The organism is Vogesella sp. EB (assembly GCF_001037925.1).
GTDB lineage: Bacteria > Pseudomonadota > Gammaproteobacteria > Burkholderiales > Chromobacteriaceae > Vogesella > Vogesella indigofera.
Genome location: NZ_LFDT01000002.1, coordinates 55,615 through 110,778, shown reverse-complemented (window position 1 = coordinate 110,778; position 55,164 = coordinate 55,615). Strand labels below are relative to the sequence as shown.

The window sequence follows — 55,164 nt, the reverse complement described above, 5'->3', positions numbered from 1 at the left end:
GCGGCACCTTGTCAGGGATGGCCGCGTGTTGTTCTGCCTTTTTCCTACCCCTCTAAAAATGCGTAGTGACGGTAGTGACATAGTGACGGCATTGTTTTTAAAGGGTTTTTTGAAGGTTTGCCGTAGTGACATTTCGGGGCGTCACTATGGTGACATGATAAATTGCGCCAATCGGGGCAGCTCGAGGCCCTGCAAGCTGCTCTTGAGTCCGGCAACGCCGGGCGCGGCGGGGGCCAGTGCACCAGCCTGACGGCGCAAAATCTATACACGCGAATCTATACACAGTGGGGCTGTATGGCATTAACCGATCTGGCCATTAAGCAGGCCAAGCCGCAAGACAAGCTGTATTACCTGAAAGACGGTGACAGCCTGTTTTTGGAGGTCACACCAGCCGGTGGCAAAAACTGGCGTTTTCGCTATCGCTTCAATGGCAAGGCGGGCGTGCTGTCACCCGGCAAGTACCCGGCTGTCTCGCTGGCTGAGGCACGGGAGAAGGCCGCAGAGGCACGCAAGCTGCTGGCGGAAGGGGTGAACCCCGGCGAAGCCAAGAAAGCGGCCAAGATCGCCGCCAAAGAGGCCAGCGCCAATGCCTTCGCCTTGCTGGCGCAGGAGTGGTACGAAAAGCAGCTGCCGCGCTGGACGCCGGACCATGCCCGCCGTGTGCTGGAATCACTACAGAATGATGCCTTTCCCGACCTGGGCAATATCGCCATCACCGATCTGTCTGCCCCGCAAATCCTCTCCACCGTCCGTAAGGTGGAAAAGCGAGGCGCCATTGAGACGGCAGGGCGCGTGTTGCAGCGTATCAGCGCCGTGCTGCGCTACGGCGTACAGACCGGGCGCTTGGCCATCAACCCCGCCCTTGCCTTGTCCGGCGCACTGACCGCCGCCAAAGTTGAGCACCGGCCCGCGATGCCACGTGGCGAGCTGCCCGAGTTCTACCGCCGGCTGGCTGTGGCCAACCTTTATGAGCCTACCCGCATCGCCATGCACCTGCTGGTGCTGACCTTTGTGCGGCCTGGCGAATTGCGCGCGGCCCGCTGGGATGAATTCGACATCGAGCGGGCGGAATGGCGTATCCCGGCCGAACGCATGAAAATGCGCGTGATGCACATCGTGCCCCTGTCACAGCAAGCCCTTGCCCTGCTGGCCAGCCTGCGGCCCCTGAGCGGGCGCGGTGCGCTACTGTTCCCGGCCATGACCGACCACGACCGGCCGATGAGTGAAAACACCCTGAGCTATGCCATGGGGCGCATGGGCTACAAGGGCGTGGCCACCCCGCACGGCTTCCGTGCGCTGGCATCCACTACGCTGAATGAAGAGGGTTTCGATCCGGACATCATCGAACGCCAGCTGGCCCACGCCGAACGCAACAAGGTGCGGGCGGCGTATCACCGCGCCGAATATCTGGACGAACGGCGCAAGCTGATGCAGTGGTGGGCGAACTTCTTGGACGCACAACAGGGTGTGAACGTGCGGCCGGTGGACTTCAAGCGGAGTAGGGGATAGGGCAGAGTTCTGTTGGCCGCTTGTCGGCCATAGCGGTCCTTCGTGTACCAAATAAAAGATAGCTGCTTTCATATTGAAAGCAGCCATAAAAGTATCTAGTAAACGAGAGGCAGTTCAAGGCGTAGCCTGTGTCGTATGCATAGAGGAAGCTCCATAGGCCCCCCATGCGTAGCGACAGCTTGTGCCTTCCACCCTTTTGCTCCGGTCGCTCGACGCCAAGTCAATCACCCGGTCGCTCAAGCGTGAAGAGCTGCCCCGCGCCGATTTCGAAGTAGTCGGCGGGCCCACCTCCACGCAGGATAGGGCGCGCCTGCGCAGTCTGGTACACGCCGTCCTTGATCAGCTGCCGGTCAATGTGGATCGCTACTGCTTCGCCCAACACCAACCACGCCGGGAGCGCCGCGCCACTCTGCGCCTCAAGCTGCACGATCTGAGTGACCACGCACTCGAATTGCACCGGGCTAGTCGCAACGCGCGATGGTCGCACCTTGGCTGAGGGCAGCGTCTCCAGCTTCGCCAACTCGAACTCATCGATGTGCGCTGGCGCCATCGCTGCGGTGGCGTTCATCGCCTCGGCGAGCTCTCGCGTCGCCAGATTCCATACGAACTCGCCGGTATCACGCGCGTTGGCGAGCGAGTCCTTTGCACCAAGCGAGCAAAAACCGATGATCGGCGGCTTGTAGCTGAACAGGTTGAAGAAGCTGTAGGGCGCAAGGTTACGCACGCCGTCGTTAGAGACTGTGCTGATCCAGCCGATCGGTCGCGGAGCAACGATGGCGTTGAGCGGATCGTGACGCAGGGAATGCCCCTGCGCCGGTTCGTAGAAATGCCAGTCGGTCATAGTTTTACCCTTTTGGGAGGAGCGCAAGGGGTGCAGCCTCCGACGCCTCCGGCGCGGTGCGCGTCCGCAGCACCAGAGCCGGGGTGGTGGCTGTATTCATACCGATACCTGACCAGAGAATGCTGTCGGATCGGAGCCACATGAGCCCCACGCCTGAGAAACGAGCGAGACATCCGCATCAAGGTCAATTTCGATGCCCCGTTTACAAGAGCAGGGCAGCGTCGTCTTTCTTACTTGTTTACCCAAGGCATAGAAAGGTCGATGTCAGAGACCAGCTTTCCACCGCCGAAGCTCATGCTCTCCAAGGGAATGGCATACATCATCAGGGTGACATCGTCCTGGCTGACGCCAACCTTTTCTACTGCGTATCGGGTGACCAATTCCGCGAGCTTGCGTTTCTGCTCCACTGTCCTGCTCGTACCGGACGTCACCGTTACGATCATGCGCCTGTCGGATCTCTTCAAATCAGGAAAAGTCGGATGGATGAAGAATTCATCGTCCTTGTGCTCACTGATGATGACGAAACGGTCATCCATAGGCGTATCCATGGCTTCATGAAGAGCGAGATTTAAGGCATCCGCCAGAGCCCGCTTCTCTTCGCTAGAGAATTTTTGAGCCGGAATGTGGGCGTGAAACATTGGCATGGTTGTTTCCTCGGTTGTGTTAAATGAGGCGATGAAGTTGGTTGTTGTTCCTGCTTAGCTAAAGAAGTCCTGACCGAGTGTTCCTTCGAGTCGCTCCTTGAGGCCAGACGAGAATTCACGAACGACGGAGAACGGGCTCTGGAAAAGTTTGATGTTGTTGATGAGGCCAGACTCATTCCGGGTGAGTATGGTAGTGCCGGCGACCGGCTTGTCACTGTGGATGGCATCCCACTCAAGGTAAGTCTTCGCACCGTCAACCGTCTCCGCGGTGAACACGAAGTGTTCGTACATCGTACTCGTCGCGGCAAAGAACGCCCCGATGAGTGTCGGGCCGACCACGGCCTTGCTGAGAGCTGAAGTCTGAAGGTTGACGTCAGCGGTGAACGACTTCGCGAAGTCGCTCGTTCCTTTCTTCATGACGATTTGCATCCATGCCGTTCCCGGCGTGTTGGTGTCAGTAGTCATTACAATCTCCTATCTAGTGTCTAAGTCTTCGTAGAGGGCGTGCGCGTGCTATTTCTCAAGGTGCCCGATGAGAAACTTGCCGGCTCTCTGCAGCGCGTCGTGGGCCTGAGGCAAAGAGGCTGTCTGAATGTGCCAGACGTGCGGCATCTCCGGCCAAACCTCAAGGTGCGACTCGCCGCCAGCTGCGCGCACCTTTCGGTCAATTTCTAGCGCATCGTCGAGAAGTGCTTCGTCGCTTCCGACATGGATGAGCAGTGGAGGAAAGCCGTGCATGTCGGCGAACAGGGGGGAAATGTGCGGATCCTTCAAATCTTGGTTGCCCGCGTAAGCTTCGACCATCTCCCCCATCGCGCTCGCGTTGACCATTGGGTCGCGCTCGGCCAACTGCGTTAATGAGGGCAGCGTCAGCGTCAAGTCTGCCCATGGACTAATGAGTAGCGCTGCTCGCGCGTCCTTGTGGCCCTTCGAGGACGCGTAGGCAAGAACATTGAGAGCCATGCCACCGCCACTGGAGTCTCCTGTCACGGCGAACGGCTTGCCAAGCGCACGCACTGCTTCGTAGCTACGGATGGACTCGTCGTAGGACGCCGGAAATGGATGCTCGGGTGCCAAGGAGTGGTCCAGGACGATGACCTGGGACTTTGCCGCTCGAGACAGTTCTCCGAGCATGCCCAGATGCGTGGCAGGAGAGCCAGCCACCCAGCCGCCACCGTGAAAATGGTAGATGACTCGGTCTTTGGATGCGCCGGGCGCCGTAATCGCCACCGCGGCGACGCCACCGAGCTCGGTCGGCTCGACGGTCAGGTCAACCGCTGGCGGGTTTGCTTGTGAAATTGCCTCCATGCCGACGCGGAGCGTCTCGATGGTGCGTACGGGATGCACAATGTTGAAGGCGAACATCGCCTCGCGGAGCTTGCGGGCGGAAGATGAATCGTAGGCCATGGCTCAGCTCACTTCAGATTGAGGAAAGTTGCGGGTACCCAGTCGTAGCCAGTGCCGGTGTCGGCCTTGCGAATGCGGCCCAGGCCTGGGAACGGCATGTGGGCGGCAGCAATCATCGTCTTGTCCGCGGCGAGTTTCACCATAAGATCTTCACGCGTTTTGATGGCCGTCGCGCCGTCTGAGTCGAAGACGATGCCGATTTCCGGGTGCGGCATCTGGACGGCGAGGACGTGAGCGGTGTCACCCCAAACCAGCAGCGACTGACCCTTTGAGGAAATCATGTAGCCGGTGTGACCGGGCGTATGGCCGAGAATGGCATACGGTGCGATGCCGGAGACGATCTCGTCCATGCCTTCGTACGGCTTCCATTTGCTGGCAGCGATGTAAGGCGCGGCTGCATCCTGTGCCACCTTGAAAAAGATTTTTGCGTCTTCCGGGGCCTTGGCCATGATTTCCTTCGACAGCCAGAAGTCGGCATCGGCCTTCTTCATCATCACGGTCGCGTTCGGGAAAACGCGTTTGCCGTCTTTGTAGATTCCGCCAGCATGGTCAGCGTGAAGGTGGGTCAGCAGCACCATGTCAACCTGCTCCGGCTTGTAGCCGGAGGCCTTCAAGTTCTGCACGAGCTTGCCCAGCGCGGGTGGACCCCAGTGGCCGCCAGCACCCGTATCGATCAGAACGAGCTTGGAACCGGTGTTGACGAGGTAGCCTTGGACGGTGGCAGAGACATTCTTGGGATCGTTTTGGAAGGAGCGCACCAGGAGGGACTGGATGAGCGCCGGATCGCCATGCAGGAGGTTGGAGTCAATGCCGGCGCTGCCGTCGTGGAGTGCAGTGACTTCATAGTCGCCAATCATCGTGCGATAGAAGCCCGGAACCTGCTTCTGCTGCATCGGCGCGGCAGCCTGGGCCGGTGCGACAGCAATGACGGTGCCAGCGAATGCTAACGATGCCGCGAGCACGGTACGCGAAGTGATTGTGGAGAATTTCATAGTGTTTCCTAACCAGTGTGTGTAGTGGGATACGTACATACGTAGTGATCTTTTGCGGAATGCCAGCATGTCGCTGTAGCCACCTTTCCGGGCACCTGCACTGCGGAATTCCCGCCGTAACCCGTGATGAAAGCCGCACGCATGTTCGATTCCTCTGTTGATCCGCCAATGCCTCAAAACCAATTGCAAAGTGCAAGTGGTTGAATGGTATTTCAACTGCTTGCATAATGCAAGTAGTGATTTAAGGAGAATGGCTGTGCAACAAACAAGACGATCGGGCTGCCCGATCAACCTGACGCTTGAGCAGATTGGCGACCGCTGGAGCCTGATCGTTATCCGCGATGTCATGTTCGGAAACCGGCGCAGCTATGGCTCCCTGCTGGAGCAAAACGAGGAAGGCATCGCCTCGAACATCCTCGCAAGCCGGCTGAAGCACTTGGCCGCGTCTGGCCTGCTGACTCGATCTCCGGATCCGAATCATCAGCAGAAAGGAATCTACAGCCTCACGGAAGCGGCCATACAGCTTGTACCGTTGCTCGCACAGATGGCTGTCTGGGGTCTTCGGCATACAGCTCCAAGCAAGGAGGCGGCTTTGCGCGCGGAAGTGCTGGAAAAGGGCGGCCCTTCACTTTGGAGTGCCGTTATGGATGAACTACGTTACCTGCATCTTGGTGCGCCGCGTCCGGCGCGCTCAGTATTGGGCGAGCTCCAGGCCGACAACGAGAAGGCAGAGTCTGCGTCATGACGCACATCATGTAGCGCAAAGCTACCGATGCGCTTGTGGATCAGAGTGGCCTTGGTGCGTCACATGGAAGGCGTTCCATAGACCGAAGGATCCAGCCCAACTGTGGCGACCCACTGATGGACGGTTAGGGCGAATTGGTGCGTTGAGATGCGCTCAGAAGCCCTGAGCCGGCTACAGAACGGGTACTGCTTCGGCGGCAAATGTGCCCGTTCCGCCTGTGCGGCCACAGTCGCCCGCCGCTCCCAGCTCTTATCGGCAGCCAGGTTGACTCTCATCGCTCCCGACTTGAGCTATCACGACTTCATGCAAACCTAGTCAATTCAGTCAGCCCGACCAATTAACGAGGTCGGGCGTTGAAAATAAACCGCAGGTAGTGGGAGATAGGCGGACTGCGGGCAAAGTTGCTTCCAGGAAGCATCAAGAGGCAGGCGATGTTGCCTCAGCGAGTGGAAACCAGCCCTTCACGGCCTGAATGACGCCCCACAACTTGTCGGGGATCGCCAGTTGCGGCACGCGATCAGAATCAAGCACGGTGGCAATTTCTGTTTCCCTGCCCTCGGCTGCGAGTTCGATCCATGCCGGGTTCATCACCAGCCCCTGGCCGATCGCAACCAGAGACAGACCGGTGTCCAGAGCCTTTTCTGCTTCGGCGGGCGTCCGCACAAGGCCCGCGGCAATCAGCGGGATGCGCTCGGCAACGCGCTCGACGAGCAGTTCGGCAGTCGTTCGCTCGCCGGTGTTGCCCACGGGTTTGGCGTTCGGAATATCAAAGAGCGAGGCATGAAGGTAGTCGACGCCGGCCTCGATCAAGCGATCGATCAGCACATAGCTATCCTCAATGCGCAGGGCCCCTTCGCCGGTCTCTTCAGGCGAGATGCGGTAGCCCAGCAGGAAAGGCCGCTTGGCGTGTGCTGCAATGACCCGCTGTGCTTCTCGCACCACCGCCAGCGGAAAGCGCATGCGGTTTTCAAGGGAGCCGCCCCATTCATCATCGCGCTGATTGGACAAAGGAGAGAAGAAGTTCTGGATCAGAAAGCCATGAGCGCCATGAAGTTCGATGCCATCGAAGCCGGCCTCGATGGCCCGGCGAATTGTCTCGCCGAAAGCTACGATGATCTCTTCGACTTCTTGTCCGCTCAGGGCGTGACTGGTTACCTCGGCAGCGTTGAACGGGCTGGGCGGCACCTTCAGCGCGCTGGCACTGACAACGCGGCCATCCGGCACGAGCTGCGGCAAGGCTTTGTTACCGGCGTGGAAAATCTGCAGGATGGCTGGCGCACCGCCGCTCCTGGCTGCGTCCGAAAGGCGGCGCAGGCTCGGAATGAAGCGATCGTCATGGCTGGCAAATTCGTCGGTGAAGCCGATGCCATCCGGCGTCACATGCGTGCAGCCAGTCACCACCATGCCGACGCCACGGACGCGAGCACGATAGTAGGCCACTTCCTGATCTGAAATGCTGCCATCCGGATTGGCCGACCATGTCGTCATCGGTGCCATCACGGCGCGGTTGCGCAAGGTCAGGCCGTTCTTGAATACAAAGGGCTGAAACAGCTTCGAGCTGGTTTGGGTCATTGAACTGAATCTCCGCAGGTGAAAAGTGAGCACGTTCGAGTGCGATCCGGTGTCACGCAGTGTGCTCCGGAAGGCCCTGGCGTCGCTTGCCAAAACCATCGCTTTTCTTGCCTGAAATGACGAGATGTGATCAGGGAGTTATTTGCTTCTCTTGTGCCGGTGCTAAGCTTCAAACATGATAAATGCTGGCAAACCACTGGTTTAATAGAGGTAATTAATGATCTCAGCATCAAGATCCAACATCGGAGAGCTTGTTAGTCTGATTGGAAAAATTGCACAAACTGACGGAGATTACGACACCCTGATTCCTTCGCTGAAGCTCCGTCGTTGTAGCTCCACCACCGATCCGAAGCCTTGCATCTATGGCCTGGGCCTTGTGCTCATCGTGCAAGGGCGCAAGCGGATCACGCGAGGCGACGAGATCTTCGACTACGGGGCGGGGCAGTCGCTCATCACGACCGTGGACATGCCCGTGGTGGCCTATATCACTCGCGCCAGCGCTGCAGAACCTTTCCTCGGAATGTGGCTGGAGCTCGATGCGCGCCTCATTGCCCAGCTGGCGGCGGAAATGGAGTTTGCGACGGCACTCCACGCTTCCACCACACAGGGAATCTCCCTCATGGCGCTGGACAAGGGCCTGCAGGATGCACTGACCCGGCTACTCCGGCTGCTGGCCGAACCGTCGCTGATTCCCCTCCTTGCTCCCCTGATTCAGCAGGAGATCGTCATCCGCCTGCTGAACGGAGGGCATGGGCCCAACCTGCGCCGCCTGGTTGCGATCGGCTCGCCGAACCAGCAAATCGCCAAGGTGGTGACATGGCTGAAACAGCACTACACAGAGAACGTGCAGATGGATGATCTTGCGGCCAAAGCCCACATGAGTCCGTCAAGCTTCCGGCAGCATTTTCGTGCCGTCGTCGGTGTGAGCCCCTTGCAGTATCTGAAGAACCTGCGCCTGCTGGATGCCCGGCAGTTGATGCTCAATGAGAATCTGGACGCAGGGAGTGCGGCGCTGCGCGTGGGGTATGAGAGCGCATCCCAGTTCAGCCGGGAGTACAGCCGACTATTCGGGGAACCCCCAAATCGAGATGTCAAGCGGATGCGGGAATCTACCTGGGCAAGAGACCGACACAACTTTTAGGGGCGGCCAGCCTCCGCAGGACACGCCTTGCTGATGGCTCCCACGGCACTGAAGCACTTACTGCGACCCGGTCGCCCCTGCATACAATGCCTTGAAATTACGCTCGCCCCTCAGCCAAATCGAATTTGGCAGGCACTTCGAACGTCTACTCACGGGCGCTAGATGCCAATGTAATTTATTGGTGTGAATGTCCGCAATGGCCGACGATCTGCCGGAGTTCTCACCCGGTCGGCTGCAGGTCGGCTAAAGCGGCCTGCCGCACCATCTGCCCCGAGCGACCGCTCAGAGTCACCTATCTACCATTACCATTACCTTTGTTTTGAAGCCGAAGGTCTGGTTTCCGTCCCTTTAGACCGCGAACTATGTCGCCTGCATGCGAATTATCTGCATTGGCCAGCACAACAACTCTCAAGGTCGCTATGTATTCGAGGCATAGCCCTCTGGCAAGTACAGCCAAATCAATACTTGTCCTTGATGCCGTGTGCGGCGTCGTGATGGTGTTGCACGGTGTGGATTCAGCGCCAAGCCTGCAGTGCCATTTCCCCGCTGAGGGCAAGCAGAGTTCCTCCCATCAGCAAACGCTGCACGAGTAGCCAACCTGGGCGACAAGACAGAAACTGCGCGATTCTGCCGGAAAATAACGCCACACTGCCATTTACCAAGGCAAACACCACAATCAGCAAGGAACCCAACAACAAGGATTGCTGCAGGACATGACCACGCTGGTGGTCGATGAATTGCGGCAGTAGGGTTAGGAAAATCATCGCCAATTTGGGATTGAGCAGGCTGGTGCTGGCGCCCATTAAAAACAGCTTGCTTGGACGCTCCTGCGGTAACTGTCCGCGAATCTGTAAGGGCGACTGACCACCCGGCCGGATGACATGCCAACCAAGGTAGGCTAGATATGCCGCCCCCCCTGCACTCAGGACGCGAGCAGCATAGGGCAGCGTTTGGAAGAAAGCGGTGATACCAAATGCCGCACCAAACATATAGAACAGATAGCCAATGAGCACGCCACTAAGCGAAATCAGCCCAGCCCTCCGTCCCTGCGCAATGGAGCGAGAAATCACATAGAGCATATTGGGGCCCGGTGTGATCGCCATCATGGTGCCAACCGTCAGAAAGCCATAAAGCGAAGCAGCTTCTTGCATTTTGATCACTCCCATCCGTTTCTCGCGAATACCGTAAAAAGTTCTTGCACCCATCCGTCGCAAGGCCAGCTGTCGCGCATCGAACTTGCTCAATGGCAATGAGTATTCGATGCTGACAGGATTTAGTAAAACCAATTAAAATTAATCGATTGCTCAGATTTTCTGATTAAATGAAAAAACTGGATTTGGACGTACTCGCCATGCTGGTAGCCGTGGCAGATAGTGGCAGCTTCATTGCAGGTGCCGAGCAGGTACACCGCTCGCCATCCGCACTCAGTATGCAGATCAAGGCGCTGGAAGCCGCACTGGGGAAGCCATTGTTCATTCGAAACACCCGCAATCTGGTGCTCACGCCAGATGGTCATACCCTGCTGGGCTATGCCCGCCAGATGCTGGCATTGCGCGATGAAGCATGGGCCGAGATGGTCCGTCCGGAAATCAGAGGCCGCGTACGCATAGGCATGCCGGACGACTATGCCTCCTCTCTGCTGCCACCGGTATTGAGGAAGTTCTCGGTCACTTACCCCAGAGTCGAGATTCAGGTAGTCGGCCGGCCCAGCCATGAGTTGGCGCTGCAAATCAAAGACAACACTCTCGATCTAGCGTGCATCACCAGAACCAAAAGCTGCCCAGGGGAGTTCATCCGTCTGGAACCCATGGTATGGGTTGGGTCGGCAATAAGCCGACCAATATGGAAGGAGCGCCCTCTGCCCATCGCTGTGTTTGCTGAAGGCAGCGTCGCCCGCGCCAACGCCATCAAGGCACTGCAGGGGGCCAGCATCCCCTATCGCATGTCGTATGAAAGCCCCAGCATTCAAGGTCTGGTGAGCATGGTCGATGCCGGTCTGGCTATTGCTCCGCTGGCACGTTGCGGTGTTCCTGCACATTTGATTCAGCTGGGCGTGGCCGAGGGCTTGCCTCGCCTGGCGGAACTGGAAATGGTCCTGGCGCGCAGTGCACAGTCCACAAGACCACCTTGCGATTTTCTTGCCGAATTGATTTTCCAGGAATTGAGGTATTGAATGCCCGCGATCGATGCCGATGCGCATCATCCTCATGGTGGACTCCTCGTTTCTGTTGACTGGTTTGTTGACACTTTCAGTCTGGCACGTTGATGCCGTATCAGGAGGGAGGAGTCCATCCCATGGATTCAGTGTTACGCATTTCGCATTTCGCATTTCGCAGGTCTTGAAGAGTTAGCGCGATGCTCAGCGGCGTAACAACAGCCACAGTCCGCCTGAACAGAGCAACAGACCACCAAGTCGCTCCACTGTAGGTTGCTCTCGGTACAGCAGATAGCCAAGTGGTAGGAGCATCAAGGTGGTCAGCACATTAGTGCTCAAGGCGGTGTAACCCATGCTCCAGCCAGCGCGGTAGGCGAGTAGGAAGCCCACCTCAATGCCAATGATGCCAAGGGACGCGCCCAGGACGCTCCAGTTGAGCTGACTCAGGCTACGGCTACCGGTTGGATAGAGCGCCATGCCCGCCAGGCTAATCAACAAAGCGAAGGCATAAATGACCACAAGTGAAAAGAACGGGTTGAGCGTGGCGGGCAAGTGCTTGAGTGACAGGTGATAAGTTACCGAGCCAGCCACCGCTACTAGAATTGTTATGAAATACATGATGACGTCCTAGAGTAAGGGGTGGTCGATTGTGGCTCAATGGACATGTTATAGGTAGACTGTATTTTATTGGACTAGTTATAAGGTTGTGTTATGACTACTGATCTCGATACGGGGTTGCTACGTGCTTTTGTGACAGTGCTACGTGCTGGCAGCATTAACCGGGCAGCCAGTGGACTCGCACGTACACAGCCGGCGCTGAGCCAACAGATTCGCAAATTGGAAGAGCATATCGGTCAGACGCTGCTGCTGCGTTCGCCACGCGGCATAGTGCCAACCATGGCCGGGGCAGCGTTGTTGCCATACGCCGAACGTATTCTGGCACTGACCGACGAATTGGTCCCCGGTTGTGGGGCGAGTGAGCAGGATGAGGAGAGGTGCTATCACATCGGCTTGATCGAGGATGTCGTTGGGGCGCGACTGGTGACAGTGCTGAGCGATTTCGTTGCAGCTCACCCTCGTTGGCAGCTGAGCATCACGGTGGCGTCAACCACCCGGCTAGGTGAATTACTCGCTGTCGGCGAGCTCGATCTGATCATCGCGGATCCTGCCTGGCCGCTGGGCTTGACGCCACGGTGGCAGGTCTCCTGCCCTTTGCTGTGGGCGGGCCTGACAACTCTCGACCTGACGACCTCTACGTTACCGCTGGTGCTATTTGCGGCACCGTGCCTGTGGCGTGATATTTCACTTGCCAGTTTGCAGCAGGCCGGGGTGGCATGGCGTTGCGTATTCGAGAGCTCTAATCTGCAGGCAGTGCAGGTGGCATTGCAGGCAGGGCTTGGCATCAGTGCCCTACTTGCGGGCACGTTACCAGCAGGGGTACAGGTTCTGCGCCATGAGCACTTGCCGGACTTGCCGCCGGTACAGTTGGCACTGTATACGCGTGATGGTGCCGAGTCTGGGGTGGAGCAATTAAGCCGGTTGTTCTACAGGGAGATTAGTGGGTTGTCGCTTCGAGTAGAGCCGGTTGGTGCAAGTTACCCCTAGCTTGCAGATTTTACGCAAATGCTGCTGGATTATCGGGCAGGAATGGCTATAGAAGCCGGGGCGATTCAAGTCTCCCAAGTGCGCAGTAATTACATTGAGAGTTTAGCTTTTATGTCATCACACCATCACCCCTCAAATGAGGCTCTACGTTCAGCAGTGGATCGACTACACCCAGAAGTCCCTCAGCGGCCTGCCGCTACCCAAGGAGGCGTGATGGAAAGCATCAACAATCAGGTGCTGTCAGTGAGCCAGTTGCTGGCCATCAAGCAGCTGGCCATCCCCGACTATCAGCGTCCCTACCGCTGGGGTGCCAAAAATATCTCGGATCTCTTTACCGATCTGGCAACCCATCGGGACAAGAGCGCCTACCGGTTGGGTTCTGTGGTGTTCCACCAGCATGCTGATATAGGCGAAACGCTCGATATCGTCGATGGTCAGCAACGCACCCTGACCTTGATGTTGACCGTCAAGGCGCTGATCGAGGTACTAGATGAAGAAAGCCGCAGTGTCAAGGAGCGGGCAACCCGATTCCAACGCCAGGATCTGCGGCAACAGCTGGCAGCATTAAAGGTACCCATCCATGACTTTATGGCACGCGAGCACTTCTCCAGTCGGGATTCGGAGCTGAACCTCCGGCGCAACTATTTGGAGCTGCGCAGGCTGGTGGCTCGACCAGAGTTTGACGAGCAGCAAATTGACTTTCTGCTCAACCGCTGTCAGGTGGTCTGCTTTGTGCTGCGGGATATCTCGGAGGCGTTCCAGTTCTTCGATTCACAAAACGCCCGGGGGCGCGATCTGGCACCCCACGATTTGCTCAAGGCATTTCACCTGCGCGAGTTTGCTGAGCATGAAGCCAGCCTCAAGGCCGAGGCAGTTGCCCATTGGGAGCGCCTGCCAAGCGACGAGCTGGCCAACCTGTTCGCCCTCTATCTCTATCGGGTGCGTCAGTGGGCCGAGGGCAAGTCGGCTCGCTACTTTGGCAAGGGGGAGGTGGATCTCTTCAAGGGGGTCAATCTCGACCGGGTAGGGCACTTTCCTTATGTGGAGTCGCTTCGCATCACCCACCACTTCGTCGATGAGTACAACAGCCAATATCAGCGCAAGATAGACGGCCAGCGTATGGTATTCCCGTTTCATCTCGACCAGATGATCATCAATGGCAGGCGCTTTTTCGAGATGGCCGAGTACTACCAGAAGCGGGTGGCTGCCATCGTGGCCAAGGAGTCTGGCCCTGTACAGGGGCAATCGGTCACGCTGCTGGGTGAAGCGCTGACCCCGATGGCATGCAAGGTACTCTCTACCTTGAGCAGTTATGAACGGCGTCATCGCACCGGCGATCGCTATGTACGGGCCATGTTCGACTGCGCCCTGATCTTCTATATCGACAAGTTCGGCAGCCAAGGGCTGTCACTGGCCATCGAGAAGTGCTTTATCTGGGCCTATCGCTGCCGCATTCGCCAGCAGGTGGTGCAATTGGCCACCATGGATAACTACGTGCTGGAACACAATCTGATCCGCGCCATTCGTGATGCACGTCTGCCGGGTGATCTGCACGGTTTCCCTTTGCCGAGCATGAGCAGACAAGAGAACAAGAACAATCGCAACGGCTCCGAAGATGAGCTGGTCGGGCTGTTTCGGGAGATGAAATATTATGAATGACGCAGGCGTTCGCCCCTTTTCCATTCGTGCGCTACTGGAAGACAGCGCACGTTATCTGGTGCCCATGTACCAGCGCAACTATGCCTGGGGCGAGGGAGAGATCACCCAGTTGCTGCAGGATGTGCTCGACTATCAGCACAAATCGGTCAGTGATAAGGGGCCGCAAACCTACTATATCGGCACGCTGGTGGTGTTTGCCCGAGGTGACGGCAGCTTTGAGGTGATCGACGGCCAGCAGCGCTTTACCACCCTTTCGCTGCTGGCCAATTGGCTCAAGCATCAGGGGGAAATGGCGGTAGACATGAGCTGGTATCGCGCTATTAACCTCTCCTTCGAAAGCCGTCCGGTCTCGAGTCACACCTTCGAGCGCTTATGGCAGGGCGTTGCTCCCCACGATTTGCGTAGTAGTGCCTTCAACGAAGGGTTGGTGAACGGTTTTGAACTGATCGGCAAAGCATTGGCTGAGCTTGGCCTGGTTGGTGCCAGATTGACAGCCTTTTGTGACTACCTCTTCAAACATGTGCAGATCTCTCGCATCGAGGTGCCCAAGGATACCGATCTCAATCACTTCTTCGAGGCGATGAACAATCGCGGCGAGCAGCTGGAAAAGCACGAGGTGGTCAAGGCGCGGCTGATGGAAACGCTGAACCGGATCCCCGAGGAGGAGACTCGTCGCCAGAGCATCCATGTGCTGACCCGGGTATGGGATGCCTGTGCCAATATGGAGCGCTATATCCAGTACGGCTTTACACCGGATGAGCGTCACCGCCTGTTCGGCCAGAAAGACTGGGGACAGTTTGTGCCCCGGGATTTTGCCCACCTGCTCGATCTGCTGGCACCCTGTTGTAGCGCCAACTCGGCTGATAACACCGGTGATGGTGTGACTGCCAGCAGCCAGGGACGCACGCTGTTGGCTATTTTGCAGGATGACAGGCTCGATGTAGAGAAGAAGGTGGAGGAGGAGAGTGCGGGCTCGGAGCGCTTTAACAGCGTCATCAACTTCTCCAACTTTCTGCTCCATGTGCTGCGACTCGTCAGCCGTGACCCCGCTAGCACGGAAGGGGTGCCGCTTGATGACAAACAGCTGGTCGATCAGTTTGAGCTGCGGGTGATAAGGCAGCCGGATCCGGTAGCGGTAGTCCAGCGCTTTATCTATGGCCTGTTAAAGAGCAAGTACCTGTTTGATCAGTTCATCATCAAGCGCGAGTTTGCCGATGGCAAAGATGGCTGGAGTCTGAAACGGCTGCACTGGTATTCAAAAGAGAGCGTCAGCTACATCAATACCTTTGATGAGAACGAGGACGGGTTTGATGGAGTGAATCGGCGGATCCTGATGTTGCTGTCTGCGTTTCATGTATCGACCCCAACCCTGGTTTACAAGCACTGGCTTAACGGCGCTCTGCGCTATCTGTTCGACAACTGTCACCCTGAGCAACCGGTGGGGGCGGGGGCTTATCTTACCTATCTGGAGAGTCAGGCTCGCTGCTTTGTCTTCCAGCGCTTTTTGGCACCGGGTGAAGGGGCTACCTATTACCAGATGCTCTACTGTAATCACTCCCTGCTGCCCGGTATCGAAGTCGATGAAAGCTGGTATGAGGTGATTAAATCCAAACTGCGTTTTGGCCATATCGAGAACAACTTTGTCTTTAACTTCCTCGACTATCTGCTGTGGGTGAAAGACCGGTATAGCGATAAAGTGGCTGGCCCCTTTGAGTTCACCTTCCGCAGCTCTGTGGAGCACTTCTCACCCCAGCATCCCATGGATGGTTACGATCCGATCGACACCAACGCGCTCCATTCCTTTGGCAATCTTTGCCTGATCAGTCATAGCAAGAACTCGCGCCTGAGCAACTTTCAGCCCCAACAGAAGCGGGAACACTTCGAAGCGAGTCTTGCCAATAACCAGATCGATAGCCTCAAACTACTCTCGATGATTCGGTTGATGAAGAAGGAAGGCTGCTGGCGAGAACCCGAGATTGCAGCGCATCAGGTCGAAATGCTGGAGGTGCTGGCAGCTGAGGCAGCAAAGATGGAGTGACCCCTGGTTTCCTAGATACTGAATCGCTACGAGTCTTGTGGCCAGCCCTGGCCTAGAAAAATGACAATGGCCGGTCTGTACCCAGAACCGGCAATTTTTCATGGAGACGATACTGGCCGCGTTGGCCGATGATCTGCCGCTGTCGATGGCGGCCAGAGCGCAGGTCTTTGTCCGGTCTGGTGAATTGCGCGTCGCCCGCGGGGATGATTCGACATCGAGCGGGCGGAATAGCAGATCCCAGCCGAGCGCATGAAAATGTGCGCGATGCACATCGTACCGCTATCACAGCAAGCCCTTGCTCTGCTGGCCACCCATCTTGAAGCCTTCGCAGGCCGTGGTTACTTTCATAGCGAGGGCTGATTCACCTCTATCAATTCAATTTGCATCATTCTTGTATATGATTTTGGTCTTGATGAGGGTGAGCTTATGCCAAGACGGCCAGCAAAAACGGCAGCCATGCCAGAAGTCGCAGTGAAATTCGCCCGTTGCCCGGCAAAAACCTGGCAAAACTCGCAAGGCCAGACTTTGCCGGGACGCGATGTGTTCAGTCATTGCCGCATCGTCGGTGAAGTCGCCCGTGAAATATTGCAACGTTGGCCGCAAGCGCTGCACCAGGCGCTATTTCCGGCTAATGCCCACTTGGTAGCCGCCAGCCACGATATCGGCAAGGTTAGCCCGACTTTCTATCTCAAAATCCGCAAGCACTGCGCCGCTGGCAGCCTGCCGCCGCTGGATAACCCCGAGCACGACCCCGAAAAGGAAAAGCAATGGGGCGGCCATGCCGGGGTCAGCCAGCTGGCTGCGCTGGCCATGGGCGTGCCGACGCTGTTGGCTGAAGTGCTGGGGCAGCATCATGGTTTTCGTCCGCCCGTTGGCATTTATCAGACCAATGGTGAGGTCTTCGGTGGCCCAGCCTGGCAGGCCGAGCGTGTGGCACTGGTAGATGCCTTGAAAGAGGCACTGCAAGCGGACTGGCCGGCGCAAGTCACCCCGTCGCAGGCGCGCATGCTGGCAGGTCTCACCAGCGTGGCGGACTGGATTGGTTCCGGCCCGCATTTTGAAAACCCTGCCGATGACTGGCGGCCACGCATTACTCAAGCACTGGACGAAGCGGGTTTTGTGCCGCCGCGCATCCGTCCTGGCTTGAGTTTCCCAGATATGTTCGGCTTTTCGCCGCGCGGCATTCAGCAAAGTCTGGTGGAAAGCATCACCGGTCCCGGTGTCTATATTCTCGAAGCGCCGATGGGGCAGGGCAAGACCGAAGCCGCGCTGTACGCGGCTTATCGCATGCTGGCCGCAGGGCAGGCCACCGGCATTTATTTCGCGCTGCCGACCCAGCTCACCTCCAACAAACTCTACGAGCGTTTTGAACCCTTCCTGCAAGCCATATTGCAGCCTGACTGCATTCACCGGCAGGGCTTGCTTTTGCATGGCATGGCCTGGCTGATGCAGGCGCAAATGGGCGAGGAAGGCCGCCCCGGTGGCGAGTGGTTCCAGCAGGCCAAGCGCGGGCTGTTGGCACCTTTTGCCGTTGGGACCGTTGATCAGGCGCTGATGGCGGTGATGAACGTCAAACATGGTTTTGTACGTGCCTTCGGCCTGGCTGGCAAGGTGGTGATTCTGGACGAAGTCCACAGCTACGACCTCTACACCGGCACCATCCTGCAACAGCTGGTCAGCCAGCTACGCGACTGGGGCTGCACCGTCATCATTCTGAGCGCGACGCTCACGCAAGCACGGCGCGAACAACTGCTGCAGGCCGGCGTGGCGCGGCAGGATTACCCGCTGATCAGCGCCTTGCCGCTCGATGCGTCAGCCGTCAACGAAATCCCCGCGCCTCCGCCTACCGCACGGCAATACGCGATCCAGCGGATGAACGACATCCGCGCGGCGCTCGACCAAGCCCTGCATCGTGCAGAAGCCGGCCAGCAAGTGTTATGGGTAGAAAACACCGTGGCCGAGGCGCAAGCCATTTACCAGACGTTGGCCGCCCGTGCGGCGGGTATGGGCGTGGCATGCGGCCTCTTGCATTCACGCTTCATCCACAGTCAGCGCCAGCATAACGAAGACCGCTGGGTTGGCCTGTTCGGCAAGCAAGGTTGGCCGCAACGCGCAGCACAAGGCCGCATTCTGGTGGGCACCCAGGTACTGGAACAGTCGCTCGATATCGATGCCGATTTCCTCGTCAGCCGCTTTGCTCCGACAGACTTGCTGCTGCAACGTCTGGGCCGCCTGTGGCGGCACCCCGATACCCCGCGTGTGGGCAACGCTAGCGCCGAGGTCTGGCTGCTGGCACCGGATGTGGCCAGCGCCATTGCCGACCCCTACACCGCATTTGGCCCGAGTGCCGCCGTCTACAGTCCTTATGTGCTGTGTCGCAGCCTGCAAAGCTGGCAAGCCATCACCAGCCTGACCTTGCCTGACGACATTCGCCGCTTGCTGGAACACAGCTATGCCGAGCAGGCAGAAGAGGGCGACATGGCGCGCTGGCAATACGAATTGCTCAACGGAGAAACCCGCCAGCCCTACCGCCGCAAGGGGACGCAAGCGCTGCAACGTCTTGCGCTGGCCACGCTGGCAACAGTCGGCAGCACAGAATCTGACGTCAACCCGTCCACCCGCTACAGCGAGCAGGACACGCAAGACGTGCTGCTGTTGCGCGGCATCCGGCTGGGGGATGACGGCAGCAGCGAGCTGACCCTGCTCGATGGTCGTGTCTGCCACCTGCCAGTGTTGCGCCATCGCTTGTCGCCACGCGAGTGGCGCGAGCTGAGCATCACCCTGCAAGCCGAGCTGCTCAAGCTGCGCCCGGCCGGTGCACCGCCGGCCAGTTTGCGTAAAAGGTTGGCCGCATTCGGCCTGGGCAATGTGTTTTACCTTGGTGCACCCGAAGTCGAACACGCATCGCTACGCGTGGCGCTGGTCGATGGGCAAGACCGCGTCATGACACTGGATGGTCAGCCCGTGTCGGACAAACACGAATATCGCTACCGCGACGATCTGGGTTACCAGCGCGTCACCCACAAGGACTAAGCATGGAAAACCGTTTCAACCTGATCGACGAGCCGTGGATACCGATTGCCGACGTTGGCCGCGTGAGCCTGGCGCAGCTGTTCGGCAATCCGCAATACCGTGCCTTGGGTGGCAACCCGGTACAGAAAATCGCGCTGATGAAGCTGCTATTGGCCATCGCCCAGGCCGCGGCCACGCCGGACGACGAGGCCGGCTGGCAAGCCTTGAGCGAGTCAGACCTTGCTGGTAGCTGCCTTGCCTATCTCGAGCAATGGCATCACCGCTTTTATCTGTATGGCGAAGAGCCTTTTCTGCAGATGCCGGCGATCGCACGCGCCGAAATCAAAAGCTACGGCACGGTGCTGGCCGAAATTGCCACCGGCAACACCACGGTGTTAAGTCAGGGCCAGCAGGAACGGGCGCTGGACGATGCGGACAAGGCTTTGCTCTTGCTCGTTCAGATGGGCTTTGCCCTGTCAGGCAAGAAGACCGACAACAGCGTGGTATTAAGCCCTGGCTACCGTGGCAAGCAAAACGACAAGGGCAAACCCGCCAGCGGCAAAACCGGCCCGTCCATGGGTTTCATGGGGTTGTTGCACAACTTTGTGTTGGGCGAAACCCTGTGGCAGACCCTGACGCTTAATCTGCTCACAACGCAGGACATTGAGCAGTCTGCACTCTATCCGGCTGGGCTGGGCGATGCGCCGTGGCAGGCCATGCCGCAAGGCGAATACTGCGACACCGCCCGCCGCCACCAGCAAAGCCTGATGGGGCGCTTGCTGCCGCTATCGCGCTTCTGCCTGCTGGCCGAAAACGGCTTGCACTACAGCGAAGGCATTGCGCATCCCGATTACAAAGCTGGCGGTATCGACCCAAGCATCGCCATCAACCGCAAGGGCAAAGACCCAAAAGTGCTGTGGGTCAACCCCGGCAAGCGCCCGTGGCGCGAGCTGACCAGCCTGCTGGGCTTTCTGGTGGCGGAACGGGGCGAGTTTGATTGCCTGCAATTGCGCTGTGCCATCCGCCGCGCTTGCTCGCATGGCGGGATGTTTGCCATCTGGTCAGGTGGTTTGCGCGTCAGCAGCAATGCGGGTGAACAGTACGTCTCCGGCGATGACGACTATGTCGAATCGACTGCCTGGCTGCATGCCCAAGTCCTTGGCGATCACTGGTACAGCCACTTCAGTACCGAAATGACCACGCTCGATGCACTGGCCCGGCAGCTCTACGCCTGCGTACTTGGCTATTACAAGGCGCAACTTGTGGATGGCAAACCATTGGCCGAGCAAGCCACCGCCCTGTTCTGGCAACTGTGCGAACGCCACGCGCAAAGCTTGTTTGACCTCTGTGACACCGGCGAAGAAAACCGTATCGCCCGCCGCGACTGCGCAAAACCTTTGCGGCCAACCTTCATGCGGCCTTTGACCGGCTGTGCCCGAATCTGACCGCCCGGCAGCTGGATGCCTGGGCGCAAAACCGCCCCAATCTCAGCAAATACCTGCAACAGGAGGTCCCATGACCGAAGTAAAACCCGACAAGGCAGCCAGCTTTGTTGGCCATGTCCTGTCACGCTGTCAGGACGACAAGGGCTTTGCTGCCCGCCTGCGTCGCGCCGACAACCCCGCTACCGAATACCAGAGCTGGGACGTGCTTGCCAGTTTCGGCATTGGGCTGGAATACGACCACCCGCGTCTGGCTTACCAGACCGTGGCCGCCAGCATCGCGCGTGCCAAAGACACGGCCAATGGGAGCCTGACGCTGGGCCGCGCGATAGCCGCCTGCTACGAGGATGGCAATAACAGTGATCAGGCCAAGGCCCGCCTGCGCCGCCTGCTGGCTTGCGATGACGTGGCCGAGCTGTGCCGCATCCTGCGCGGCCAACTGTCGCTGATCGACAGCAAGGCCGGACAGGCACTGGATTATCAGCGCCTGCTCAAGCAATTGCTGGCTTTCCACTTTGATGCGCAGCGCGTCAAGGCACAGTGGGCGCAAGAGTTTTACGGTAAGGCTGACGACAAACCAGACAGTGAGGATGCAGCATGAGCGACACCCTCTTTGCCAGTGTGCTGCATCTGTCGCGGCAAGACTGCCAGGCATTGCGGCTGACCGACCCGTACTCGCTGCATCGCGTGGTCTACAGTCTGTTTCCCGATCAGCGCAGCGAAGCCGACAAACAGGCCAGCGAAGCCAGCGGCATCCAGTTTGCCGATCTCGGCGGCGATGGGCGCGGCCGCAAGGTGATGCTGCTGTCCGACCGCCCGCCTGCGGCCAACGTTGACGGCCAGTACGGCGAGGTGAACAGCCGGGCGCTGCCGGCCGGTTTTATGGATCACCGGCTTTACCGCTTCCGCATCGTCATCAACCCCACTCGTCGCGACAACGCCAGCAAAAAACTGCTGCCGGTCAAAGGGCGCGAGGCGATAGCCGACTGGTTCATGGCGCGCGCTGAGGCGAGCTGGGGGTTTGTGGTCGACCCTGCCACGCTGCAGGTCGAGCGCGTCGAAGTCTTGCGCTTCAGGGAAAAAGCCCAGCGCGATGTCACGCTGGCGCAAGCCCACATTACCGGCGTACTGCGCGTGGCTGACGCCGACACCTTCCGCCAGAGCGTTGCGCGCGGCATCGGCCGTGGCCGCGCCTTTGGCTGCGGGCTGCTGCAAATTGTCCCGATGACCGAATGAGTCTTAAAAATCAAGGAACTGCCATGCAAAACAAACTGCGTATCGAATATCACATCCTGCAATCCTTCCCCGTGACCTGCCTGAACCGTGACGACGTGGGCGCCCCCAAATCTGCTGTGGTCGGCGGCACCACCCGCGCACGTGTCAGCTCGCAATGCTGGAAGCGCCAGGTACGGCTGTCGATGCAGGATTTCGGCATCAAGCTGGGGGTGCGCACCAAAAAAGTCAGCGAATTGCTGACGGTTGCCATGCAGCGTGCCGGTGCCGAAGAGGCTGCGGCCAACCTTTGCGCCGAAAAAATTGCCGCAGTACTCAGTGATGACACTCTGCTGTTCATCAGCGCGACTGAAGCCGATGCCTTTGCCGCCTACGCCAAAGAGCTGGGCTTTGACGCGGCAGCCATCAAGGAAAAAGAACTGGGCAAGGTCGGCAAAAAGGCACTGAACCCGGGCATTGACGCGCTGGACATTGCGCTGTTTGGCCGCATGGTCGCCAAGGCACCGGACATGAACGTCGAAGCCGCCGCCAGCTTCGCCCACGCCATTTCCACCCATAAAGTTACCAACGAGGTCGAGTTCTTCACCGCGCTGGACGATCTGCAAGACGAACTCGGCTCCGCCCACATGGGCAGCCTGGAATTCAACGCCGCCACCTACTACCGCTACATCAGCCTCGATCTTGGCCAACTGACGCAGACGCTGGGGCCGGATGCCAACCTGAAAGCCGCCATCGAGGCCTTCACCAAGGCACTGTTCGTTGCCGTACCGTCCGCTCGCCAGACCACGCAATCCGGTGCTTCGCCGTGGGAATTCGCCAAGGTGCTGGTGCGTCGCGGCCAACGTCTGCAAGTGCCGTTCGAGACCGCCGTCAAGGCACAAGGCGGCTATCTGCAACCAAGCATTAGTGAGTTGAAAACCTACCTGGGCAAGAAAGAAAAACTGGCTGGCAGCCTGTTTGGTAAAGTGGGCGACTACGAGTGGGGCGAAGACGAGAATTTCAGCATCGACGCGCTGATTGCCCGCCTGCAAGCCCATGTCGAGTGAGGCAGCCATGAACCACCCTTATCTGCTGCTGTGGCTGGAGGGACCGCTGCAAGCCTGGGGGCACGACTCGCGTTTTGGCCGCCGCGACACGCTGGATTTCCCCACCAAATCCGGCGTGTTGGGCTTGCTGTGCTGCGCGCTGGGCGCAGGTGGCGAACAGCACGAATGGCTGGCGCGCCTGGCCGACCTCGACTTGCAACTGCTGGCCTACACGCCGGCCGACAAGCTGGGCAAAGCCACGCCGCGCCTGCCGCTACTGCGCGACTTTCACATGGTGGGCAGTGGCTACGACGATGCCGACCCCTGGCAAAGCCTGCTGATCCCCAAAACCAGCGAAGGTAAAAAGGCGGTCGGGGGCGGTACCAAGATGACCTACCGCTACTACCTGCAAGACATGGCCTTTGCCGTGGCGCTGCAAGTGCCGGCGGATGAGGCTGAAACGTTGGGCGCCGCTCTGCAAAACCCGGCATGGGACATATACCTGGGTCGCAAGACGTGCGTGCCGACCGAGCTGGTCTATCAGGGCGTTTTCGCCACGGCAGGCGATGCGCTGGCGGCTGCGGCCAACCTTGCTGCGCAAAAGGGCAGGGCGCCCAGCTTTGCCGTGCGCCAGGGCGAGCACGATGGTGAGGTGATCACGCTTAATGACGTGCCGCTGCAATTTGGGCAGCACAAGCGTTATCGCGACCGCCGCGTAACCGTGCTACCGGTCGATGCTGATGGCTGACGGCCAGCGCCTCTTGGTGAAAGTCACCCGTGAATCCCTGCCGCAGATTCGGGACAAATACCCGTTTCTGTACCTGGAGCGCGGGCGGCTGGAGGTGGACGACAGCAGCGTGAAATGGTTGGATGCCGATGGGCAGGTCATTCCCCTGCCCATCGCCACTATCAACACACTCTTGCTCGGCCCCGGCACCAGCATTACCCATGAGGCTGTCAAAACCATAGTGGCGGCCAACTGCGCGGTCAGCTGGGTGGGCGAGGACAGCCTGCTGTTTTACGCCGCAGGCTTTTTGCCCACCGCCGACACCCGCAACCTCAAGCAGCAGATAAGGTTGGCCGCAGACGACGACAAGGTGTTGGAGGTGGCACGGCAGATGTACGCCCGCCGCTTTCCCGATGCCGAACTGGCTGGCAAAAGCCTCGCCGCCATGATGGGGATGGAAGGTCAGCGTGTGCGCATCCTTTACCAGCAGAAAGCCGAGCATTATCAGGTGGGCTGGAAAGGGCGACAGTATGTGCCGGGCAAGATGGAGCTATCCGACATCACCAATCAGGTACTCACCAGTTGCAATGCCGCCTTGTACGGCATCCTGTGTTCGGTGATTCACAGTCTGGGCTACTCGCCGCACATCGGGTTTATCCACTCGGGAAGCCCGCTGCCCTTTGTGTACGATATGGCCGACCTGTACAAGGAACACCTGTGTATTGACCTGGCCTTTTCGCTTACCAAAGAACTGGCGGGACGTTACAACAAACAGGTGGTCTCCGGCCGGTTTCGCGAACGGGCCCTGCAGATGGACCTGCTGACGCAGGCCGTGGACGATGTGCAAACCTTGATGGGAGGAGGTAAGCGTGGTCGTCGTGCTCGCCAATGAACTGCCGCCAGCAGTACGCGGGCGCATGAAACTGTGGTTTGTCGAACCGCGCGCCAACGTGTTTGTTTCTGGCATCAAGGATTCTGTTGCGCAAACCGTCGTGGACTATTTGCTGAGTCATTGTCCGGCAGAGTCGGGCGTGATGATTTTCATGAGCCAGCCACAGGCACCGGGTTACCGGCTGTACACCATCGGCCCACCGCGCAAACCGCAAATCGAAATCAGCGGCCTGCAACTCATCGTCGAAACCCTGAATTCGAAATAAACGCATCATCTGGTATCGTTCGCCGCGATCCGCTACCGGATCTTGGTGTCTTCCCCACGCCCGTGGGGGTGTTTCTAGGAACCGAGGTAGCGCAACAGCCAAGCAAACGTCTTCCCCACGCCCGTGGGGGTGTTTCCTCCATAAAGCTGGAGTTGGACACAGTCGCCCCGTCTTCCCCACGCCCGTGGGGGTGTTTCCGGCTGACGCGTCGCGCGGCAGAGCAGGCGGTAGTCTTCCCCACGCCCGTGGGGGTGTTTCCTCGCGGCTGGTCATCTTGCTGAGCAAGTTCACGTCTTCCCCACGCCCGTGGGGGTGTTTCCAGTCCGCATCGCCGGACAAGTGCCAGCAGGTGGTCTTCCCCACGCCCGTGGGGGTGTTTCCACCGGTTCCAGCGACAGCACCGTATGCCGTAGGTCTTCCCCACGCCCGTGGGGGTGTTTCCAATACAGAATGGTCAGTTCAAGGGACAAAGTGTGTACCTTTCTGTTTTTTACGATGCAATAATCATTATCTGGCAAGACATTCAGGCCATAGTTCGGTAGAAGTCAGGACTATATTGACTTCCAAGGAAGTCCAAGACAGAACAGAAACCCGCTAGCCACAAGGCTTTGCGGGTTTTTTGTCGTCCAGGCTTTACGCGGATTGCGCCGCCGGCCGCCAGCGCCGCCACAGCGGGGCGAGGCCGCCCTGGGTCAGGCTGACGCCGAGCAGGATCAGGCCGCCGCCCAGCCAGTGATAGGCGTGGATGGTTTCGCCAAGCAGCAGGCTGGCGATCAGCGCGGTAAACAGCGGCAGCAGGTTCATGAAGATGGCGGTGCGTTCGCTGCCCAGCTGCTGCAGGCCGCGCATCCAGAAGTAGGCGGCGAGGATGGAGGAGGCGATGCCGGCGAACAGCACCAGCGGGATGCCGGCGGCGGGGATGGCCAGGCTGTCGGCGCTGGCGGCCAGCGGTGTCAGCATCGCCACCGCCAGCAGCACTTGGCTGTACAGGTTCAGCCACTGCCCGAACGGCGGCGCCCAGCGCTTGTAGAGGATGCCGTACAGCGCGTACGACGCCGAGCCGATCAGCATCAGCGCGTCGCCGCGGTTGATGCCGCCAGCCAGCAGGCTGGCCGGATCGCCGTGGCCGAGCAGGTACAGCACGCCGGCCAGCGACAGCGCCACGCCCAGCATGGCCGCCGGCGCGATGCGCTGGCGGAACACCACGCCGTTCAGCAGCAGCCCCAGCAGCGGGATCAGCGCGCAGATCACGCCCATATTGGTAGCGCTGGTGCTGTGCGCGGCGTAGTAGGCCAGGCACTGGTACATCACCATGCCCAAGAGTGACAGCACGGCAAGCTGTGGCAGGTGCGGACGCAGCTCGGCGCGGCGGCGCCACAGCGGGCGCGCCAGCAGCGGCGTCAGCACCACGGCGGCGACCAGCCAGCGGTAAAAGGAAATGGCGGCCGGGTCGAATACGCCGGCGGCAGCCTTGGAAACAACGGTGTTGGCGGCCCAGATCAGCACCGCCAGCAGGGGAAACAGTACGGCCATGACAACGCTCCTGCGGCAAGATGGCGCCAGTGTAAGCCTGTCTGTTTTGTTGCTTATAATGCAAAACAGACAAACTCATGCGCCAAATCCGACAACATGCTGCCGCCTTACTCCGCCATCGACCTGCAGCTGCCGCCGCCGGCACCGCTGTACTTCCGTTACGAGCAGTTCATGGCCAATACCGATTTCGAGCCGCACCGCCATCCGTGGGGCCAGATCAACCGCATCAGTCTCGGCCTGCTGGAACTGGTGCTCGACGACAAGCGGCTGATCGCGCCGGCCGACTACCTGGTGTGGGTGCCGGCGGAGAGGGGGCACGCCGCGCACGTGCGGCAGGCGATGGACTATCTGTCGGTGTATGTCAGCCCGGAGTTGGCCGCGCGCCTGCCGGACCGCGCCTGCCTGATCGCGCAGACGCCGCTGGTGCGTGCCCTGCTGGAGGACTTCCGCCAGCGCGAGGTGGCGGCGATGGGCGACGCGTGGGATGTGCGCCAGGCCGAGCTGCTGGTCGAGCATCTGGTGCGCGCCGGCAGCGTCGACAGCTACCTGCCGGACAGCAGCGACCGCCAGCTGCAGCCGATCCTGACGGCCATCCGTGCGGCGCCCGGCGACAACACCACGCTGGGTCACTGGGCGCAGCGGGTGCACAGCACCGAGCGCACGCTGGCGCGGCGCTTCCAGCAGCAGATGGGGATGAGCTTCGTGCAGTGGCGCAACCGCGTGCGGCTGCTGCAGGCGCTGGCGTGGCTGAAGGAGGGCTGGCCGGTGCAGGACATCGCGGCGCAGCTGGGCTATGGCACGCCGTCGGCGTTTATCGCCATGTTCGGCAAACAGGTCGGGTTTTCGCCGGAGCGCTACCGTCGGCAGATGCGCGGCGAGGGCTGAGGCGGCCAGGGTTGGCCGCCGCATGGGCCGGCGGCTTTGCCGGCGACCAGCATGATGGCATGATGCGCCCAGTGGCCGGATCGCTGCGGCACCGCGACTGTGCGGTGGCGATGACGGCAGAATCAGTGACGGGAGAAGGGCAACATGTATACAGAAGAAGATCTCGCTTCGGCGGTGCGCGCCGGCATCTTCAGCGCGGACACGGCGGCGGCGTTTCGCCATCATGTCGCAAGGCAGCAGCCAGTGGCGGATGAGGAGCATTTCCGCCTACTGAGCGGGTTCAACGACGTGTTCGTGGTCATCGCCAGCGTGTTGCTGCTGCTGGCAGTGGGCTGGATTGCCGGCACGCTGGCGCCATGGTGTGGTGGCGTGGCGGTGGCGGTGACGGCGTGGGGGCTGGCCGAGGTGTTTACCCGCCAGCGGCGGATGGCGCTGCCGTCCATCGTGCTGCTGCTGGCATTTGTCGGTGGCACCGGCATGGCTGGCATGGCGTTGCTGGCGGGGTCGATCGCGGACTCGGTGCTGGTGATGGTGCTGGCCAGTGCCATGGCGACCGCCGCAGCCTGGCTGCACTGGCGCCGTTTCCAGGTGCCGATTACGGTGGCCGCCGGCACTGCGGCGCTGACCGGCTGTGTCGCGAGTCTGCTGCTGGCCGCATTGCCGCTGCTGCGCGACTGGCTGAACCTGATCGTGTTCGGCGCTGGCCTCGCCAGCTTCGTATTGGCGATGCGCTGGGATAGCAGCGACCGCCAGCGCCAGACGCGGCGCGCCGATGTCGCGTTCTGGCTGCATCTGCTGGCGGCACCGTTGCTGGTGCATCCGGCGTTCCAGCAGTTGGCCGGCCCCGGCGACCACTCCGGCGTGGCGCAGGCGCTGCTGGTGCTGGCGCTGTATGGCGCGATTGCGCTGGTATCGCTGTGTATCGACCGCCGCGCGCTGATGGTGTCGGCGCTGGCCTATGTGCTATACGCGTTCAGCGGCCTGCTGGAGCAGTACGGTGTCGTCAGCCTGGGCTTTGCCATTACCGCGCTGCTGATCGGGGCGGCGCTGCTGACGCTGTCGGCGTTCTGGCACGTCTGCCGCGTGGCGGTGCTGCGGCGGATTCCGCCGGCGTGGCAGGCGCACTTGCCGCCGCTGCAGTAAACGGCGCGGCACAAAACACTGCGGCCAACCTTGTCGCCAAGGTTGGCCGCAATCGTTTTTAACGGTGGGCTTACTTGCGGCCGGTGCTGCCGAAGCCGCCTTCGCCGCGCTCGGAGGCGTCGAAGCTGTCGACGATGTTGAAGCCGACCTGGACCACCGGCACGATGATCATCTGCGCGATGCGTTCCAGCGGCTTCAGCACGAAGTCGCTGTCGCCGCGGTTCCACACCGAGACGAACAGCTGGCCCTGGTAGTCGGAATCGATCAGGCCGGTGAGGTTGCCCAGCACGATGCCGTGTTTGTGGCCGAGGCCGGAGCGCGGCAGGATCATCGCGGCCAGCTTGGGGTCGGCCAGGTGGATGGCCATGCCGGTCGGCACCAGCACCGTCTGGCCGGGCACGATGGTCATCTCGGCGTCGATGGCGGCGCGCAGGTCCAGCCCGGCGGAGCCGCTGGTGGCGTAGGCCGGCAGGTTGTCCTTCAGGCGGGCGTCGAGGATTTGAACGTCGATGGTGGGTTTCATGCAGTGACTCGTTTCATGGGCTAAAAGGAAAGGTTGGCCGCAAGCCTGCGGCCAACCTTGTGTGCTTGTGCTTCAGAGCAGGCGGGCCAGGTGGGCGACGATGGCGCGTGCCACCTCGGCCTTGGCCATCGCCGGCAGCGGGTGCTGACCGGCGTCGTCGAGCAGGGTGACTTCGTTGTCGTCGCTGCCCATCGCCTGCTGCGCCAGGTTGGCGACCAGCAGCGGCACCTTTTTCTTGCGGCGCTTGCTGTCGGCAAACTGCAGCAGGTTCTGGCTTTCGGCGGCAAAGCCGACGCAGAACGGCGCCGCCGGCAGGGAGGCGACGGTGGCGAGGATGTCGGGGTTTTCTTCCAGCTCGATCAGCGGCAGCGCGTCGCCCTTCTTGATCTTGTGCTCGCTGCGGTTCTTGACGCGGTAGTCGGCGACCGCGGCGACGCTGATGAACACCTGGCTGCGGCCAACCTCGGACAGCACCGCCTGGTACATCTCGCTGGCGCTTTGCACCGGCAGCAGGCGCACGCCCAGCGGCGCGGCCAGCGCGGTGGGGCCGGAGACCAACGTCACCTCGGCGCCGGCATCGCGGCAGGCGCGGGCCAGTGCGTAGCCCATCTTGCCGGAGCTGATGTTGGTGATGCCGCGCACGGTGTCGATCGCCTCGTAAGTCGGTCCGGCGGTGAGCAGCACCTGCTTGCCGGCCAGCACTTTCTCATCGAAGAAACCGTTCAGCAGGTCGAAGACTTCTTCCGGCTCCAGCATGCGGCCGGGGCCGGTCTCGCCGCAGGCCTGCACCCCGTGCGCCGGGCCCCACACCTGCACGCCGTCGGCCTGCAGCTGGGCGACGTTGCGCAGGTTGGGCGGGTTCTCCCACATCTGCCGGTTCATCGCCGGCACCACCACCAGCGGGCAGGTGCGCGCGCTGGCCATGGTCGAGATCAGGTCGTTGGCGGCGCCGTGTGCCAGCTTGAACAGGCAGTCGGCGGTGGCCGGCACGATCACGAACACGTCGGCGCGGCGCGACATCTCGATGTGCGCCATCGCGTTGTCCGGGCGGCTGTCCCACACATCGCTGTACACCGCATTGCCCGACAGCGCCTGGAAGGTCAGCGGCGTCACGAAGCGGGTGGCGGCTTCGCTCATCACCACTTCGACGTGATGGCCGGCCTTGACCAGCAGGCGGGTCAGCTCGGCGGCCTTGTAGGCGGCGACACCGCCGGTAATGCCCAGCAGGATGCGTTTTTGCGTCATCGGTTCGGCTTTGTGTTGGTTGGCAACAGAGCGCGAATTGTAACGTATTCGCCGCCGCCGGCAGCGCGGCGCGTGGGCGCGGCACTACATAATAGTGATATGTCATTAAAAACCTGCTACATATCATGCTATAGCCCAATAAGGAGTCTGCGATGTCGATTGCCCACTGGCCGGAAGCGGAACGCCCGCGCGAAAAGCTGTTGCAGCGCGGCCCGGCGGTACTGTCCGATGCCGAGTTGCTGGCCATTTTCCTGCGCACCGGCATCCGCGGCTGTTCGGCTGTGGACATGGGGCGGCAGCTGATCCAGCGCTTCGGCAGTCTGGGCAAGCTGCTTTCGGCGGAGCCGGGCGATTTTGCCCGCGGCAGCGGGCTGGGGCCGGCCAAGTACGCGCAGTTCATGGCGGTGAAGGAGCTGGCGCGGCGGGTGCTGGCGGAGGAAATGCAGCTGGGCGATGCACTGTCCAGCCCGCAGGCGGTGCGGCAGTACCTGCGGCTGGCGATCGGGGTGCGCGATGTGGAGGTGTTCGTGGCGCTGTTCCTGACGGCACAAAACCGGGTTTTGGCGGTCGAAGAAATATTCAGGGGCACCCTCACCGAGACGCGGGTCTACCCGCGCGAGATCGTGCGCCGCGCACTGCAGCACAATGCCCATGCGGTGATCGTCGCGCACAACCATCCGTCCGGCGTGGCGGAACCCTCCGCCGCCGACCGGGCACTGACCGCCAGCCTCAAGCAGGCGCTGGCCTTGGTCGATATCAGTTTACTGGATCATTTTGTGGTCACCGGCAGCCACGCCGAATCCCTCGCGGAGCGTGGCTGGATGTAGCAGGCTGCGGCTACCGGCACGCTGCGGCAAAGTTTGTCATGGCTAGCATGTAAACCGGCCCCGCCTTTCGTGACGGAGCGTGGCAGCACCAAGGAGACCATCATGAACATCCTGCGCTTGCTGAATCAGTCCGACTACATCCAGATCAACAACCAGTTGATCAAGCCCGAATTCATGTATGCCTCGGAAGACTACGCCGACGAAGACGACGTGGCGCTGGAGGCCTCGCTCGACGGCAGCGAGTTCACGCTGACCGTGGCCGAGCTGGAAGAGGCGACACCGCTGTCCGATGGCGGCTACTGGCTGGAGAGTGTCGGTTACATCCGTTTCCTGTCGCAGACCAGCCTGCACTGAGTGCGGCTATGCCGCGCGGCACCGGGCTGCCAGCTGTCCGCCGATTGGCGGGCACTTGGCAGCCTTTTTCATGGCGGCGATACTGCGCACCTGTTTGATATTCCCGATAACGACAGCACACGAGGGCAGGGTATGGGCAAGGTGGTGGTGGTAGGCAGCATCAATATGGATCTGGTGGCGCTGGCGCCGCGCTTTCCGCAACCGGGCGAAACCATCACCGGCGAGCGCTTCCTGACCCTGCCCGGCGGCAAGGGCGCCAACCAGGCGGTGGCGGCGCGGCGGCTGGGCGCCGAGGTCAGCATGGTGGGCAAGGTTGGCCGCGACGCCTTCGGTGGCGAGTTGCTGGCCGGGCTGCAGGCGGAGGGCGTCGACACCCGCCACGTCGGCGTGGCCGACGGCGTTGCCAGCGGCGTGGCGGTGATCACCGTCAGCGGCGGCGACAACCACATCGTGGTGATCCCCGGCGCCAACCACCAGCTGTTGCCGGCCGATATCGAGGCCGCCGCGGCCACCATCGCCGCCGCCGATGTGATCCTGACGCAGCTGGAAATCCCGCTGCCGACGGTGCGCGCGCTGCTGGCGCTGGCGGCACGCCACCGCGTGCCGGTGATCCTCAACCCGGCACCGGCGCAGGCCCTGCCGCAGGACATCATCGACGGCGCCAGCCTGCTGACGCCGAACGAACACGAGCTGGCGCTGCTGCTGCAGCGCGAGGGCGAGGACATCGCGACGCTGCTGGCCGCGCTGCCGGGCAAGGTGGTGATGACGCACGGCAAGCAGGGCGCCTGGCACGCGCGCGCCGACGGCAGCCTGCACCACCAGAGCGGCTTCGCGGTGACGGCGGTGGACAGCACTGGCGCCGGCGATACCTTCAACGGCGCGCTGGCGGCTTTCCTGCCGCAGGGGGTGGAGACGGCGATGCGGCTGGCCGCCGCCGCCGGCGCGCTCGCGGTGACCCGGGTCGGCGCCCAGGGCGGCATGCCGACGCTGGCCGAGCTGCAGGCCTTCCTGGCGGCGCAGGATGCGGCGGGGAATTGATCCAGCGCAATTCGCCGGCCGGCGCGGATTGCTAGAGTGTCGCCTTCTGATGCCTGATGCCTGGTGCATAGGCAGTCATGGAGGTCACAATGGAAAAAATCCGCATTGCCATGGTGGGGGCCGGTGAAACCGGGACGCCACTACTCAAGCAGCTGCTGGCTGCGCCTTTTGTCGAACTGGTCGGCGTCGCGGAGCTGAATCTCGCGTTGCCGGGCATCGCGATCGCGCGCGAGGCAGGGGTGCCGGTCACCGATAACTTCATCGAGCTGGCCGAGCAGGGCGAACGCATCGACATCATCATCGACCTCACCGGCTCGCGCAAAGTCCGCGAGGACCTGCGCCGTTTCATGCAGTTTGCCGGTAACAGTCACACGGTGATCATGCACGAACGCATCGCGCTGCTGATGATGTCGCTGTCGGCCGGGGCGCTGGTGCCGACCCGTCACGAGTCGTTGTCCTACTGAGTTTTGCAGTGCACGCAACAAAAAAGGGAGGCCGCGGCCTCCCTTTTTCTTTGTGCGGTGTTGCCGTTCAGGCGCACGACTTGGCGTAGCTGGCGCGGTGGATGTCGCGCACCTCGACGCAGCGTTGCAGCGCGACACCGGGCGGGGCCGCGACCTGCGCGTCCAGCACCTGCAGCAGCGCCACCGACAGCGCCTGCTTCACGCTGTCGCTGCGCCCGGACAGCAGGTCGAGGCGGACGTGCACGAAGGCGTGGCCGCTGTCGGCCTCGCCCACCAGGTAGTCTTCCAGCCGCAGCGCGCGGCTCTTGATGTCCAGCGCCTCGAACTGGCCGCTGGCGATGAGCGCGGCATTGAGCGCGTGCAGCAGCGGGCGCACGGCAAGGCGGTCGAGATTGGCACTGTATTCGGCAGTCAGGTGCGGCATGGGGGGCTTTCCGGCCTTGCGGCCAACGTTGGGACGGATCAGGACTGGTGTTGCAGCAGCGGCGCGCCGTCGCGGAACAGGATCATTTCGCCGGCCTGCATCGCCGTCCACTGCTCGTTGTCGGTCAGCGGGATGGTGGCGATTACCGCGACACGGTCGTCGGGGGTGGTCACGGTGGCAAAGTCGACGGTGACGTCCTCGTCGACCAGGTGCGCCGCCGGGAACGGCGCCTGGCGCACGATGTAGTGCAGTTTGGTGCTGCAGTGGGTGATCAGCCAGTCGCCGTTGGACAGCATGAAGTTGAAGATGCCGTAGCCGTGCAGCTCGGCGGCCAGGCGCGCGATTTCGGCAAACAGCGTGGCGGTATCCGGCGGCGTGCACCACTTGGCGCGCAGCGCTTCCATGATGTAGCAGAACGCGGCCTCGGAGTCGGTACTGCCCACCGCGTTGTAGTAGCAGCCGGGGCGGGCGTGGAAATCCTTCAGGTCGCCGTTGTGGGCAAAGATCCAGTACTGGCCCCAGATCTCGCGCTGGAACGGGTGGCAATTGGCGAGGTTGATCACGCCCTGCGTCGCCTTGCGGATGTGCGCGATCACGTTTTGCGACTTGATCGGGTACTGCCGCACCAGCGCCGACACCGGCGAATCCGCCGATGGCTTGTCGTCGATGAACAGGCGCACGCCCTTGCCCTCGAAAAAGGCGATGCCCCAGCCATCGGCGTGATGGTCGGTCAGCCCGCCGCGGCGGTGGAAGCCCTCGAAGGAGAACAGGATGTCGGTCGGGGTATTGCAGTTCATGCCGAGCAGCTGGCACATGGTGGGTCCGTTTCTGCGGTGTTGCCGGGGTGATACCTTATTGTTTCACGCAGCGGCGCGCGCGCCAAGCCTGTTGCCGCGCCGGATGCAGGCAGGGCTTGCAATTTCCAGTAAAATCACCACCTTTGCTTTCTTTTCCGGGGGAGATGGCGATGACCACCATCGTGGTAGTACGCAAGAACGGGCAGATCGCCATCGCGGCGGACAGCCAGACCACGTTTGGCGACGACCAGCGCTTGCCGGCGGCCTATGACGTGTTTCACGACAAGATCTTCCGTCTTGGCGACAGCTATCTGGCCATTGCCGGCTCGGCGGCGCACGACCTGGTGCTGCAGGGCGCGCTGAAGGGGATGAAATCGCGCGACCTGTCCAGCCGCAGCGGCCTGTTCGAGACCTTTCGCAAGATCCACCCCAAGCTGAAAGACCACTTTTTCCTGCGCCCGGAAGAAGACGAGGAAGACCCGTACGAATCCAGCCAGATGATGGTGCTGGTCGCCAATACCCACGGCATCTTCGGCGTCTACCCGATGCGCGAGGTGTACGAATTTTCCCGTTTCTGGGCCATCGGCTCCGGCCGCAAGTTCGCGATGGGCGCGATGCACGCGCTGTACGACAGCGCGCTGGACGCCAGGGCGATTGCCGAGGCGGCGGTGCGTGCCGGCGCCGAGTTCGACGCCAGCAGCGCGTTGCCGATGTCGCTCTACACTGTTTCGATTGATAAGGATTCTGACAAATGAACCAAGCCGATACCCTGCAGCGCTTCCTGTTCGACGGTGTGCCGGTCCGTGGCGCGCTGGTGCGCCTGGACGGTGCCTGGCAGCAGGTGGTGACCCGCCACAACTACCCGGCGGCGGTGCGCCACGTGCTGGGCCAGATGGTCGCCGCCAGCAGCCTGCTGGCTGCCAACCTCAAGTTTGACGGCACGCTGATCATGCAGCTGCACGGCAAGGGCGCGCTGCGCCTGGCGGTGGCGGAATGCACCAGCGAGCGCACCGTGCGCGCCACCGCGCGCTTTGACGCCGCCATCACCGACGCGCCGCTGGCCGAGTTGCTGGGCGAGGGCGGCACCTTCGTGGTGACGCTGGAGCCGAAAGAGGGCGAGCCGTGGCAGGGTATCGTGGCGCTGGAAGGGGACAGCATCGCGCAGATGCTGGAGAACTACATGCAGCGCTCGGAGCAGCTGGACACCCGCCTGATCCTGGCCTGCAACGACGACACCGCCGCCGGCCTCTTGCTGCAGCGCCTGCCGGACGGGCACGGCGACGCCGAAGGTTGGCCGCACGTGGTGGCGCTGGCCGACACCCTGCAGCAGGACGAGCTGCTGACACTGGGGGCCGACGACATCCTGTACCGGCTCTACCACCAGGAAACGGTGCGCGTGTTCGACCCGGCGGCGGTCAGCTTTGCCTGCAACTGCAGCGAGGAGCGCGTCGGCGAGATGCTGAAGCTGCTCGGCGGCCAGGAGGCGGCCGACGTGGTGCTGGAGCAGGGCAGCATCGAGATCGGCTGCGAGTATTGCGGCCAACGTTATGTGTTCGACGAAGACGACGTCAATCGCCTGTTCAACTTCGACGTGATGGCGGCGGTGCGCGAAGCGCGCCACTGAACAGGGCACCGCACAAACAAAAACCGGACGCCAGCGTCCGGTTTTTTCATGGCTGCCGCCGAGGAGGCAGCGCTCAGTGGTGCAGCTGGTGGTGCATGCTGTCGACCCAGTCCTCGAACTCGGTGCTGTCCATGCCCAGATAGCTGACGATGTCGTCGGCGCGCTCGCGCCAGGCGCCGTCGCCGTGGTGGTCGGTACTGGTGCGCCACACATACTGTGCCGCGCGCGCCACCGCCACCATCATCATGTGCTCGTGATCCAGCAGCGGCTCGCTGCCGACCTGGAACAGCTCCGGTTGGTGCTGCAGCAGGATCGCCTGGCAGAACGGCTCCGGCATGTTCCAGGTGCGCGCCACCAGGTAGCCGACGATGTCGTGGCTGGTGTTGTGGAATTCCTGCTCGATCTTGCTGATCTGGCGGTCGCGCGCCTGGCCGATCAGGCGCAGTGTGCGTTCGTAGCGCGTATCGCGCATCAGCATCACCGCGATGCCGCAGCTGCGGAACAGCGCAAAGCTCTGGCACTCTTCCGTCGGCCGGCCCAGCCGCTCGCACAGCGCGGCGGCGATGGCGGCCTCCTGCATGCTGCGTTCCCAGAGCTGCTCGATCGCCGGCGGCGATTCTGCAGTCAGCGCCAGGCGCAGCAGCAGGCCGCTGACCAGGGTGATGGTGTTGCGGGTGCCGAGCAGGCTGACCGCCTGCTGCACCGAGGTGATGTTGCGCTGGCTGCTGAACAGCGGGCTGTTGGCGGCCTTGAGAATGGCGGCCGACAGGCCGATGTCGGTGGCGATCAGCCCGGCGACATCCAGCAGGCTCATCTCCGGATCGTTGCGCAACGCGGCGAGCTGGTCCAGCAGCGCCGGACGCGGCGGAATCACCAGGTTGCGTACCAGCGCGGCGGTGGTGTCTTGGTCGAAATGGGGAACCTTCATGTTGCGGCCGCTTTTTATGGTGGGGTGGGTACAGGGCAATACGGCACAGTGTACCCGTGTTTAGGCTGGCAGCAGTACGGCAATGGTTGAATCTTGACATGCGTCAGGGTGAGCGGTGACGCGCAGGATGTGCTGCATCGCCGGATGCGGCGGACGGTGCACCGCGATGCCCTGCTGCAACAGTGCCTTTTGCCGCTGCAGCGCGCTGTCGGCATCCGGGTACACGATGCAGACAAAGTTGGTGTGCGACGGCAGCACGCGCAGCCCGCCGCCGGCCAGTGCCGCGTGCAGCTGCTCGCGCAGCCGGCAGGTGTCGCGGATGATGGTGTCGGCGCAGTGCGGCGCATCCAGTACCGCCGCCGCCGCCGCCTGTGCGAAGCTTGAGACGGCAAACTGGGTGCGGATCTGGTCGGCCTTGCTGATCCATTCCTCTGGCGCGATGGCGTAGCCGACGCGCAGCCCGGCGAGGCCGTGCGCCTTCGACAGCGTGCGCAGGCGCACGGTGTTGGCCAGCACGCCCTGGCGCTCGGCGGCGGCGCAGAAGTCGACATAGGCCTCGTCCAGCAGCAGCAGGGTGTCGTCGGCCAGCGCGGCGCGCAGGCTGGCAACGGCATCGCGCGGGTGGAAGGTGCCGGTCGGGTTGTCCGGGTTGGCGAGGTAGACCAGCGCCGCCTGGTGCGCGTTGGCGGCGGCGGCCAGCGCCGGCAGGTCGTTGACCAGCACGCCGTCGTGCTCGGCGTACGGCACCTCGACGATCTCGGCGCCGACGCCCTCGGCAAAGTAGCGGAAGGTGGGGTAGGTGCCGGCGGTGCACACCACCACGTCGCCGGGCGACACCCGCGCGCGCAGGAACAGCGCGATCAGGCTGTCGGCGCCGGCATCGACCACCACGTTGGCCGCATCCACGCTGTTCAGCGCCGCGGCGCGCTCGCGGATGGCGCTGGCGTACGGGTCCGGATACAGCCGCGCCAGCTCGTACAGCGCCTCGCCCCACTGCGTCGCCAGCGGGTGGCCGGCAATCGGCATGCTCTCGTTGGAGCCGATGCGCGACACGATGCGGCGGCCGATGGCGGCCTCCAGCCGTGGCAGGCCCTGGAACGGGTTGACGATGGTGCGCTGTTGCAGATGGCGGGCGTAGCGGGTCATGGCGGGCTCCGGTAAAAACGACAATGGCGTTTACCTTACGTTAAGGGCAGCCCGAAATCCATAGCTCGCTTAGACGGATTGTTCCTGAGCAAAGAACGATTGCAGCGTTGCGGCCAGGCTTGCCGGTTGTTCCCACTGCACCATGTGGCCGGCGTCGGCGATGACGGCTTCGCGCAGGTCGGCAAAGCAGGCACGGCGCTCGTCGAGGGTGTCGAACACGCCCTTGGCCATCGGGTGGTCCCACATCTCGCCGCCGATCACCCACTGCACCGGGCAGCTGATGCGACGCCAGCAGGCCTTGGCCTCTTCCAGCCGGTACAGCACCGGGTTGACCATCTTGTGGCGCGGATCGGCGCGGTAGCTCAGCGCGCCGTCGCGCTGCGTGGTCAGTGCCTGCGCCATGAAGGCGGCCTTGTCGGCGCCCAGGTGCGGGTTGCGCTCCTGCAGCCGGCGTGCCACCTCCGCCAGTGACGCCAGCGGCTGGTAGGCCGGCGGTTGCTGCTTCTCGCGCAGCCAGCGCGCGTAGCGGCCCGGCGCCTCGGCCGCGCGGCTGTCGGCGAGGCCGAAGCCCTCCACCAGCGCCAGCTTCGCCACGCGCTCCGGGCGGATGCCGGCGTACAGGCCGCTGACCATGGCGCCCATGCTGTGGCCGACCACCTTGGCCGCCGCCTGCGGGCTGTAGTGCTGCAGCAGCGCGTCGAGATCGGCGAGGTAGTCGGCGCTGTAGTAGCTGCCGCTGTTCCAGCCGCTGGCGCCGAAGCCACGCCAGTCCGGGGCGATGATCTGCCACTCTGGCAACAGGTCGGCGATGAACTGGAAGGTCAGCGCGCAATCCATCCAGCCGTGCAGCATGAACAGCAGCGGCGCGTCGGGCTCGCCCCAGCGCAGCACGTGGCAGGGATGGCCGTTGAAGTGGTGGTACTCGCTGCGCGGCTGGCGCAGCGGCTGATAGCAGTCGGGCATGGGGGCGATCCGGTGCAATCCGGTGTAGGCCGGCGTAATGGAAGCCCCGTAGTGTAGCGGCTGGCATCCGGCCTGCCGAGTGCCACGCTGCGGCCAACGTTGGCCGCAAGCGTGGCGGCGGACGGCTCAGCGCGCATCGGCCGCCTGCTGCAGCGTGGCGTCGCCGGCGCTGCTGCCTGCCAGCAGCTGCTGTATCTGCTGCAGCTGCCAGTCGAAATAGGGATTGAAGGTCAGCCGGGCGTGTACCTTGCCGGCTTCGCGGTAGCCCCAGTCGGAATACCACACCGTGGCGCCGTTGCGGCAGGCGGCGTCATCGGCAGCGTCCTGCCCGTTCTGGCACAGGCGCAGGCTGCCGTCGCGGCCGTACAGCGGGTTGTCCGGCGCAAACAGCACGCTCATGTGTGAAAACTGGCTGATGCGCTGCTGCGGCAGCCGGTCCGGGCGCCACAGCACGCGCTGGTCGCTGCTGGCCGGCGCGTTGCCGTACCAGATCAGCCGGCTGTGCGGATGGCTGAAGCGCTGGCTGAACTGCGCCAGCGTGTAGCGCACGTCGAGCACCGAATCGTGCTCGCTCAGCACCATCAGCACCGGCCGCGGGTAGGGCTGGCGGGCCAGCTGTGCGCGCACGCTGGCGCTGCTGCGGTAGTACTGGCCGAAGCCGTTGGTCGGCACGTTCAGGTAGCGCACCGGCGTCTGCTGCGCGCGGCCGGGCTCCGGCGGGCGCAGCCACGGCCGCAGCGGCGCCAGCCACGGTGTCAGCCAGTCGAGGCGGCTGTCGGACTTGAGGCCGGGCGAGAACAGCAGCAGGCCGGCGATATCGGCATTGGCCAGTGCCTCGCCCAGCACCAGATTGCCGCCGGTGGAAAAACCGCCGAGCCAGACGCGGCCAACCTCCCGCTGCAGCAGCCGCGTCTGTTCGCGCACCACCTGCTGCCAGTCGGCCATCGCCACCGGCAGCAGCGATTGCGGCGTGCTGCCGTGGCCGGGCAGCAGCACGGTGCGCACCAGCCAGCCCTGCTGCGCCAGCCGCGGCGCGATGTCGACAAAGGAAAACGGCGAATCGCCCAGCCCGTGTACCAGCAGCACGCCGCCGCGCGGCGCACCGGCCGGCTGCCACTCGTGCGGGCTGTTGAAGTCCAGCTCGCGCTCGATGTCGGCGCCGAGGAACTGGCGATGCTGGCGCAGCCATTGCCGCGTCTCCTGCCGGTAGCTGGCAAAGCTGGCCTGCCCCAGTGGCGGCTTGGGCGGCGGGCGGGTCTGGCTGCAGGCGGCGACGGCGAACGCGGCGGCCAGTAGCGGCAGGGTCAGGGCGCGGATGGGCATGGTGTGGGCGGGGGCGGGGTCGCGGGCAATCCTGCTTGGTGGCCGGCAACGGCGGCAGAGTTCCGCGCACGGCCAGGGTTGGCCGCAACGGCCGCTCGGCGCGCAAATACAGCGGCGGCGGTTTTTGATAGCATGGAGGCCTTGTCCGCGGCGGCCGTCCTTGCCGGCGCGGCGTTCACTCAGCCGGGAACAGATGTGCCGATCATGAAAAACAGTGGCGAGGCGCCGGAAGGCGGCGCGGTGGTCAAGCAAAAGCGCAAGAACAACCCGGAGGGCATGAAGAAAAGCATACTCGATGCCGCGGTGAGCGAGTTCGCGCTGACCGGCTTCAGCGGCACCACGCTGGACGCCATCGCCGAGCGCGCCGGCACCATCAAGCGCATGGTGGTGTACTACTTCCGCAGCAAGGAAGAGCTGTACATCGCGGCACTGGAGCGCTGCTACGGCGAGATCCGCGACATCGAAACCGGGCTGGACCTGGCCGAGCTGTCGCCGGTGGACGCCATCATCCGGCTGGCGGAGTTCACCTTCGACTACCACGCCGCGCACACCGACTTCATCCGCCTGGTCAGCATCGAGAACATCCACCACGGCAAGTTCATCGCGCAGTCGTCCAAGATCAAGTCGCTGAACCGCAGCATCATCGAGGTGATCGACGGCGTGCTGGCGCGCGGCAAGGCGGCGGGCGTGTTCCGCCCCGAGGTCGACGCCACCGACCTGCACATGCTGATCAGCTCGCTGTGCTTCTTCCGCGTTTCCAACCGCTACACCTTCCAGGCCATCTTCGGCCGCGACATGGTGAGCGAGGCGTCGCGCGAGTCGCACCGCAAGATGCTGGTGGAGGCGGTACTGGCCTATCTGCGGCCGCCGGCCTGAGCCGGGCGTCGGCTGGCCACGGCCACGCCACTTAAGCAAAAAGCACCGTCCCGGCAGGGGAACGGTGCTTTTTTTACGACGTCAGCGCGGCGCTGCTGCTCGGGCTCAGCGGCATTCGAACAGCATCAGCCCGGCGGCGGTGTTGGAGATCGGGATGTGGTAGTTGCGGTGCAGCTCCACCACCTCGCCCGGCAGCGCGCCGCGGGTGGTCAGCCACATCAGCAGCTCCACGCCCTGGGTGCCGGTCTGCTCCACCAGCTCCTCGTTGCTGTACTGCGTCGCCCACTTCGGCGCGGCGGTGAGGCTGTCCATGAACTGCAGGTCGAAGGCCTTGTTGATGAAGCCGGCACGCTCGCCGTCCAGCTGGTGCGACAGGCCGCCGGTGCCGATGATGACCACTTTCAGGTCATCCGGCCACGACGCCACCGCGCGTGCGATCGCCTCGCCCAGCTTGTAGCAGCGGGTGGCCGACGGCAGCGGGTACTGCACGGTGTTGATGCACACCGGGATGGTGCGCACCGGGCAGCGGTCCTGCTCTGGCCACAGCAGCTTCATCGGCAGCGAGAAGGCGTGATCGACCAGCATTTCCTGGCAGGTAGTGATGTCGAATTCGTCCGCCACCAGGCCATTGATCAGCTGCCACGACAGCTCGGCATCGCCGGCAAACGGCGGCAGGGTGGGGATGCCCCAGCCCTCGTCGGCGTTGTGGTACTGCGCGGCGGCGCCGACGGCGAAGGTCGGCAGCTTGTCGAGGAAGAAGTTCAGGCCGTGGTCGTTGTAGATCACGATCGCCACGTCGGGCTTCACCTCGTCCAGCCACTTTTGCACCGGCGGGAAACCGTCAAAGAACGGCTTCCAGTACGGGTCTTGCTGCAGGTTCTGCGCGATGGCGCGGCCGATGGCCGGAACGTGTGAAGTGGTAATGCCGCCTACGATTTTTGCCATGATTATTTCCCTGCCTCCAGCAACATCTGTTTGAACGCTTCCTTGCTCATCCCGGTCTGCAGCGCGCCGAGGTCCTGCACGTCCAGCCCGAGAATGCCGGCGAACTTGGCGAGGTAGTAGACATTGCCGCCGGCGGCCAAGAGGCCGAGCACGTTGCGCTCGCGCACCGCCGCGTACTGCTCGGCGTTCAGGCCGTAGCGCTGGCAGTAGCCGGCCTCGTCGGCGGCGAAGGCCTGGCGGTTGGCCGCGTCGTTGAAGGAAAAGCACATCTTGTTGAGGGCGTAGCCCTTTTGCGCCAGATCACCGTCGAATACCGCGGTGCCGGTGACGCGGAGCTTGCGTTTTGTTGTCTCCATCCTGTTCTCCCTATTGGTTTCCCTGCTTGCAGCGTTTGCTGTGTCGGGTAGTATCGGCAAAGCAATAACCGGAATAAAGACAGGGGTATTGATGGCACGTATGAGCGATTTCGATCATTTGCAGCTGGACGGCCGTTTGCTGCAGCTGCTGCTGGCGGTGATCGAGGAACAGTCGGTCACCGGCGCGGCGCGGCGGCTGGGGGTGACGCAGTCGGCGGTGTCGCATCTGCTGGACAAGCTGCGCCAGATCACCGGCGATCCGCTGTTCGTCAAGAGCGGGCGCGGCATCGTGGCCACCGCCCGTGCCGAGGCGCTGGCGCTGCAGGCGCGGGTGCTGCTGGACGAGATGCGGCGCTTCGCCGCCGGCGAGGCGTTTGCGCCGGCGACGCTCGCCACCACCTTCACCATCGCCGCCAACGACTTCCAGCGCGACCTGCTGCTGCCGCCGCTGTGGCAGCGGCTGCGGCAGCAGGCGCCGGGGGTACGGCTGCGGGTGATCCCGTCCGACGTGCCCAGCAGCGAGATGCTGCGCGACGAGCACTGCCAGCTGGCGATCTCGCCGCGGCCGCCGGAGGCCGGCGACATCCTGCAGAAGCGGCTGTTCGAGGACGACTACCGCGTGTTCTACGATCCGGCGCAGCGCGCGGCGCCGGCACGGCTGGACGACTACCTCGCCGCCGAGCACGTCACCGTGCTGTACGCGCCGCGGCGGATGCTGGACGTGGACCTGCAGCTGGAGGCGCGCGGCATCGCGCGCCGCTTCGCCGTCACCGTGCCGTCGTTCGCCGGCATCCCGGCCTTCCTGCGCGGCAGTGGCCTGCTGGCGACGCTGCCCGGCCTGCTCGGGCGCGGACTGATGCGCGACTTTGCCAGCTGCCCGCTGCCGGCCAAGGTTGGCCGCATGCCGATGTACATGATCTGGCACCTGAAATACCGCCACGACCCGGCGCACAGCTGGCTGCGCCGCGAGCTGGAGCTGGTGGCGGCCGAGGTGCTGGCGACCGCCTAGAAAGCGTCCCCCCCGCCGGCGGCGGGGGTGACGGTGGCGCGGCGCTCCCCGGGGACGGGAGGCACCGCGCGGGGCCTGGCTACGTTGCCGGCATCAGTCCGGCAGGGTTTCCACCTGCCGTGGTGCCATGAAGTACAGCCAGGTCAGCGCCACGAAATAGCAGCACGGAATCAGCGTGAACAGCACCGAGTAGTTGTTGTTGGTCACCGTCAGCACGTAGCCGACGATCTGGGTCATGAACATGCCGCCCACGGCGCCGATCATGCTGCCAAAGCCGAACACGCTGCCGACCACTTCCTTCGGGGTGAAGTCCATCACCAGGCTCCAGATGTTGGCGGTCCACGCCTGATGCGCGCCGATGGCCAGCGAAATGGCGGCCACCGCCAGCCACAGGCTGCTGGCGCCGGCGGCGCCGATGATGGACAGGATGCACAGCGCACAGATCAGCATGGCGGTCAGCCGCGCCGGGATCGGTGCCATGCCGCGCGCGATCAGCCACGACGACAGCGCGCCGCCGCCGACACTGCCGACGTCGGCGGTGAGGTAGATCACGATCAGCGGAATGCCCATCTGCGTCACGCTGATGCCCAGCTGGTACTGCTGGTTGAGGAAGGGCGGCAGCCAGTACAGGTAGAACCAGAACACCGGCGCGGTCATGGTGAAGGCCAGCGCGTAGGCCCAGGTGCCGCGCAGGCGCAGGATGCGCGAGTACGGCACCTTGCCGGCCGGCGCCTGTGCCTCGGCGCTGATGTAGTTCAGCTCGGCGCGGCTCACGCCCGGGTGTTGCGCCGGGTCGTGGTAGTGGTGCAGCCAGTACAGCAGCCAGATCAGGCCGAAGCTGCCGATGACGAAGAACACCGCCTGCCAGCCCCACACCATCATGATCAGCGGCAGCAGCACCGGCGTCACCAGCGCGCCGACGTTGGTGCCGGCGTTGAACAGGCCGGTGGCCATCGCGCGTTCGCCGGCCGGGAACCACAGCCGCGTGGTCTTGACGCAGGCCGGGTAGTTGGCCGCCTCGGACAGGCCGAGCAGGAAACGGCAGATCATGAAGCCGACGGCGGACGCCGCCAGCCCGTGCGCGGCGGCCGCCAGACTCCACAGCAGCACCGCCAGCGCGAAGGCGTGCTTCACCCCGACGCGGTCGATGAAGCGGCCCTGCACGGCAAAGCCGATGGCGTAACCTATCTGGAACCAGAAATTGATATTGGCGTAGTCCTGCGCCGTCCAGCTCAGCTCCTTGGCCAGAATCGGCTGCAGCACGCCCAGTGCGGCGCGGTCGATGTAGTTGATGGTGGTGGCAAAGAACACCAGTGCCAGCATCCACCAGCGCGTGTGGCCAACGGCCATTGCGCTGTGCCAGCGCTGGCGCAGGGTGGGCTGCGCGCTGGCGAGGGTGATGACGGGGGTGTCGTGTTGCGGGGTGTGCATCTTGAGTTGTCTCCTGCGAGGTTGTGGTCGTGCCCTGGGTGCGGGCTTTTTCTCGTCGTCGCTTGATGTTGGCCGCAAGCCCCTGCGGGGGCGCGCGGCCTGCCGTCTTTGCGGCATGTGGCCCGGGTCTGTGCCCGGTGCCTAATGAAAAAACGGGTAATGCTGCAGCAGCCAGATTGCGGCGCTGATGGTGAGAAAGGAGCTGGTGGTCGCCAGCAGCAGGGTGGCGGCGCAGAAGCCCTGCATGTCGTGGCGCTGGCCGAGGATGGGGAAGATGCTCAGCATCGGCATCGCCGCGGTCAGCACCCCGGCCATCGCCAGTCGCGGGTCGAGCGGGCCGAACAGCAGCAGCGCCCCCGCCACCAGCAGCGGGTGCAGCAGCAGCTTGCCGCTGGCGAGGATGCTGACGTCGCGCAGCATGCTGCGCAGCGGCAGGCCGACCAGCGAGCCGCCGATCACGAACAGCGCCACCGGTGCCGAGGCGGTGCCCAGCATCGCCACCGGCTTGGCCAGCAGCGGCGGCAGGCTGAGGTCCAGCAGCGCCAGCGTCACCCCGGCGACGATGGCGAGGATGATCGGATTGCGGCGCAGCCCCAGCAGCGAGCGGCCGAAGGCGCGCAGGAAGCGCTCCTGGCGCGAGCCGTCGGCCTCGGACAAGGCGATGCCCAGCGGCAGCATCAGCAGGTTTTCCACCACCATGGTCAGTGCCAGCGCCAGCGTCGCCACCGGCCCCAGCAGCTGGTACACGATCGGGTAGCCGACAAAGGCGCTGTTGGAGCAGGACATGCCCAGCCCGTACAGCGCGGCGCGCGGCAACGGTTGCTGCCGGGCCAGCATTGCCCAGCCGGTGCCCAGCAGCAGCATCGCCAGCGAGCCGGCGGCGTAGGCGGCGAGATAAGGGGTGTTGAGCAATTCCGCCGGCGAGCGGCTGGACAGCGAGTGCAGGATCAGCGCCGGCAGCGCGAAGCGCACCACCAGCAGGCCCAGCGCCGCCAGCTTGTCCTGCGGGAACAGCGCCAGCCGCACCGCGAGGTAGCCCAGCCCGATCAGCATGAAAATGGGGGCGATCACCGCCAGGATGTCGAGCATGGGTCGCAATCAGTGTTGCGCCTCAGGCGCGGAATTCTTCGGTGTCGATCTCGGTCTGCGTCGCCGCGTTGTAACGCGCGCCGGCAATCGGCAGCCATGCCAGCAATGCCTCCAGCTGCTGCAGCGTTTCCACGCGCAGCTGCACGCGGCTGGCGGCCACGTCCTCGCGCAGGTGCGCCAGGCGGGTGGTGCCCGGAATCGGGATCACGTGCTCGCCGCGGGTAAACAGCCACGCCAGCGCCAGCTGCGCCGGGGTGCAGCCGGCGGCGGCGGCGATGTCGCGGTAGGCGGCGAGGAAGTCAAGGTTGGCCGCATAGTTGTCCGCGGCGAAGCGCGGCATCGCGCGGCGGATGTCCTTGCCGTCCAGTGCGGCCAACGTGGCCATGTCCGGCAGGCCGTCGGCGAGGAAGCCGCGCCCCAGCGGGCTGAAGGCGACAAAGGCCACGCCCAGCTGCTTGCAGGCGTCCAGCACCGCGATCTCCGCGTTGCGCGTCCACAGCGAATACTCGGTCTGCAGCGCGGCAATCGGGTGCACCGCGTGCGCGCGGCGCAGGGTGGCGGTGGACACTTCCGACAGGCCGATGCTGCGGATCTTGCCTTCGCGCACCAGCTCGGCCAGCGCGCCGACGCTGTCCTCGATCGGCACCTGCTTGTCCCAGCGGTGCAGGTAATAGAGGTCGATGACCTCTGTACGCAGCCGGCGCAACGAGTCCTCGCAAGTGCGCTTCAGCGTGTCCGGGCGGCCGTCGATCACCCTTTTACCATCCACCCCGGTCATGCCGCACTTGCTGGCCAGCGTGATGCGGTTGCGGTGCGGCGCCAGCACGCGGCCCACCAGTTCCTCGTTGGCGCCAAAGCCGTACAGCGCGGCGGTATCGAACAGGGTGATGCCGGCGTCCAGCGCCGCCAGCAACAGCGCCTCGGCCTGTTCCGGCGCCGGCGGCACGCCGTAGGCGTGGCTGAGGTTCATGCAGCCCAGGCCAATGGCCGAGACCGAGAACGGGCCGAGTTGTCGCTGTTGCATGGGCAGACTCCTTACAGACCGGCGTTCAGCTGTTGTTCCAGCTTGGCCAGCACCTGGTAGCACGGCAGCACCTTGGCCACCGACGAGTTCGGCTCGCGGCCTTCGCGGATGGCGGCGAAGAATTCGCGGTCCTGCAGCTCGATGCCGTTCATCGATACCGCCACTTTCGATACGTCGATCTGCTCTTCCTTGCCGCTGTACAGGTCGTCGTAGCGCGCGATGTAGGTGGCGGAATCGCCGATGTAGCGGAAGAAGGTGCCCAGCGGGCCGTCGTTGTTGAACGACAGGCTCAGGGTGCAGATGGCGCCGTTGGCCGCCTTCAGCTGGATGGACATGTCCATGGCGATGCCCAGCTCCGGGTGGATCGGGCCTTGCAGCGCATTGGCCTGCACGATGGGGCTGCCGGCCTGGTAGGCGAACAGGTCCACGGTGTGCGCGGCGTGGTGCCACAGCAGGTGGTCGGTCCAGCTGCGCGCCTGGCCCAGCGCGTTCATATTGGTGCGGCGGAAGAAGTAGGTCTGCACATCCATCTGCTGGATGTTGAACTCGCCGGCCTGCACCTTCTGGTGCACGTACTGGTGGCTGGGGTTGAAGCGGCGGGTATGGCCGACCATCGCCACCAGCCCGGTCTGCTGCTGCAGTGCGACCACCGCCTCGGCGTCGGCCAGGCTGTCGGCCAGCGGAATCTCCACCTGCACATGCTTGCCGGCCTGCAGGCACTGCATCGCCTGCGCGGCGTGCACCTGGGTCGGGGTGCACAGGATCACCGCGTCCACTTCCGGCAGCGCCAGCGCGTCGGCCAGATCGGTGGCCACGTGGGCGATGCCGTACTTGTCGGCGACCTCCTTGGTGGCCTCATAGCGGCGGCCAACCAGCGATACCACTTCCACGCCGTCGATCAGCTTGATGGCGTCCAGATGCTTGATGCCGAAGGCGCCGGCGCCAGCCAGCGCTACCTTGATGGTCTTGCTCATTGCTTGTTCTCCAGAATCAGATGACCCACGGCGGTATTGGATGCCGGCACGTGGTAGAAGCGTTGTTTCAGCTCCGGCGCCGGGCCGCCGGCGACGTCGGCCATCGCGCCACGCGCGATCAGCCACATCACCAGCTCGATGCCCTCGGAACCGGCTTCGCGCACGTAGTCGATGTGCGGCATTTGCGCCAGATCCGCCGGGTCGGCGATCAGGCGGTCGAGGAAGGCGTTGTCCCATTCCTTGTTGATCAGGCCGGCACGCGGGCCCTGCAGCTGGTGGCTCATGCCGCCGGTGCCCCAGATCTGCACGTTGAGGTCGCCGTCGAACGACTCCACCGCGCGGCGGATCGCCTGGCCCAGCTGGAAGCAGCGGCGGCCGGACGGCACCGGGTACTGCACCACGTTGACGGCGAACGGAATCACCGCGCACGGCCACGCCTCAGGCTGGCCGAACATCAGCGACAGCGGCACGGTCAGGCCGTGGTCGACGTCCATCTTGTTGACGATGGTGAGGTCGAAATCGTCCTGGATCACGCTCTGCGCGATGTGTGCGGCCAGCTGCGGGTGGCCCATCACCTTGGGCACCGGACGCGGCCCCCAGCCCTCGTCGGCCGGCTGGTATTCGGCACCGGTGCCGATGGCGAAGGTCGGAATGAAATCCAGACTGAAAGCAGTGGCGTGGTCGTTGTAGACCAGGAAGATCACGTCCGGCTTCTGCTCCTTGATCCACTGTTTGCCGTAGTCGTAGCCGGCAAATACCGGCTGCCAGTACGGCTCCTGCGACTTGCCCAGATCCAGTGCCGCGCCGATGGCCGGCACGTGCGATGTGTAAACGCTCGCGGTAATGCGTGCCATATCAGTTGCTCCCCTTGCTCTTGCCTTGCGGCTGGTGCTGCGGCTGGGCGTCGCCGTCTTCGCCCAGATAGCGGTTGCCTTCTGCCGAGCGACCACCGCCCAGCATCATGTCGCGGTATTCTTCCTCGCTCATGCCGGTCATGCTGCCGGCCATCTGCTGGAAGCTCTTGCCGTCGGTGGCGCCGATCTTGGCCAGGAAATAGATGTTGCCGCCCAGCGCGATACAGCGATTCAGATCGCGGTCCAGCACCGCCTGCTTCTGCTCCTCGCTCATCGCCCACTCGTCGAGATAGCCGCGCTCGTCGGCCTTGAAACGGGCGCGGTTGTCGGCAGTCATCAGCGACATGCAGAACTGGTTCAGCCAGTAGCCCTTGCGCGATTGCTCGGCATCGAAAATGGTGGTGCCGGGCAGGTCCAGATACGGTTTGTTCAGTGCCATGATTTACGCTTCCTGTGTTTCTTCCGGCCAGTACAGGCGCATCGGGTTGGCCACCAGCAGCTTTTGCTGCAGCTCGGCGGTCGGCGCGATGTGCGGGATGAAGTCCACCAGCAGGCCGTCGTCCGGCATGTGGTCCTTCAGGTTCGGGTGCGGCCAGTCGGTGCCCCACAGTACCCGATCCGGGAATTCCTCGACTACCCGGCGTGCAAACGGCACCACGTCGCGGTAGGCAGCCTGCTCGCCGTCCAGCGCGCGCGGGCCGGTCAGCGACAGCCGTTCCGGGCAGCTGACCTTGCTCCACACGTTCGGGTGCTCGCGCATGAACTTCAGGAACAGCTCGAACTCCGGGCCGTCCAGCGGCTTGCTCACGTCGGGGCGACCCATGTGGTCGACCACCACGGTGGTGGGCAGGCCGGTGAAGAAGTCCCACAGCTCCGGCAGGTCCACCGCTTCAAAATAGATCACCACGTGCCAGCCAAAGCGGGCAATGCGGCCGGCGATCTCCATCAGCTCGTCCTTGGGGGTGAAATCCACCAGCCGCTTGACGAAGTTGAAGCGCACGCCGCGCACGCCGGCGTCGTGCATCGCCTGCAGTTCTTCATCGCTCACGCTGCGACGCACGGTGGCCACGCCACGCGCCTTGCCGTCCGAATGCAGCAGCGCATCGACCATGGCGCGGTTGTCGGCGCCGTGGCAGGTGGCCTGCACGATCACGTTGCGGGCAAAGCCCAGCTGGTCGCGCAAGGCAAACAGCTGCGCCTTGCTGGCGTCGCAGGGGGTGTACTTGCGTTCCGGTGCGTACGGGAACTCCGCGCCGGGGCCGAACACGTGGCAGTGGGCATCCACCGCGCCGGCCGGCAGTTTGAATTTGGGGGTGCTGGGACCCTGGTACCAGTCCAGCCAGCCGGGGGTTTTTTCAAAGTGCATGGTTCAGTCTTTCTGTGTGAGGCTGGCCAGCAGCCGATCGGCTTCGGTGCGCCAGTCCGGGCTGCGGGCAAAATCGGGGGCGTGCTTGCTGCCGAACACGCCGGCATCCGCGAGATCGGCCATCCACGCCTGACGGGCGGCGGTGCCGCTGGCCGACCACGGCGTGAGGCCGGCGTCGGCGACGGTGTTGGCCACTTCGCGCACTTCCTCGCTGCGGCGGCGACCGTGCTCGATCACGCGCTGGAAGAAATACGCCGCCTGTTGTTCCCAGTCGATGCCGGGAAAGGTTTCGTACAGCGAGGCCACGACCGCGTCTTCCACGCCGTAGTGGCGGGCGGTGCTGAGGCTTTCGATCACCATCGCTTCCAGCCCCTTGATCATCACGCTGCGGCACATCTTGGTGGCCGAGGCGACGCCCAGTTGCGCGCTGGCAACGCGGGCGGCAAAGCCCAGCTCGCCCAGCAGCGGGCACAGCGCCGCCGCCGACTCGCCACCCAGCAGCAGCGGCACCTTGCTGCGATACGGCGGCACGCTGGTCATCACCGCGCCTTCCACGTAACGGCCGCCGGCACGGTCGATCAGCGCCGCGGCTGCCTGCTTGGCCGCCGGCGAGGCGGAGTTGAGGTCGAGGAAGAAGGCGCCGTGGCGCAGCGCCGGGGCGCAGGCTTCGGCCACCGCCACGGTCTGGTCGGCGGTCACCGCGCTGATCAGGCAGTCGGCGTCGGCGGCCAGTGCCAGCGGCGACGGTGCCAGCGCCACCCCAAGGTTGGCCGCATGGCTGCGCAACGGTTCGGCGCTGACCGGCTCGTCCAGCTTGCGGTCGTAGGCGCTGACGCGCACGCCCAGCTGGCGCAGGTCTTCCGCCAGGATGCGGCCAACCTCGCCGTAGCCGACGAGGCCGATGTGCCAGTGCAGGGGGGAGCGGGGCTGGCTCATGCTGTTCAGTCGATGTAGCGCAGGCCGGCCTGGGCCAGCGGTTCGCGCATCTTGTACATGTCGAGGCCCAGCACGCCGGCGGCCAGCTTGGCGCGTTTCTCGCCCTCGAAGCTCTCGCGCTTCTCGGCGGCGTCGGCCACCTGCTGCGCAAGCGCCGCCGGTACCACCACCACTCCATCCACGTCGGCAATCACCACATCGCCCGGGTTCACCAGCGCGCCGGCGCAGATCACCGGAATGTTCACCGAGCCCAGCGTCGCCTTGATGGTGCCCTTGGCGTTGATGGCGCGGCTGAATACCGGGAAGCCCATCTGTTCCAGTTCTTCCACGTCGCGCACACCGCCGTCGATGATCAGCCCCTTGGCGCCACGCGCCTGGAAGCTGGTGGCCAGCAGGTCGCCGAAGAAGCCGTCCTCGTTGTCGGTGGTGCAGGCGGCGACGGCGACGTCACCCGGCTGCAGCTGCTCGGCGGCGACGTGCATCATCCAGTTGTCGCCCGGCTGCAGCAGCACGGTCACGGCGGTGCCGCAGATCTTGGCGCCCTTGTACACCGGCCGCATGTACGGCTTCATCAGGCCGACGCGGCCCATCGCTTCGTGGATGGTGGCGACGCCGAACTGTGCCAGTTTGGCGACGGCGGCCGGATCGGCACGCTCGATATGGCGCTTGACGATGCCGAGCTGGTTCATTGGCAGGTTCATGATGTGCTCCTTATTTGTCCTTGGCCTTCAGCGCCGCGTCCAGACGCGGATACACGCGGCGGGCGTTGCCTTCGTAGATCAGGTGGCGCTCTTCGGCGCTGATGTTGGCCGCCTCGATGTAGCGCTTGGTGTCGTCGTAGTAGTGGCCGGTTTCCGGGTCGATGCCGCGCACGGCGCCGATCATCTCGGAGGCGAACAGCACGTTTTCCACCGGAATCACGCGGGTCAGCAGGTCAATGCCCGGCTGGTGGTAGACGCAGGTGTCAAAGAAGATGTTGTTCAGCAGATGGTCTTTCAGCAGCGGCTTTTTCATTTCCTGCGCCAGGCCACGGAAACGGCCCCAGTGGTAGGGCACCGCGCCGCCGCCGTGCGGGATCACGAACTTCAGCGTCGGGAAGTCCTTGAACAGGTCCGAGGTCAGGCACTGCATGAAGGCGGTGGTGTCCGCGTTCAGGTAGTGGGCGCCGGTGGTGTGGAACGCGCAGTTGCAGCTGGTGGACACGTGGATCATCGCCGGGATGTCGTACTCGACCATTTTTTCGTAGATCGGGTACCACTGTTTGTCGGACAGCGGCGGGCTGGTCCAGTGGCCGCCGGACGGGTCCGGATTCAGGTTGAGGCCGACAAAACCGTAGTCCTTCACACACTTTTCCAGCTCCGGGATACAGCTGGCCGGATCGACACCCGGCGACTGCGGCAGCATCGCCGCGCCGATGAAGTGCTCCGGGAACAGCTCGCTGACGCGGAAACACAGCTCGTTGCAGATCGCCGCCCAGGTGGCGCTGGTGTTGAAGTCGCCGATGTGGTGCGCCATGAAGCTCGCGCGCGGGCTGAAGATGGTCAGGTCGGAGCCGCGCTGCTTCATCAGCTTCAGCTGGTTGCTCTCGATGGTCTCGCGCAGCTCGTCGTCGCTGATCTGCAGCTCGGACACTTTCGGGCCCAGCTCGGGGGTGGCGAGGTTGGCCACCTGGCGCTTACGCCAGTCTTCCAGTGCCTGGGGCGCGGTGGTGTAGTGGCCGTGGCAGTCGATGATCATGTCGGTTTCCTCTCGGTAGCAGGGGGCGGCGCGGGCCGGGGCAGGTGGGGGCCCCGGCAGCCGCGGCGGTGATTAATGGCTTAGCGGGGCGGCCTGCAGCGAGACCTTGCCGCTGTCAGGATGGGCGCGCAGCTTGATGAACAGCGCGCTGGCGGCGATCAGGCCCGGGATGGCCAGCACCATGAACACCTGGTCGAAGCCCAGCTGGCGGCGCGCCAGTTCGGCCACCAGGAAGGAGCCGGCGATGCCGCCGAAGCGGCCGATGCCCAGCATCCACGCCACGCCGGTGGCACGACCCTGGGTCGGGTAGAAGCCGGCGGCCAGCGCCGGCATCGACGATTGCGCGGTATTCATGATGGTGCCGGCAACGAACACCACCACCACCAGCAGGCCGACGCTGCCGGTTGCCTGGCCGATGGCGTAGATCGACGCCGCGGTGAGCAGGTAGCCGATGGCGATGATGCGGTCGGCGTTGAAGCGGTCCATCAGGTAGCCGCAGAACACGGCACCGATGCCGCCCAGCGGGAACAGCGCCGAAATCAGCATCGCCTGTTTCGGCGCGATACCGGCGTCCTTGAACAGGATGGGCATCCAGTTGACCAGCGCGTAGAAGATCACCAGACCCATGAAGTAGGCCAGCCACAGCATCACCGAGCCGACACGGTAGGACGGCGACAGCACCACGGCGAGGCCGCTCTTGCCGGCCGCGACGGCGCGGGTTTCGGACAGGAAGAAGGAGGCGGCATCGGCGGCAGTAGCGGAGATGCGGCTCATGACCGCCTGGATGCGGGCGTGGTCATAACCCTTGGCCACCATGTAGCGCACCGATTCCGGCAACAGCAGCAGCAACACCAGCAGCAACAGCAGTGGCGTCACGCCGCCGAACACCAGCACGCTGCGCCAGCCCCACTGCGGAATCATCCACGAGGCGAGGAAGCCGCCCAGCGCCGCGCCGAGCGGGAAGCCGCAGAACATGGCATTGGTCAGCAGCGAGCGGCGCGCGGTGGGGCAGTATTCGCTCATCAGCGTCACCGCGTTGGGCATCGCCGCGCCGAGGCCGATACCGGTGATGAAGCGCATCACGGTCAGGCTCTGCAGGTCGGCGGCAAAGCCGGAAAGCAGCGTGAACAGGCCCAGTACCAGCACCGAGCCGGTCAGCACCTTCTTGCGGCCGAGGCGGTCGGCCAGCGGGCCGGCCATCAGCGCGCCGGCGGCGAGGCCGAACAGCGCGGCGCTGAGTACCGGTGCCAGCGCCGGCTTGCTGACGCCCCATTCCTGGATCAGCGACGGGGCGATATAGCCGATGGCGGCGGTGTCAAAACCGTCCAGCAGCACGATGCAGAAGCAGAGCGCGAAGGTAATCCACTGGAACCGCGAAAACGGATGGCGGTTGATGAACTCCTGCACATCAACAGATGGTTTGGTCATGGTCGTTATCTCTATGTTGCGTTTGGACTCGAAACCGCTCTATGGCGGTTTGGCGGGGTAAAACGGTTGTCGGCTGCCGCGTGGCGGCGGGATCGTCCTCTCCTGTTGTTGTATAAGGATCGATCGACCGGCGGATGCTGCTTGGAGCCACTAACAACACCCCTGATCCTGCGTTGCGCCTCCTTGCCGTACGACTTGTACTGTCTGCGTCGGCGCGCCTTGGCTCAGGTGCTTAGCGGCTCTTAACGCTGCCAGACGGCAGCCGGAATCATCACTTCACCTTTCATGATCAGGCGCGCGGTGCGCAACAGCGCGGCGCGGGTCACGTTTTGCGGGTTGGCCGGATCGGTTTCCAGCTCCACCGAGAATTCGCCGGTCGGGTGCTCCACCGACACCCGCTTGCTGCTGCCGGCACCGATGCGGGCGATGCCATCGGTGATGGCGCCATCCAGCACGCAGGCGGTGCCGACGGTGACCGCGGCCAGCACGCCGATGGCGTCGTGGCACACGTGCGGGATGAAGCTGCGGGTGGTGAGGCTGCCGTCGTCGCTGCGTGGCGGCGCGATCAGTGTCATCTTGGGATAGGTCTTCTTGCTGACGTCGCCCAGGCCCATACGTTGGCCGCAGATCAGGCGCAGCGCTTCCAGTTTGGTCTTGAGTTCGGTATCGGCATTCAGCTCGGCCACCGTCTCGTAGCCGCTGCGGCCAAGGTCGGCGGCGCGCAGCATCACCAGCGGCATGCCGTTGTCGATGCAGGTCACCTCGATGTCGCCGATGCCGTCCACGGTGACGGTGTCGCGTACCTGACCGGTGGGCAGCAGGCCGGCACACACCGAGCCGGCGGTATCGAGGAAGTTGATGGTGATCGGCGAGGCGGTGCCGGGCACGCCGTCGATGCGGGCGTCGCCGTCGTAGCGCACCTGGCCGTTCGGGGTCTCGACGGTGATGTCGCAGGCCATGTCGGTATTCAGGGTCAGCACGCGGAAGGTGCTGGTGTCGCCCTGCGCCTTGAGCATGC

The 55,164-nt window shown here is 63.3% G+C and carries 56 protein-coding genes and 1 CRISPR repeat array (1 of these 57 only partly in view); of the genes, 25 read left to right on the top strand and 31 right to left on the bottom strand.

Annotated elements, in window-relative coordinates; all coding sequences use genetic code 11:
- Positions 1–294 precede the first annotated feature (294 nt).
- Complete coding sequence (locus ACG97_RS01995) at positions 295–1,509, top strand: integrase arm-type DNA-binding domain-containing protein (protein ID WP_047965647.1); 1,215 nt, start codon at positions 295–297, stop codon at positions 1,507–1,509.
- A gap of 220 nt (positions 1,510–1,729) precedes the next feature.
- On the opposite strand, the gene ACG97_RS01990 is transcribed toward ACG97_RS01995, so the two are convergent.
- From ACG97_RS01990 to ACG97_RS01970, 5 genes are all read right to left on the bottom strand, one after another.
- Positions 1,730–2,350, bottom strand: coding sequence for a flavin reductase family protein (locus tag ACG97_RS01990; RefSeq protein ID WP_047965646.1), 621 nt, complete (start codon positions 2,348–2,350; stop codon positions 1,730–1,732).
- A 230-nt stretch (positions 2,351–2,580) separates the two neighbouring features.
- Positions 2,581–2,994, bottom strand: coding sequence for a tautomerase family protein (locus ACG97_RS01985; protein WP_047965645.1), 414 nt, complete (start codon positions 2,992–2,994; stop codon positions 2,581–2,583).
- Positions 2,995–3,048: 54 nt separating this feature from the next.
- The gene (locus ACG97_RS01980) at positions 3,049–3,459 is read right to left on the bottom strand and encodes a hypothetical protein (protein ID WP_047965644.1); all 411 of its coding nucleotides are present in this window, start codon (positions 3,457–3,459) and stop codon (positions 3,049–3,051) included.
- Between the two features lie 48 nt (positions 3,460–3,507).
- Positions 3,508–4,401, bottom strand: a complete 894-nt coding sequence (locus ACG97_RS01975; RefSeq protein ID WP_047965643.1) for an alpha/beta hydrolase — start codon at positions 4,399–4,401, stop codon at positions 3,508–3,510.
- 8 nt (positions 4,402–4,409) lie between these two features.
- Positions 4,410–5,393 (bottom strand): MBL fold metallo-hydrolase, encoded by a 984-nt coding sequence (locus ACG97_RS01970; RefSeq protein ID WP_047965790.1) that lies wholly within the window; start codon positions 5,391–5,393, stop codon positions 4,410–4,412.
- Between the two features lie 250 nt (positions 5,394–5,643).
- Here ACG97_RS01970 and ACG97_RS01965 point away from each other — a divergent pair, with 250 nt between their 5' ends.
- The gene (locus ACG97_RS01965; RefSeq protein ID WP_047965642.1) at positions 5,644–6,138 is read left to right on the top strand and encodes a helix-turn-helix domain-containing protein; all 495 of its coding nucleotides are present in this window, start codon (positions 5,644–5,646) and stop codon (positions 6,136–6,138) included.
- 417 nt (positions 6,139–6,555) lie between these two features.
- Here ACG97_RS01965 and ACG97_RS01960 read toward each other — a convergent pair whose 3' ends face one another.
- On the bottom strand, positions 6,556–7,710 hold the full coding sequence (locus tag ACG97_RS01960) for an NADH-dependent flavin oxidoreductase (protein ID WP_047965641.1): 1,155 nt from the start codon (positions 7,708–7,710) through the stop codon (positions 6,556–6,558).
- Positions 7,711–7,927: 217 nt separating this feature from the next.
- Here ACG97_RS01960 and ACG97_RS01955 point away from each other — a divergent pair, with 217 nt between their 5' ends.
- Entirely contained in the window at positions 7,928–8,851 is a 924-nt protein-coding gene (locus ACG97_RS01955) for an AraC family transcriptional regulator (protein WP_047965640.1), read from the top strand.
- Positions 8,852–9,366: 515 nt separating this feature from the next.
- Here ACG97_RS01955 and ACG97_RS01950 read toward each other — a convergent pair.
- Complete coding sequence (locus tag ACG97_RS01950; RefSeq protein ID WP_202902683.1) at positions 9,367–10,095, bottom strand: LysE family translocator; 729 nt, start codon at positions 10,093–10,095, stop codon at positions 9,367–9,369.
- A gap of 77 nt (positions 10,096–10,172) precedes the next feature.
- Between ACG97_RS01950 and ACG97_RS01945 the strand changes: the two genes are divergently transcribed.
- Positions 10,173–11,024 carry a LysR substrate-binding domain-containing protein gene (locus tag ACG97_RS01945; protein WP_047965639.1) on the top strand — a complete coding sequence of 284 codons (852 nt, stop codon included), beginning with the start codon at positions 10,173–10,175 and terminating at the stop codon, positions 11,022–11,024.
- 186 nt (positions 11,025–11,210) lie between these two features.
- Here the strand turns inward: ACG97_RS01945 and ACG97_RS01940 are convergent, their stop codons facing one another.
- Entirely contained in the window at positions 11,211–11,624 is a 414-nt protein-coding gene (locus tag ACG97_RS01940; protein ID WP_047965638.1) for a hypothetical protein, read from the bottom strand.
- Positions 11,625–11,717: 93 nt separating this feature from the next.
- Here ACG97_RS01940 and ACG97_RS01935 point away from each other — a divergent pair, with 93 nt between their 5' ends.
- The 11 genes from ACG97_RS01935 to cas2e all read left to right on the top strand — a co-directional run bounded on the left by ACG97_RS01935 (position 11,718) and on the right by cas2e (position 24,904).
- Positions 11,718–12,611 (top strand): LysR family transcriptional regulator, encoded by an 894-nt coding sequence (locus ACG97_RS01935; RefSeq protein WP_047965637.1) that lies wholly within the window; start codon positions 11,718–11,720, stop codon positions 12,609–12,611.
- A gap of 213 nt (positions 12,612–12,824) precedes the next feature.
- On the top strand, positions 12,825–14,270 hold the full coding sequence (locus tag ACG97_RS01930; RefSeq protein WP_047965636.1) for a DUF262 domain-containing protein: 1,446 nt from the start codon (positions 12,825–12,827) through the stop codon (positions 14,268–14,270).
- Positions 14,263–16,308 (top strand): DUF262 domain-containing protein, encoded by a 2,046-nt coding sequence (locus tag ACG97_RS01925; RefSeq protein WP_047965635.1) that lies wholly within the window; start codon positions 14,263–14,265, stop codon positions 16,306–16,308. The genes ACG97_RS01930 and ACG97_RS01925 overlap by 8 nt, the downstream gene beginning before the upstream one ends.
- A 471-nt stretch (positions 16,309–16,779) precedes the next feature.
- Entirely contained in the window at positions 16,780–19,341 is a 2,562-nt protein-coding gene (cas3, locus tag ACG97_RS01920) for a CRISPR-associated helicase Cas3' (protein ID WP_202902682.1), read from the top strand.
- Positions 19,342–19,343: 2 nt separating this feature from the next.
- Positions 19,344–20,765, top strand: a complete 1,422-nt coding sequence (gene casA, locus ACG97_RS01915) for a type I-E CRISPR-associated protein Cse1/CasA (protein ID WP_202902681.1) — start codon at positions 19,344–19,346, stop codon at positions 20,763–20,765.
- A gap of 70 nt (positions 20,766–20,835) precedes the next feature.
- Complete coding sequence (gene casB / locus ACG97_RS01910; protein ID WP_047965633.1) at positions 20,836–21,363, top strand: type I-E CRISPR-associated protein Cse2/CasB; 528 nt, start codon at positions 20,836–20,838, stop codon at positions 21,361–21,363.
- Entirely contained in the window at positions 21,360–21,998 is a 639-nt protein-coding gene (gene cas6e / locus ACG97_RS01905; RefSeq protein WP_047965632.1) for a type I-E CRISPR-associated protein Cas6/Cse3/CasE, read from the top strand. The genes casB and cas6e overlap by 4 nt, the downstream gene beginning before the upstream one ends.
- A gap of 23 nt (positions 21,999–22,021) precedes the next feature.
- Positions 22,022–23,041, top strand: coding sequence for a type I-E CRISPR-associated protein Cas7/Cse4/CasC (cas7e, locus tag ACG97_RS01900; protein WP_047965631.1), 1,020 nt, complete (start codon positions 22,022–22,024; stop codon positions 23,039–23,041).
- Between the two features lie 7 nt (positions 23,042–23,048).
- Positions 23,049–23,768, top strand: coding sequence for a type I-E CRISPR-associated protein Cas5/CasD (cas5e, locus tag ACG97_RS01895; protein ID WP_047965630.1), 720 nt, complete (start codon positions 23,049–23,051; stop codon positions 23,766–23,768).
- Positions 23,755–24,639: a type I-E CRISPR-associated endonuclease Cas1e gene (cas1e, locus tag ACG97_RS01890; RefSeq protein ID WP_202902680.1), complete on the top strand. Its 885-nt coding sequence runs from the start codon at positions 23,755–23,757 to the stop codon at positions 24,637–24,639. Before cas5e ends, cas1e begins: the two co-directional genes overlap by 14 nt.
- Positions 24,617–24,904, top strand: coding sequence for a type I-E CRISPR-associated endoribonuclease Cas2e (gene cas2e / locus ACG97_RS01885; protein WP_082133614.1), 288 nt, complete (start codon positions 24,617–24,619; stop codon positions 24,902–24,904). Before cas1e ends, cas2e begins: the two co-directional genes overlap by 23 nt.
- Positions 24,905–24,951: 47 nt before the next feature.
- A CRISPR array of direct repeats spans positions 24,952–25,346; the repeat unit is 29 nt; unit sequence GTCTTCCCCACGCCCGTGGGGGTGTTTCC.
- A 191-nt stretch (positions 25,347–25,537) separates the two neighbouring features.
- On the opposite strand, the gene ACG97_RS01880 is transcribed toward cas2e, so the two are convergent.
- Positions 25,538–26,437, bottom strand: coding sequence for a DMT family transporter (locus tag ACG97_RS01880; RefSeq protein WP_047965627.1), 900 nt, complete (start codon positions 26,435–26,437; stop codon positions 25,538–25,540).
- Between the two features lie 96 nt (positions 26,438–26,533).
- On the opposite strand from ACG97_RS01880, the gene ACG97_RS01875 reads away from it, so the two are divergent.
- Positions 26,534–27,322: a helix-turn-helix domain-containing protein gene (locus ACG97_RS01875; protein WP_047965626.1), complete on the top strand. Its 789-nt coding sequence runs from the start codon at positions 26,534–26,536 to the stop codon at positions 27,320–27,322.
- 144 nt (positions 27,323–27,466) lie between these two features.
- Positions 27,467–28,465 carry a hypothetical protein gene (locus ACG97_RS01870; protein WP_047965625.1) on the top strand — a complete coding sequence of 333 codons (999 nt, stop codon included), beginning with the start codon at positions 27,467–27,469 and terminating at the stop codon, positions 28,463–28,465.
- Between the two features lie 70 nt (positions 28,466–28,535).
- On the opposite strand, the gene dut is transcribed toward ACG97_RS01870, so the two are convergent.
- Together dut and coaBC are read right to left on the bottom strand one after the other, a co-directional pair.
- On the bottom strand, positions 28,536–28,988 hold the full coding sequence (gene dut / locus ACG97_RS01865; RefSeq protein WP_047965624.1) for a dUTP diphosphatase: 453 nt from the start codon (positions 28,986–28,988) through the stop codon (positions 28,536–28,538).
- A gap of 72 nt (positions 28,989–29,060) precedes the next feature.
- A complete protein-coding gene (coaBC, locus tag ACG97_RS01860; RefSeq protein ID WP_047965623.1) occupies positions 29,061–30,233 on the bottom strand; it encodes a bifunctional phosphopantothenoylcysteine decarboxylase/phosphopantothenate--cysteine ligase CoaBC in 1,173 nt (390 codons plus the stop codon).
- Positions 30,234–30,385: 152 nt separating this feature from the next.
- On the opposite strand from coaBC, the gene radC reads away from it, so the two are divergent.
- The 4 genes from radC to ACG97_RS01840 all read left to right on the top strand — a co-directional run bounded on the left by radC (position 30,386) and on the right by ACG97_RS01840 (position 32,916).
- Complete coding sequence (gene radC, locus ACG97_RS01855; protein WP_047965622.1) at positions 30,386–31,060, top strand: DNA repair protein RadC; 675 nt, start codon at positions 30,386–30,388, stop codon at positions 31,058–31,060.
- Between the two features lie 102 nt (positions 31,061–31,162).
- Positions 31,163–31,414, top strand: a complete 252-nt coding sequence (locus ACG97_RS01850; RefSeq protein WP_047965788.1) for a hypothetical protein — start codon at positions 31,163–31,165, stop codon at positions 31,412–31,414.
- Positions 31,415–31,546: 132 nt separating this feature from the next.
- The gene (rbsK, locus tag ACG97_RS01845) at positions 31,547–32,452 is read left to right on the top strand and encodes a ribokinase (RefSeq protein WP_047965621.1); all 906 of its coding nucleotides are present in this window, start codon (positions 31,547–31,549) and stop codon (positions 32,450–32,452) included.
- An 89-nt stretch (positions 32,453–32,541) separates the two neighbouring features.
- Entirely contained in the window at positions 32,542–32,916 is a 375-nt protein-coding gene (locus ACG97_RS01840; RefSeq protein WP_047965620.1) for an oxidoreductase, read from the top strand.
- A gap of 67 nt (positions 32,917–32,983) precedes the next feature.
- On the opposite strand, the gene ACG97_RS01835 is transcribed toward ACG97_RS01840, so the two are convergent.
- Both ACG97_RS01835 and ACG97_RS01830 read right to left on the bottom strand, forming a co-directional pair.
- The gene (locus ACG97_RS01835; RefSeq protein ID WP_047965619.1) at positions 32,984–33,340 is read right to left on the bottom strand and encodes a 5-carboxymethyl-2-hydroxymuconate Delta-isomerase; all 357 of its coding nucleotides are present in this window, start codon (positions 33,338–33,340) and stop codon (positions 32,984–32,986) included.
- A gap of 38 nt (positions 33,341–33,378) precedes the next feature.
- Positions 33,379–34,155 (bottom strand): class II glutamine amidotransferase, encoded by a 777-nt coding sequence (locus ACG97_RS01830; protein ID WP_047965618.1) that lies wholly within the window; start codon positions 34,153–34,155, stop codon positions 33,379–33,381.
- Between the two features lie 152 nt (positions 34,156–34,307).
- On the opposite strand from ACG97_RS01830, the gene ACG97_RS01825 reads away from it, so the two are divergent.
- Positions 34,308–34,892: an MFS transporter gene (locus tag ACG97_RS01825; protein WP_047965787.1), complete on the top strand. Its 585-nt coding sequence runs from the start codon at positions 34,308–34,310 to the stop codon at positions 34,890–34,892.
- Entirely contained in the window at positions 34,889–35,761 is an 873-nt protein-coding gene (gene hslO, locus ACG97_RS01820; protein WP_047965617.1) for an Hsp33 family molecular chaperone HslO, read from the top strand. Before ACG97_RS01825 ends, hslO begins: the two co-directional genes overlap by 4 nt.
- A gap of 73 nt (positions 35,762–35,834) precedes the next feature.
- On the opposite strand, the gene ACG97_RS01815 is transcribed toward hslO, so the two are convergent.
- The 4 genes from ACG97_RS01815 to ACG97_RS01800 form a co-directional block, all read right to left on the bottom strand.
- Positions 35,835–36,689, bottom strand: coding sequence for an HDOD domain-containing protein (locus tag ACG97_RS01815; RefSeq protein WP_047965616.1), 855 nt, complete (start codon positions 36,687–36,689; stop codon positions 35,835–35,837).
- A 60-nt stretch (positions 36,690–36,749) separates the two neighbouring features.
- Entirely contained in the window at positions 36,750–37,835 is a 1,086-nt protein-coding gene (locus ACG97_RS01810) for an aminotransferase class I/II-fold pyridoxal phosphate-dependent enzyme (protein WP_047965615.1), read from the bottom strand.
- Positions 37,836–37,904: 69 nt separating this feature from the next.
- Positions 37,905–38,798 (bottom strand): alpha/beta fold hydrolase, encoded by an 894-nt coding sequence (locus ACG97_RS01805; protein ID WP_082133613.1) that lies wholly within the window; start codon positions 38,796–38,798, stop codon positions 37,905–37,907.
- A 126-nt stretch (positions 38,799–38,924) separates the two neighbouring features.
- Complete coding sequence (locus ACG97_RS01800; protein WP_082133612.1) at positions 38,925–40,121, bottom strand: carboxylesterase; 1,197 nt, start codon at positions 40,119–40,121, stop codon at positions 38,925–38,927.
- 204 nt (positions 40,122–40,325) lie between these two features.
- Between ACG97_RS01800 and ACG97_RS01795 the strand changes: the two genes are divergently transcribed.
- Positions 40,326–40,997, top strand: a complete 672-nt coding sequence (locus ACG97_RS01795; protein ID WP_047965784.1) for a TetR family transcriptional regulator — start codon at positions 40,326–40,328, stop codon at positions 40,995–40,997.
- Between the two features lie 105 nt (positions 40,998–41,102).
- Here the strand turns inward: ACG97_RS01795 and ACG97_RS01790 are convergent, their stop codons facing one another.
- Both ACG97_RS01790 and ACG97_RS01785 read right to left on the bottom strand, forming a co-directional pair.
- Positions 41,103–41,942 carry a class III extradiol dioxygenase family protein gene (locus tag ACG97_RS01790; protein ID WP_047965614.1) on the bottom strand — a complete coding sequence of 280 codons (840 nt, stop codon included), beginning with the start codon at positions 41,940–41,942 and terminating at the stop codon, positions 41,103–41,105.
- A 2-nt stretch (positions 41,943–41,944) separates the two neighbouring features.
- Positions 41,945–42,298, bottom strand: coding sequence for a protocatechuate 4,5-dioxygenase subunit alpha (locus ACG97_RS01785; protein WP_047965613.1), 354 nt, complete (start codon positions 42,296–42,298; stop codon positions 41,945–41,947).
- A gap of 100 nt (positions 42,299–42,398) precedes the next feature.
- Between ACG97_RS01785 and ACG97_RS01780 the strand changes: the two genes are divergently transcribed.
- Positions 42,399–43,307: a LysR family transcriptional regulator gene (locus ACG97_RS01780; protein WP_047965612.1), complete on the top strand. Its 909-nt coding sequence runs from the start codon at positions 42,399–42,401 to the stop codon at positions 43,305–43,307.
- Between the two features lie 93 nt (positions 43,308–43,400).
- Here the strand turns inward: ACG97_RS01780 and ACG97_RS01775 are convergent, their stop codons facing one another.
- The 12 genes from ACG97_RS01775 to ACG97_RS01720 form a co-directional block, all read right to left on the bottom strand.
- Positions 43,401–44,738, bottom strand: coding sequence for an MFS transporter (locus ACG97_RS01775; protein ID WP_047965611.1), 1,338 nt, complete (start codon positions 44,736–44,738; stop codon positions 43,401–43,403).
- 141 nt (positions 44,739–44,879) lie between these two features.
- A complete protein-coding gene (locus ACG97_RS01770) occupies positions 44,880–45,827 on the bottom strand; it encodes an AEC family transporter (RefSeq protein WP_047965610.1) in 948 nt (315 codons plus the stop codon).
- A 22-nt stretch (positions 45,828–45,849) separates the two neighbouring features.
- Positions 45,850–46,851, bottom strand: coding sequence for an aldo/keto reductase (locus ACG97_RS01765; protein WP_047965609.1), 1,002 nt, complete (start codon positions 46,849–46,851; stop codon positions 45,850–45,852).
- Between the two features lie 11 nt (positions 46,852–46,862).
- Positions 46,863–47,825 (bottom strand): Gfo/Idh/MocA family oxidoreductase, encoded by a 963-nt coding sequence (locus ACG97_RS01760; protein WP_047965608.1) that lies wholly within the window; start codon positions 47,823–47,825, stop codon positions 46,863–46,865.
- Positions 47,822–48,679 carry a class III extradiol dioxygenase subunit beta gene (locus ACG97_RS01755; RefSeq protein WP_047965607.1) on the bottom strand — a complete coding sequence of 286 codons (858 nt, stop codon included), beginning with the start codon at positions 48,677–48,679 and terminating at the stop codon, positions 47,822–47,824. The genes ACG97_RS01760 and ACG97_RS01755 overlap by 4 nt, the downstream gene beginning before the upstream one ends.
- 1 nt (position 48,680) lies before the next feature.
- Complete coding sequence (gene ligA, locus ACG97_RS01750; RefSeq protein WP_047965606.1) at positions 48,681–49,118, bottom strand: protocatechuate 4,5-dioxygenase subunit alpha; 438 nt, start codon at positions 49,116–49,118, stop codon at positions 48,681–48,683.
- A gap of 3 nt (positions 49,119–49,121) precedes the next feature.
- Positions 49,122–50,045, bottom strand: coding sequence for an amidohydrolase family protein (locus ACG97_RS01745; RefSeq protein WP_047965605.1), 924 nt, complete (start codon positions 50,043–50,045; stop codon positions 49,122–49,124).
- A gap of 3 nt (positions 50,046–50,048) precedes the next feature.
- Positions 50,049–50,981, bottom strand: coding sequence for an NAD(P)-dependent oxidoreductase (locus ACG97_RS01740; RefSeq protein WP_047965604.1), 933 nt, complete (start codon positions 50,979–50,981; stop codon positions 50,049–50,051).
- A 5-nt stretch (positions 50,982–50,986) separates the two neighbouring features.
- Positions 50,987–51,682 (bottom strand): 4-carboxy-4-hydroxy-2-oxoadipate aldolase/oxaloacetate decarboxylase, encoded by a 696-nt coding sequence (gene ligK / locus ACG97_RS01735; protein ID WP_047965603.1) that lies wholly within the window; start codon positions 51,680–51,682, stop codon positions 50,987–50,989.
- A 10-nt stretch (positions 51,683–51,692) separates the two neighbouring features.
- A complete protein-coding gene (locus tag ACG97_RS01730) occupies positions 51,693–52,718 on the bottom strand; it encodes an amidohydrolase family protein (RefSeq protein ID WP_047965602.1) in 1,026 nt (341 codons plus the stop codon).
- A gap of 72 nt (positions 52,719–52,790) precedes the next feature.
- Positions 52,791–54,146 carry an MFS transporter gene (locus ACG97_RS01725; protein ID WP_047965601.1) on the bottom strand — a complete coding sequence of 452 codons (1,356 nt, stop codon included), beginning with the start codon at positions 54,144–54,146 and terminating at the stop codon, positions 52,791–52,793.
- Positions 54,147–54,388: 242 nt separating this feature from the next.
- Positions 54,389–55,164: the 3' portion of a 4-oxalomesaconate tautomerase gene (locus ACG97_RS01720; protein WP_047965600.1), read on the bottom strand. The gene runs 325 nt beyond the window's last position; only the last 776 of its 1,101 coding nucleotides appear in the window; its start codon lies beyond the right edge, outside the window — the gene reads right to left on this strand; its stop codon occupies positions 54,389–54,391.

Bases quoted from the DNA above. Each gene is read 5' to 3' on its own strand.
- ACG97_RS01995 (WP_047965647.1), top strand. From the start codon at position 295: ATGGCATTAACCGATCTGGCCATTAAGCAGGCCAAGCCGCAAGACAAG.
- ACG97_RS01990 (WP_047965646.1), bottom strand. From the start codon at position 2,350: ATGACCGACTGGCATTTCTACGAACCGGCGCAGGGGCATTCCCTGCGT.
- ACG97_RS01985 (WP_047965645.1), bottom strand. From the start codon at position 2,994: ATGCCAATGTTTCACGCCCACATTCCGGCTCAAAAATTCTCTAGCGAA.
- ACG97_RS01980 (WP_047965644.1), bottom strand. From the start codon at position 3,459: ATGACTACTGACACCAACACGCCGGGAACGGCATGGATGCAAATCGTC.
- ACG97_RS01975 (WP_047965643.1), bottom strand. From the start codon at position 4,401: ATGGCCTACGATTCATCTTCCGCCCGCAAGCTCCGCGAGGCGATGTTC.
- ACG97_RS01970 (WP_047965790.1), bottom strand. From the start codon at position 5,393: ATGAAATTCTCCACAATCACTTCGCGTACCGTGCTCGCGGCATCGTTA.
- ACG97_RS01965 (WP_047965642.1), top strand. From the start codon at position 5,644: ATGGCTGTGCAACAAACAAGACGATCGGGCTGCCCGATCAACCTGACG.
- ACG97_RS01960 (WP_047965641.1), bottom strand. From the start codon at position 7,710: ATGACCCAAACCAGCTCGAAGCTGTTTCAGCCCTTTGTATTCAAGAAC.
- ACG97_RS01955 (WP_047965640.1), top strand. From the start codon at position 7,928: ATGATCTCAGCATCAAGATCCAACATCGGAGAGCTTGTTAGTCTGATT.
- ACG97_RS01945 (WP_047965639.1), top strand. From the start codon at position 10,173: ATGAAAAAACTGGATTTGGACGTACTCGCCATGCTGGTAGCCGTGGCA.
- ACG97_RS01940 (WP_047965638.1), bottom strand. From the start codon at position 11,624: ATGTATTTCATAACAATTCTAGTAGCGGTGGCTGGCTCGGTAACTTAT.
- ACG97_RS01935 (WP_047965637.1), top strand. From the start codon at position 11,718: ATGACTACTGATCTCGATACGGGGTTGCTACGTGCTTTTGTGACAGTG.
- ACG97_RS01930 (WP_047965636.1), top strand. From the start codon at position 12,825: ATGGAAAGCATCAACAATCAGGTGCTGTCAGTGAGCCAGTTGCTGGCC.
- ACG97_RS01925 (WP_047965635.1), top strand. From the start codon at position 14,263: ATGAATGACGCAGGCGTTCGCCCCTTTTCCATTCGTGCGCTACTGGAA.
- casA (WP_202902681.1), top strand. From the start codon at position 19,344: ATGGAAAACCGTTTCAACCTGATCGACGAGCCGTGGATACCGATTGCC.
- casB (WP_047965633.1), top strand. From the start codon at position 20,836: ATGACCGAAGTAAAACCCGACAAGGCAGCCAGCTTTGTTGGCCATGTC.
- cas6e (WP_047965632.1), top strand. From the start codon at position 21,360: ATGAGCGACACCCTCTTTGCCAGTGTGCTGCATCTGTCGCGGCAAGAC.
- cas7e (WP_047965631.1), top strand. From the start codon at position 22,022: ATGCAAAACAAACTGCGTATCGAATATCACATCCTGCAATCCTTCCCC.
- cas5e (WP_047965630.1), top strand. From the start codon at position 23,049: ATGAACCACCCTTATCTGCTGCTGTGGCTGGAGGGACCGCTGCAAGCC.
- cas1e (WP_202902680.1), top strand. From the start codon at position 23,755: ATGCTGATGGCTGACGGCCAGCGCCTCTTGGTGAAAGTCACCCGTGAA.
- ACG97_RS01880 (WP_047965627.1), bottom strand. From the start codon at position 26,437: ATGGCCGTACTGTTTCCCCTGCTGGCGGTGCTGATCTGGGCCGCCAAC.
- ACG97_RS01875 (WP_047965626.1), top strand. From the start codon at position 26,534: ATGCTGCCGCCTTACTCCGCCATCGACCTGCAGCTGCCGCCGCCGGCA.
- ACG97_RS01870 (WP_047965625.1), top strand. From the start codon at position 27,467: ATGTATACAGAAGAAGATCTCGCTTCGGCGGTGCGCGCCGGCATCTTC.
- dut (WP_047965624.1), bottom strand. From the start codon at position 28,988: ATGAAACCCACCATCGACGTTCAAATCCTCGACGCCCGCCTGAAGGAC.
- coaBC (WP_047965623.1), bottom strand. From the start codon at position 30,233: ATGACGCAAAAACGCATCCTGCTGGGCATTACCGGCGGTGTCGCCGCC.
- radC (WP_047965622.1), top strand. From the start codon at position 30,386: ATGTCGATTGCCCACTGGCCGGAAGCGGAACGCCCGCGCGAAAAGCTG.
- ACG97_RS01850 (WP_047965788.1), top strand. From the start codon at position 31,163: ATGAACATCCTGCGCTTGCTGAATCAGTCCGACTACATCCAGATCAAC.
- rbsK (WP_047965621.1), top strand. From the start codon at position 31,547: ATGGGCAAGGTGGTGGTGGTAGGCAGCATCAATATGGATCTGGTGGCG.
- ACG97_RS01840 (WP_047965620.1), top strand. From the start codon at position 32,542: ATGGAAAAAATCCGCATTGCCATGGTGGGGGCCGGTGAAACCGGGACG.
- ACG97_RS01835 (WP_047965619.1), bottom strand. From the start codon at position 33,340: ATGCCGCACCTGACTGCCGAATACAGTGCCAATCTCGACCGCCTTGCC.
- ACG97_RS01830 (WP_047965618.1), bottom strand. From the start codon at position 34,155: ATGTGCCAGCTGCTCGGCATGAACTGCAATACCCCGACCGACATCCTG.
- ACG97_RS01825 (WP_047965787.1), top strand. From the start codon at position 34,308: ATGACCACCATCGTGGTAGTACGCAAGAACGGGCAGATCGCCATCGCG.
- hslO (WP_047965617.1), top strand. From the start codon at position 34,889: ATGAACCAAGCCGATACCCTGCAGCGCTTCCTGTTCGACGGTGTGCCG.
- ACG97_RS01815 (WP_047965616.1), bottom strand. From the start codon at position 36,689: ATGAAGGTTCCCCATTTCGACCAAGACACCACCGCCGCGCTGGTACGC.
- ACG97_RS01810 (WP_047965615.1), bottom strand. From the start codon at position 37,835: ATGACCCGCTACGCCCGCCATCTGCAACAGCGCACCATCGTCAACCCG.
- ACG97_RS01805 (WP_082133613.1), bottom strand. From the start codon at position 38,798: ATGCCCGACTGCTATCAGCCGCTGCGCCAGCCGCGCAGCGAGTACCAC.
- ACG97_RS01800 (WP_082133612.1), bottom strand. From the start codon at position 40,121: ATGCCCATCCGCGCCCTGACCCTGCCGCTACTGGCCGCCGCGTTCGCC.
- ACG97_RS01795 (WP_047965784.1), top strand. From the start codon at position 40,326: ATGAAAAACAGTGGCGAGGCGCCGGAAGGCGGCGCGGTGGTCAAGCAA.
- ACG97_RS01790 (WP_047965614.1), bottom strand. From the start codon at position 41,942: ATGGCAAAAATCGTAGGCGGCATTACCACTTCACACGTTCCGGCCATC.
- ACG97_RS01785 (WP_047965613.1), bottom strand. From the start codon at position 42,298: ATGGAGACAACAAAACGCAAGCTCCGCGTCACCGGCACCGCGGTATTC.
- ACG97_RS01780 (WP_047965612.1), top strand. From the start codon at position 42,399: ATGAGCGATTTCGATCATTTGCAGCTGGACGGCCGTTTGCTGCAGCTG.
- ACG97_RS01775 (WP_047965611.1), bottom strand. From the start codon at position 44,738: ATGCACACCCCGCAACACGACACCCCCGTCATCACCCTCGCCAGCGCG.
- ACG97_RS01770 (WP_047965610.1), bottom strand. From the start codon at position 45,827: ATGCTCGACATCCTGGCGGTGATCGCCCCCATTTTCATGCTGATCGGG.
- ACG97_RS01765 (WP_047965609.1), bottom strand. From the start codon at position 46,851: ATGCAACAGCGACAACTCGGCCCGTTCTCGGTCTCGGCCATTGGCCTG.
- ACG97_RS01760 (WP_047965608.1), bottom strand. From the start codon at position 47,825: ATGAGCAAGACCATCAAGGTAGCGCTGGCTGGCGCCGGCGCCTTCGGC.
- ACG97_RS01755 (WP_047965607.1), bottom strand. From the start codon at position 48,679: ATGGCACGCATTACCGCGAGCGTTTACACATCGCACGTGCCGGCCATC.
- ligA (WP_047965606.1), bottom strand. From the start codon at position 49,118: ATGGCACTGAACAAACCGTATCTGGACCTGCCCGGCACCACCATTTTC.
- ACG97_RS01745 (WP_047965605.1), bottom strand. From the start codon at position 50,045: ATGCACTTTGAAAAAACCCCCGGCTGGCTGGACTGGTACCAGGGTCCC.
- ACG97_RS01740 (WP_047965604.1), bottom strand. From the start codon at position 50,981: ATGAGCCAGCCCCGCTCCCCCCTGCACTGGCACATCGGCCTCGTCGGC.
- ligK (WP_047965603.1), bottom strand. From the start codon at position 51,682: ATGAACCTGCCAATGAACCAGCTCGGCATCGTCAAGCGCCATATCGAG.
- ACG97_RS01730 (WP_047965602.1), bottom strand. From the start codon at position 52,718: ATGATCATCGACTGCCACGGCCACTACACCACCGCGCCCCAGGCACTG.
- ACG97_RS01725 (WP_047965601.1), bottom strand. From the start codon at position 54,146: ATGACCAAACCATCTGTTGATGTGCAGGAGTTCATCAACCGCCATCCG.